General features: G+C 41.9%; 48 protein-coding genes and 3 tRNA genes (2 of these 51 cut by a window edge). 27 read left to right on the top strand and 24 right to left on the bottom strand.

Annotation, left to right across the window (positions count from 1 at the left end):
• A protein-coding gene (locus V7K46_RS01265; RefSeq protein WP_335110266.1) for a nickel/cobalt transporter crosses the window boundary here: on the top strand, positions 1–807 show its 3' portion. Its footprint begins 684 nt before the window's first position; 807 of the gene's 1,491 nt are visible here — the last part of the coding sequence; its start codon lies off the left edge, out of view; its stop codon occupies positions 805–807.
• A 388-nt stretch (positions 808–1,195) separates the two neighbouring features.
• On the opposite strand, the gene V7K46_RS01260 is transcribed toward V7K46_RS01265, so the two are convergent.
• From V7K46_RS01260 to V7K46_RS01245, 4 genes are all read right to left on the bottom strand, one after another.
• The gene (locus V7K46_RS01260; RefSeq protein ID WP_335110264.1) at positions 1,196–4,252 is read right to left on the bottom strand and encodes a hypothetical protein; all 3,057 of its coding nucleotides are present in this window, start codon (positions 4,250–4,252) and stop codon (positions 1,196–1,198) included.
• Positions 4,253–4,282: 30 nt separating this feature from the next.
• The gene (locus V7K46_RS01255; RefSeq protein WP_335110262.1) at positions 4,283–7,030 is read right to left on the bottom strand and encodes a tubulin-like doman-containing protein; all 2,748 of its coding nucleotides are present in this window, start codon (positions 7,028–7,030) and stop codon (positions 4,283–4,285) included.
• 20 nt (positions 7,031–7,050) lie between these two features.
• On the bottom strand, positions 7,051–8,910 hold the full coding sequence (locus V7K46_RS01250; RefSeq protein WP_335110260.1) for a vWA domain-containing protein: 1,860 nt from the start codon (positions 8,908–8,910) through the stop codon (positions 7,051–7,053).
• A gap of 1,102 nt (positions 8,911–10,012) precedes the next feature.
• Positions 10,013–12,931, bottom strand: coding sequence for a GAF domain-containing protein (locus tag V7K46_RS01245; RefSeq protein WP_335110259.1), 2,919 nt, complete (start codon positions 12,929–12,931; stop codon positions 10,013–10,015).
• A gap of 133 nt (positions 12,932–13,064) precedes the next feature.
• Between V7K46_RS01245 and V7K46_RS01240 the strand changes: the two genes are divergently transcribed.
• The 3 genes from V7K46_RS01240 to V7K46_RS01230 are packed head-to-tail and all read left to right on the top strand — an operon-like array spanning position 13,065 to position 14,554.
• Complete coding sequence (locus tag V7K46_RS01240) at positions 13,065–13,223, top strand: hypothetical protein (RefSeq protein WP_335110257.1); 159 nt, start codon at positions 13,065–13,067, stop codon at positions 13,221–13,223.
• Entirely contained in the window at positions 13,224–13,397 is a 174-nt protein-coding gene (locus tag V7K46_RS01235) for a hypothetical protein (RefSeq protein WP_335110255.1), read from the top strand.
• Between the two features lie 14 nt (positions 13,398–13,411).
• Complete coding sequence (locus tag V7K46_RS01230) at positions 13,412–14,554, top strand: quinone-dependent dihydroorotate dehydrogenase (protein ID WP_335110253.1); 1,143 nt, start codon at positions 13,412–13,414, stop codon at positions 14,552–14,554.
• Between the two features lie 31 nt (positions 14,555–14,585).
• On the opposite strand, the gene V7K46_RS01225 is transcribed toward V7K46_RS01230, so the two are convergent.
• Entirely contained in the window at positions 14,586–15,314 is a 729-nt protein-coding gene (locus tag V7K46_RS01225; protein ID WP_335110251.1) for a hypothetical protein, read from the bottom strand.
• Positions 15,315–15,713: 399 nt separating this feature from the next.
• On the opposite strand from V7K46_RS01225, the gene V7K46_RS01220 reads away from it, so the two are divergent.
• The 4 genes from V7K46_RS01220 (at position 15,714) to V7K46_RS01205 (ending at position 18,151) form a co-directional block, all read left to right on the top strand.
• Positions 15,714–15,847 (top strand) — tRNA-OTHER (locus V7K46_RS01220).
• Between the two features lie 81 nt (positions 15,848–15,928).
• A tRNA-OTHER gene (locus V7K46_RS01215) sits at positions 15,929–16,055 on the top strand.
• A 135-nt stretch (positions 16,056–16,190) separates the two neighbouring features.
• Positions 16,191–16,317: transfer RNA gene (locus V7K46_RS01210), tRNA-OTHER, on the top strand.
• Positions 16,318–16,549: 232 nt separating this feature from the next.
• Positions 16,550–18,151 (top strand): TROVE domain-containing protein, encoded by a 1,602-nt coding sequence (locus V7K46_RS01205; protein ID WP_335110249.1) that lies wholly within the window; start codon positions 16,550–16,552, stop codon positions 18,149–18,151.
• Positions 18,152–18,346: 195 nt separating this feature from the next.
• Here V7K46_RS01205 and V7K46_RS01200 read toward each other — a convergent pair whose 3' ends face one another.
• Positions 18,347–20,608, bottom strand: coding sequence for an NACHT C-terminal helical domain 2-containing protein (locus V7K46_RS01200; RefSeq protein ID WP_335110247.1), 2,262 nt, complete (start codon positions 20,606–20,608; stop codon positions 18,347–18,349).
• A 130-nt stretch (positions 20,609–20,738) separates the two neighbouring features.
• Here V7K46_RS01200 and V7K46_RS01195 point away from each other — a divergent pair, with 130 nt between their 5' ends.
• Together V7K46_RS01195 and gorA are read left to right on the top strand one after the other, a co-directional pair.
• A complete protein-coding gene (locus V7K46_RS01195; protein WP_335110245.1) occupies positions 20,739–21,380 on the top strand; it encodes an exonuclease in 642 nt (213 codons plus the stop codon).
• A 298-nt stretch (positions 21,381–21,678) separates the two neighbouring features.
• Positions 21,679–23,025 (top strand): glutathione-disulfide reductase, encoded by a 1,347-nt coding sequence (gene gorA / locus V7K46_RS01190; protein ID WP_335110243.1) that lies wholly within the window; start codon positions 21,679–21,681, stop codon positions 23,023–23,025.
• A 197-nt stretch (positions 23,026–23,222) separates the two neighbouring features.
• Here gorA and V7K46_RS01185 read toward each other — a convergent pair whose 3' ends face one another.
• The gene (locus V7K46_RS01185) at positions 23,223–25,592 is read right to left on the bottom strand and encodes a serine/threonine-protein kinase (RefSeq protein WP_335110241.1); all 2,370 of its coding nucleotides are present in this window, start codon (positions 25,590–25,592) and stop codon (positions 23,223–23,225) included.
• A gap of 738 nt (positions 25,593–26,330) precedes the next feature.
• On the opposite strand from V7K46_RS01185, the gene V7K46_RS01180 reads away from it, so the two are divergent.
• From V7K46_RS01180 to V7K46_RS01170, 3 genes are all read left to right on the top strand, one after another.
• Positions 26,331–26,852, top strand: coding sequence for a LabA-like NYN domain-containing protein (locus tag V7K46_RS01180; RefSeq protein ID WP_273766051.1), 522 nt, complete (start codon positions 26,331–26,333; stop codon positions 26,850–26,852).
• 95 nt (positions 26,853–26,947) lie between these two features.
• Complete coding sequence (locus V7K46_RS01175; RefSeq protein WP_335110239.1) at positions 26,948–28,552, top strand: 2-isopropylmalate synthase; 1,605 nt, start codon at positions 26,948–26,950, stop codon at positions 28,550–28,552.
• Between the two features lie 320 nt (positions 28,553–28,872).
• Positions 28,873–29,553: a SnoaL-like polyketide cyclase gene (locus tag V7K46_RS01170; RefSeq protein ID WP_335110234.1), complete on the top strand. Its 681-nt coding sequence runs from the start codon at positions 28,873–28,875 to the stop codon at positions 29,551–29,553.
• A 106-nt stretch (positions 29,554–29,659) separates the two neighbouring features.
• Here V7K46_RS01170 and V7K46_RS01165 read toward each other — a convergent pair whose 3' ends face one another.
• A complete protein-coding gene (locus tag V7K46_RS01165) occupies positions 29,660–29,806 on the bottom strand; it encodes a hypothetical protein (RefSeq protein ID WP_335110232.1) in 147 nt (48 codons plus the stop codon).
• Positions 29,807–29,836: 30 nt separating this feature from the next.
• Positions 29,837–30,097 carry a hypothetical protein gene (locus tag V7K46_RS01160; RefSeq protein WP_335110230.1) on the bottom strand — a complete coding sequence of 87 codons (261 nt, stop codon included), beginning with the start codon at positions 30,095–30,097 and terminating at the stop codon, positions 29,837–29,839.
• Positions 30,098–30,260: 163 nt separating this feature from the next.
• Between V7K46_RS01160 and V7K46_RS01155 the strand changes: the two genes are divergently transcribed.
• Positions 30,261–31,703: a RecQ family ATP-dependent DNA helicase gene (locus V7K46_RS01155; protein WP_335110228.1), complete on the top strand. Its 1,443-nt coding sequence runs from the start codon at positions 30,261–30,263 to the stop codon at positions 31,701–31,703.
• 149 nt (positions 31,704–31,852) lie between these two features.
• On the opposite strand, the gene V7K46_RS01150 is transcribed toward V7K46_RS01155, so the two are convergent.
• Entirely contained in the window at positions 31,853–32,113 is a 261-nt protein-coding gene (locus V7K46_RS01150; protein ID WP_335110226.1) for a hypothetical protein, read from the bottom strand.
• A 7-nt stretch (positions 32,114–32,120) separates the two neighbouring features.
• Here V7K46_RS01150 and V7K46_RS01145 point away from each other — a divergent pair, with 7 nt between their 5' ends.
• The gene (locus V7K46_RS01145; RefSeq protein ID WP_335110224.1) at positions 32,121–32,405 is read left to right on the top strand and encodes an alpha/beta hydrolase family protein; all 285 of its coding nucleotides are present in this window, start codon (positions 32,121–32,123) and stop codon (positions 32,403–32,405) included.
• 268 nt (positions 32,406–32,673) lie between these two features.
• On the opposite strand, the gene V7K46_RS01140 is transcribed toward V7K46_RS01145, so the two are convergent.
• The 6 genes from V7K46_RS01140 to pheS form a co-directional block, all read right to left on the bottom strand.
• Positions 32,674–33,924, bottom strand: coding sequence for a GIY-YIG nuclease family protein (locus V7K46_RS01140; RefSeq protein ID WP_335110222.1), 1,251 nt, complete (start codon positions 33,922–33,924; stop codon positions 32,674–32,676).
• 390 nt (positions 33,925–34,314) lie between these two features.
• Positions 34,315–34,656, bottom strand: a complete 342-nt coding sequence (locus V7K46_RS01135; RefSeq protein WP_335110220.1) for a DUF4926 domain-containing protein — start codon at positions 34,654–34,656, stop codon at positions 34,315–34,317.
• Positions 34,653–34,985: a DUF6883 domain-containing protein gene (locus tag V7K46_RS01130; protein WP_335110218.1), complete on the bottom strand. Its 333-nt coding sequence runs from the start codon at positions 34,983–34,985 to the stop codon at positions 34,653–34,655. The genes V7K46_RS01135 and V7K46_RS01130 overlap by 4 nt, the downstream gene beginning before the upstream one ends.
• 113 nt (positions 34,986–35,098) lie before the next feature.
• Positions 35,099–35,281 (bottom strand): hypothetical protein, encoded by a 183-nt coding sequence (locus V7K46_RS31905; protein ID WP_442939787.1) that lies wholly within the window; start codon positions 35,279–35,281, stop codon positions 35,099–35,101.
• Entirely contained in the window at positions 35,278–35,493 is a 216-nt protein-coding gene (locus tag V7K46_RS01120) for a hypothetical protein (RefSeq protein ID WP_335110216.1), read from the bottom strand. The genes V7K46_RS31905 and V7K46_RS01120 overlap by 4 nt, the downstream gene beginning before the upstream one ends.
• A gap of 33 nt (positions 35,494–35,526) precedes the next feature.
• On the bottom strand, positions 35,527–36,519 hold the full coding sequence (gene pheS, locus V7K46_RS01115; RefSeq protein WP_335110214.1) for a phenylalanine--tRNA ligase subunit alpha: 993 nt from the start codon (positions 36,517–36,519) through the stop codon (positions 35,527–35,529).
• Positions 36,520–36,597: 78 nt separating this feature from the next.
• On the opposite strand from pheS, the gene V7K46_RS01110 reads away from it, so the two are divergent.
• The 7 genes from V7K46_RS01110 (at position 36,598) to V7K46_RS01080 (ending at position 43,626) form a co-directional block, all read left to right on the top strand.
• Entirely contained in the window at positions 36,598–36,777 is a 180-nt protein-coding gene (locus V7K46_RS01110) for a hypothetical protein (protein ID WP_335110212.1), read from the top strand.
• Positions 36,778–36,970: 193 nt separating this feature from the next.
• Positions 36,971–37,768: a 5'/3'-nucleotidase SurE gene (gene surE, locus V7K46_RS01105; protein WP_335110210.1), complete on the top strand. Its 798-nt coding sequence runs from the start codon at positions 36,971–36,973 to the stop codon at positions 37,766–37,768.
• Between the two features lie 286 nt (positions 37,769–38,054).
• Positions 38,055–38,951 carry an MBL fold metallo-hydrolase gene (locus tag V7K46_RS01100; RefSeq protein ID WP_335110208.1) on the top strand — a complete coding sequence of 299 codons (897 nt, stop codon included), beginning with the start codon at positions 38,055–38,057 and terminating at the stop codon, positions 38,949–38,951.
• A 401-nt stretch (positions 38,952–39,352) separates the two neighbouring features.
• Positions 39,353–40,453 (top strand): bifunctional riboflavin kinase/FAD synthetase, encoded by a 1,101-nt coding sequence (locus V7K46_RS01095; protein WP_335110206.1) that lies wholly within the window; start codon positions 39,353–39,355, stop codon positions 40,451–40,453.
• Between the two features lie 180 nt (positions 40,454–40,633).
• Positions 40,634–41,542, top strand: coding sequence for an AAA family ATPase (locus V7K46_RS01090; protein ID WP_335110204.1), 909 nt, complete (start codon positions 40,634–40,636; stop codon positions 41,540–41,542).
• A gap of 738 nt (positions 41,543–42,280) precedes the next feature.
• Entirely contained in the window at positions 42,281–42,937 is a 657-nt protein-coding gene (locus V7K46_RS01085) for a DUF2301 domain-containing membrane protein (RefSeq protein ID WP_335110202.1), read from the top strand.
• Complete coding sequence (locus tag V7K46_RS01080; RefSeq protein ID WP_335110200.1) at positions 42,937–43,626, top strand: ElyC/SanA/YdcF family protein; 690 nt, start codon at positions 42,937–42,939, stop codon at positions 43,624–43,626. Before V7K46_RS01085 ends, V7K46_RS01080 begins: the two co-directional genes overlap by 1 nt.
• 122 nt (positions 43,627–43,748) lie before the next feature.
• Here V7K46_RS01080 and V7K46_RS01075 read toward each other — a convergent pair whose 3' ends face one another.
• Entirely contained in the window at positions 43,749–44,909 is a 1,161-nt protein-coding gene (locus V7K46_RS01075; RefSeq protein WP_335110302.1) for an alpha/beta hydrolase, read from the bottom strand.
• Positions 44,910–45,150: 241 nt separating this feature from the next.
• Between V7K46_RS01075 and dprA the strand changes: the two genes are divergently transcribed.
• A complete protein-coding gene (gene dprA / locus V7K46_RS01070) occupies positions 45,151–46,266 on the top strand; it encodes a DNA-processing protein DprA (protein ID WP_335110198.1) in 1,116 nt (371 codons plus the stop codon).
• 483 nt (positions 46,267–46,749) lie between these two features.
• Here the strand turns inward: dprA and V7K46_RS01065 are convergent, their stop codons facing one another.
• The 3 genes from V7K46_RS01065 to V7K46_RS01055 form a co-directional block, all read right to left on the bottom strand.
• Complete coding sequence (locus tag V7K46_RS01065; RefSeq protein WP_335110196.1) at positions 46,750–48,312, bottom strand: serine hydrolase; 1,563 nt, start codon at positions 48,310–48,312, stop codon at positions 46,750–46,752.
• 173 nt (positions 48,313–48,485) lie between these two features.
• Entirely contained in the window at positions 48,486–49,226 is a 741-nt protein-coding gene (locus V7K46_RS01060; protein WP_335110194.1) for an RNA methyltransferase, read from the bottom strand.
• Between the two features lie 319 nt (positions 49,227–49,545).
• Positions 49,546–50,478, bottom strand: a complete 933-nt coding sequence (locus V7K46_RS01055) for an alpha/beta fold hydrolase (protein WP_335110192.1) — start codon at positions 50,476–50,478, stop codon at positions 49,546–49,548.
• Positions 50,479–50,561: 83 nt separating this feature from the next.
• Between V7K46_RS01055 and V7K46_RS01050 the strand changes: the two genes are divergently transcribed.
• Positions 50,562–51,488, top strand: a complete 927-nt coding sequence (locus tag V7K46_RS01050) for a shikimate dehydrogenase (protein WP_335110190.1) — start codon at positions 50,562–50,564, stop codon at positions 51,486–51,488.
• Positions 51,489–51,921: 433 nt separating this feature from the next.
• On the top strand, positions 51,922–53,124 hold the full coding sequence (locus V7K46_RS01045) for an alpha/beta hydrolase (RefSeq protein WP_335110188.1): 1,203 nt from the start codon (positions 51,922–51,924) through the stop codon (positions 53,122–53,124).
• Between the two features lie 565 nt (positions 53,125–53,689).
• On the opposite strand, the gene V7K46_RS01040 is transcribed toward V7K46_RS01045, so the two are convergent.
• On the bottom strand, positions 53,690–54,298 hold the full coding sequence (locus V7K46_RS01040; protein ID WP_335110186.1) for a hypothetical protein: 609 nt from the start codon (positions 54,296–54,298) through the stop codon (positions 53,690–53,692).
• 136 nt (positions 54,299–54,434) lie between these two features.
• Here V7K46_RS01040 and V7K46_RS01035 point away from each other — a divergent pair, with 136 nt between their 5' ends.
• The gene (locus V7K46_RS01035) at positions 54,435–54,866 is read left to right on the top strand and encodes a biotin carboxylase (RefSeq protein WP_335110184.1); all 432 of its coding nucleotides are present in this window, start codon (positions 54,435–54,437) and stop codon (positions 54,864–54,866) included.
• Positions 54,867–54,948: 82 nt separating this feature from the next.
• On the opposite strand, the gene V7K46_RS01030 is transcribed toward V7K46_RS01035, so the two are convergent.
• The 3 genes from V7K46_RS01030 to upp form a co-directional block, all read right to left on the bottom strand.
• Positions 54,949–55,212, bottom strand: a complete 264-nt coding sequence (locus V7K46_RS01030) for a YggT family protein (protein WP_335110182.1) — start codon at positions 55,210–55,212, stop codon at positions 54,949–54,951.
• 127 nt (positions 55,213–55,339) lie between these two features.
• Positions 55,340–55,693 carry a hypothetical protein gene (locus tag V7K46_RS01025; RefSeq protein ID WP_298906272.1) on the bottom strand — a complete coding sequence of 118 codons (354 nt, stop codon included), beginning with the start codon at positions 55,691–55,693 and terminating at the stop codon, positions 55,340–55,342.
• Between the two features lie 76 nt (positions 55,694–55,769).
• Entirely contained in the window at positions 55,770–56,420 is a 651-nt protein-coding gene (gene upp, locus V7K46_RS01020; RefSeq protein WP_335110178.1) for a uracil phosphoribosyltransferase, read from the bottom strand.
• A gap of 277 nt (positions 56,421–56,697) precedes the next feature.
• On the opposite strand from upp, the gene crtH reads away from it, so the two are divergent.
• On the top strand, positions 56,698–57,671 hold the 5' portion of the coding sequence (gene crtH, locus V7K46_RS01015; RefSeq protein ID WP_335110176.1) for a carotenoid isomerase. 520 nt of this gene lie beyond the right edge of the window; only the first 974 of its 1,494 coding nucleotides appear in the window; the start codon lies at positions 56,698–56,700; its stop codon lies beyond the right edge, outside the window.

Below are 57,671 nucleotides of genomic sequence, written 5' to 3'. Positions count from 1 at the left end.
TTGACAGGAAGAAGCAACGATGTCTTTACTAGCCTAATTACCCAGGAAAATCATAATTTCTTAACTATTTTAATAGCTCTAGCGATCGCCTTTTTATGGGGTGGTTTACACGCTCTATCCCCTGGTCATGGGAAAACGATAGTTGGTGCTTATTTGGTGGGTTCCCGTAGTAATGCCCAACATGCCCTATTCCTGGGGCTGATTGTAACGATTACCCATACAGCTGGCATATTTGCTCTAGGGCTGGTCACTCTTGGCACATCCCAGTTTATTTTGACAGAGCAATTGTACCCTTGGTTAAGCGTCCTCTCTGGGGTACTGGTAACTGTAATTGGTCTGAATTTGTTTATCAGTCGATTGCAAGGGACTCAGGTTTCTCATTCACATGACCATGTACATAGTCATGAACACAGCCACGACTTGCATCATCACCATCACCATGTACACCATGAGCATTCGCATCTACCGCCTGACGGTGATCTAAGTTCTATGAACTGGTCTAGCCTATTAGCTTTGGGAATATCGGGCGGTTTGTTACCTTGTCCTTCAGCCTTAGTAGTGTTACTGAGTGCGATCGCGCTGGGACGAATTGGCTTTGGATTAGCGCTGGTATCTGCCTTTAGCTTAGGTCTAGCAGCAGTATTAACTGGAATCGGGTTAATGCTGGTCTACGCCAAGGATCGGTTTGAGCATTTACCATTCCAGATACCCAGGATAAAAATGTTACCAGTCGCAAGCGCCTTATGTATCACCCTAATGGGCTTAGGCATTACTTCACAGGCTTTACTCGCTCATCCCTGGAACTAGATGAAAGTGCAGAATACATTTGCACTCAGTTTTGTCAAATAACCCTGAACAACTAGATGTCAGAAAATCTTATTTCGAGGAAAATATGAAACGATTTATCTTCATCTTTTTAATAACTGCTTTGTGCATAATCGGCTACTTTGAAATTAGCTTGTCACAGGCTGAAAAACTTTTTTGGCTCAATTTGAGTCTTTGAAATCCTGCTCACGAAATCATTTTGCACTTCGCACTGTAAATTTTCGCTGATTAGTACATTTGTCGGGACGTATTACAATACGCCCCGACGTTCGCGGAGCGTCCCGCAGGGATGGGATATTTTTTTAATTTAAGTTCTGCAAAATGGATGGTTTGCATTTCTCGCCAGACCATAAAGAGGACGATTTAATGCCTAATTCAGAGGGTTATACTCTGAGAGCAGATGATCTAAAAGCTTACTTTCGTAATTATTTAAATCTGAAGTTGATGTTCCTAATTCCTGTAACTTATGGTAAATAAAATTACGTTCAAATGTTTCGATCCGTTCTTCTAAGTCTCCATAGAGTTCCTGAAAGGTGAACTCAGTTGCTAAAGCTAAGGTAATTTGTTCTCGGTTTTTACCAAGTGACCGACCGTTGAATTGATAATCACCTTGAGAATGCTGGGTTAGTAGCCCAAGAGCGATCGCTAAAAGCAAAGTTTGATAAGCTAGTTTTAATTCTCTACCAGAACCAATTTCCTCTGGGATTAAATCAGGAATATTCTCATCTGGCTCGATTTGTTCGCTCTGAGTCCGTTCATAGCAGTCTCGATAAAACTCAATTTGACTGAGAAAATAAGCCGGAAAGCCCAACGAACGGGTCAAAACACACAACCGCTGCTCATCTTCAGTTACCAAGGTGGTTAAAGTGCGACTAAATCGACTGTAAAACGCAAATATTTGTTCTTTATCTTTTGCTCCCACCCAGAGGGTAATCTCTCGTTGAGAAGTTGGGTTTAAGTTAGTGTCAATATCCTGAATTCGTAGTAACAAATTAGCGTTATTATAAAGTTGATTTAAACGCAAATTTGCAGTGTTTTCAGCAATTAAATTTGATTGATTTAATACTTCCCCAATAGATAAATTGCTCAATTGCTCGAACTGCTGGCGAACAAAAGAGATAAGTTGGTTCTTAAATGCTTCAGCAGAAGTTTTCCACGCCTGAGAGCGGCTAATTTGTTCTTGAGTGAATGTCTCAGTTGTTAGTGTGGTAAGGAAACTTTGGTAATAAGCATCAATATCCGCATCAGTAAGAACAGTGAGTCTAATTTCTGATAACTTCGTCGTAGCTTGAGCGCGTTGAGCAACCAAATCATTGTATATATCAGACAAGTCAGTAAGAGTTTGCCGTAAAGTCTCAGCCCTTTGTTTAGCTGTTTTAATCAGATAATTCAATGCCTCGACACGGAGATTTTGGGCGTATAAATCATACTCTAACTTTAATTGTTCATTATAGTTGCGACGTAATTCTACGATGGTTGCTTTAACAGTGCTTTCTAGTCGTTTAATTTGTTTCTGAGCCTTTTGAATGCGATCGCGAATATTAGTGCTGTACTTGAGCCAAACTATCCCTAAGTAAGTCAAAATTGTTACCGCAGTCCAAAGCAGATAAGTAACTAAGTTAGCCCAAAAATTTTGCAATAACAGCCATAGTGCTGATTGACTGAAAATTCCCGTCAGAATCAGCAAGCCTAATAAAGCAGTAGCAAGAAAAATAGGATAAATGACTAGATACTGAGAGCGAAATTTGTTTTCTTCTGCTAGCAGTTCACTTAGTTGATCTGTGGCTGTTTCAAGTTGATTTTCAGTGAGAGTTATGTGATTTTGAGATGAAACGATCGCAGCTGCGGCTTGTTCACGAGCATGAGCGATCGCCATGAAACGAATTTGTCGAGCTTGGTCAATTTCTGCATTTAACGCTTGGCGATACTCAGCAATTGCCGTTTCTAACTGTTTCTGAGTTGTTTGTAGCTCTTGCAGTTGTTCTTCAGACTTTCTTTCAGCTAAAATATCTTCTAATTGTTGCTGCCGCAATTTTAAGGACACAACTTGGTTGAGCAGCTTTTGGGTGGCTTCTTGATTAATTGTTACCTGTAATCTTGAGTCGAGAAATGCTTCAGCCGCACGCAGTTCTGTAACCAGATTTTGGGATTGATCGCCAATGGCATCCGTTTGCAGTTCCAAATACAAAAAGGTCAATATGTTTAATAGCCTAGCTCCTTCATGCAAGCCTCTAGGTGTAGCATCAGCATAGCGATTAATCGTGCGGTCTAAGAAAGCGGTTAGTGTTGCCTGTAATTGTTTACAACAATTTTCCAGCGTGCGCTTATAGGAAAGTAGCTCTTTATTTTCAAATTGCCGATAAGCACGCTGCAATTCCATCCCATATTCCTGAGCCTGGCCAGCACGCATCTCAATGCGCGGATTAAAATCTTGCCAAACTGGTTTACCGTTGTCTCGTTCTAATCCGAGAAAAGCATTGCTGAAATCTTCGCTGAGTACAAATACTTTGGCATCTAACAGGCATTTGCGAATTGCCTCTGGAGTGAATTCTGGCTTCGGTAAAAACTGCTCCATCAAAATATCGGCAGCTAAGGCAGCACTCAAACAGTTAATAGTTGTTTCTCCTGGAAAAAATAGTTCTCCATAGCCAAATGCACTATATGCGGGTATTTTCCCCCTGACTTTTTGTGCGCCAATTAATAAGCCATTGTTTTCCGGTTCCACAGTGAGAAAACCTGCCAAAGCATCAGCATAGCTGGGCAAATTATCCCTCAGTCCCCCAATTTGCTCGTCCATCAGCCAGCAGTTATCAAAAGGCGGTACTTTTTGAGCGCCTGCAATCACAACTCCAGTGGTCATTTTGTAATCTAACTCTTTCAGGAGCGTGTAAGCAGCGCCGTAATCAGCAGTTGTGGCTTGGGTAAATAACCCTGGCAATAGCAATAACGCTTCTAAGCTGTAAGGAATATCTATAAAGTACTTAGAAAATAGCCAACGAATCAAGCGTACTATGTCAAAAACTACTGCCTTAGCAAATTGATTACTGAGTGATAGCATGAGATATATTCGATGGGTGCTGCTGATTTTCACTCCTTGGCGTTTAGCAGCAATCGCTTCTTTTGATTGACTAGCGGTTTTCAATAATTCAATCAGTGCAGTTTGGATCTCGCCAGTCGCTTCGGTGAACTGGGTACGGATTTTGGAGACATAAGCTTGTTTACTATGAGTTTGAGCCAGATCAAAACTCATATCAGCAAACTGATCTAACTCGCTACTAAAGCTAAAAGTTTGACCGTCCCAAGTTAAGGTATAAGTTTGAATTAAACAGCTTTGGGTAGCTGGAAATTCTTGCAGTTGCCGTTTCATGGCTGCACAAAAAGCGGCACTGTGAGGATCGAGTGCAAGTAAAATAGTTGGTTTTGGCATGGCGACACTCTTAGAGTGCAAACTATGGGGCTAAATAATCACATCTAAATCTTCCAGGTAAGCTTCAATTTCCTGAATTTCCATTTCTACCTGTTCTTGAATCTGGGAATCAACCTTGCCTCCTTTTAAAACCTGATTGAGGTGATTGATGTAGTTTTGTAAAGTAAATTTGGCTTTGTCTTGGTCTTCGTGGGTAATAAGCTCAACTTTGTGAGCAATTTCCTTGACTAAAGGCAAGTTAGTTTTAAAAGTTTTGAATGCTGATTTGCGATCGCCTCCCAAAGGCAAAACACCGCCCTCTAATCTTTTCGCTTGTTCTGTAGAAACAAAATATTTCTTACTGTGATTGACAATCAATTTATATCGTTCGGGTGCCAGCGCTAAAGCAAACCAACGCAACGCCCCACCGTCGTCTTCTGGAGGAATTAAATTGGCTAAGTTTGTCCAATTGCGATGCAGGTGCTTGAAGACTTTATTCGGATCTAGGTAAGCTAGCTCCATATCCCTCATTCCGTTGAAGGCAAATAAGGGGACACCGACTTCCACTCGAAACAGCATCACCTTATGGGGTTCGCCTGTCGGTACGAAAGAAGGATTATTATTTCCTTTAGGCAAGCGACTAGAAAGAGGCGGATTGCTAAAAACTGTGTTGTTACTTTCTACTCCGTAGTAATAAAATTCTGTGATTAGGTGCTGCTGTTGAATGGGAATTTCCGATTCTTCATACTGCCACAGAGGAACTGCAAGTTTGCCAAGTTGTTGCAAATCTTGCCCCGCATCTTCTGGATTGCTATCTGCCAAAACCTGCTCAACAGTCATACTGGTGAGGGGATAGTAAGTTTCATCTATAAATTTCAGAATTTCGTTTTTGACATCTTCAGCTTTTTTATCAGACCAATTCGTTAAAGTTTGAGACTGTTCTCGATACCAACGGATAAAATCTTCACCAGTAATCTTGGGGCGTTTCGATTGCAGATTGATGCGCTGAATGGTGTGAATAAAGGGATTATCATTAGTGCCTTGACGGCTGACCTCGTGATAACTCTGTTCAAAATCTCGATAAACTTTATCTAAGTTGCTGTGTAGACGCTGGCACTTTTCCTGAATTTCTTCCAGCCTAGCCCGCAGCACACCATAGAGTTCAGCCGCTTTATCACACCGCTTCCAATGTAAATAAGTCTTCCACTTTTGGTCAGCCCGTTCTTTGTATCTTTGGCAAGCTGCTTGAATAGTATTTTTATTTGAAAACCAAGTTTCTGCGGCTTCTTTAATCTTTTCTTCTTGTGGTTCTAATTTCAAAGTATTGAAACTGGTTTTCGCTTCTTGTGACTTGTGCTGCACGCTCTGCTGTAATTCATCTAGTTTATGGGAAAGTTTGGTTAAAAATTGCAAAGCATAAGCTAGTCCATTGGGACGGTTGAGACTCCGCTCCCACCAAGTTGCGATCGCAGCAGTTGCAGCCTGCTCTAAGCGATAAAAACTCAATCCCAATTCTTGAGCCGTCCGTTGTTCAAATTGATCTAATTGCCGTTTGTAGAGTTCTTTGATCGTCGCCAAAGCTGTGCGATCGTGACGGATTTCGCCAATTCGGAATTCGGGTTTCATCTGTCCGCCGCGATCGCTTTCAGTCAACGCATTTACGACGGTAGTAGCATCTGCTAACTTGCAATCTTCTAAAAACCGGGCGATGTCGCTTTCTAAATCGATTGTTGGGGTAGATGCGATTAACTCATTTTTCAGCAAGCTTTGAGCATCCTCTAATTTCATCCGCTCGTATTGCTGTACTGGCAGAGTCAAAGTAGCAAAGCCAAAACTACAGTAATTTATATTGCGTCCTCGAACTTTTTCACCAGTTGCCAGATAAGCGCGAATGTTATCAGCAACGTTAGCAGCGTCTAGACCAATTTGAGAACCAATCTGGATATACAAACCATCTGCAACTAAATTTTGCAAATCGTCTGGACGACCGACTACAGTACCATTTTTGTTAACCCCGTCAATTAAAAATACAGCATCAAAGGGAGGGCGATCGGCTTTGATTTTTGCGACACCATAATCAATCTCAATGCTATTAGACGGTGACAATCCCCAAAAGTGTTCGATTTCCTTGAGAGCGCCATAGGCATTAGACTTCACCAAGTGAGTTTGGGGAATATTGGCAAACACTCTGGGTAAAACAAATACCCCCGTAATATTAGAAAAATTATTCAGATGTTCTCGTGTTAAAAATGCCACATCTAAGAATGTGCCACTGCCCGTCCCACCAGCCAAACTGCCAACAATAAAAACTTCCACGCCATCCCGACTGGAAACTTGAAAGTTATCTGAAAATGCTTGTTTACTGGTGCGAATTTCGCGGACAGCATTGATTGCTTGAGCAATTAAACCTTTAATATCGCCGACTCTAGCAAATAAGGCCAGCCGTCCCCGGGCCCGAATCTGTCCGGCACCACTGATTAAGCTGGCTGCTGAAATGTCCCTAGGCCACCATTCAGCGATGTGGTCATTACGTGTTAGCGGTAGTGGATTTGCGACAGAGATTGCATAAAGTTCATTAGGTTCTAAAAAAACCTTAGTGCCATCAGGTGATTTTTCTCGTTCTTGGATGTTTTCGGTAGTATCAATTGAAATAAAACGAATAACTTCTGGTACTGAGCCGTAAACATCTATGAATCGCTTTTTAAGTTTGAGTACGACTTCATAACCCGTTCCTCCTAACCCGATAACAACGGTAGGACGAAAAACAACCGTGGGACGCACAACCGTGGGACTTAACATTCACTTTCCTGTGATATTATTCAAAAGTTTGTCTGCCCACTGCTTGACTCAGAGGGTCTTTGGTGTTCAATCCAGTTAAATTGCAGCTTAACGTTGTCAATTTCGATGATGTCCTCGTTGTAAAGTTCATCTGTATTTATCTTTTTAGTATTGACAAAAATTACACCTTTCAAACACCGCAAATCTATATTTTTTTTGCCTGCCCGCCAAACTGTGACTAACTCGGCATCAGAATTTGTCGCCGCAATAGCTGGTATCAAATCACTCAGGCATACTCTCCCCTTCTGTAGGTGAGTGAGACTAATCTCTTCGTCTTGGGATGATTGTGGCAGTGGTTCTAGCACTACCAATGCTCCTTCTAAGCGTTTGCGGGTGCGAAAATCTTCGGCTAATTCCAAGGGGGTTTTGCGTTGAATCAAACAAACTACTATCAAGGCAATTAACAACACCAGTAGCCCTAAGAGCAACCAAATGATTATTTTTCGTCCCAATGGCATCAAAATATGCAGATGAGCTTCCGTAGTGACAGGACTGGCAATTGAGTTATCTGGGGTGAGAACTAAGGTGAAGTTGCGATTGCCTGCAAAACTGCTATTAGTAACCTGCAATTGCACAGGAATTTTAGTTTCTCCTGGTTGTAAGGATATGGCTGCTGAAAGTTCTGCGATCGAAACGTCTTTGGAATTGCCTTGCAATTGTAAGCTGGCTGTTCCAGATATATTGGTGCGAACTACCAAACTTTGGATTTCAGTAGTTTTGCCTGCTTCTATTGAGCCAAAATCTACCCTTGTAGGTTGTATTTGTAGTTTTGACTTAATGGTTACAGGTAGGTCAATTGTAATCGGTGCGTAGACGCCTTGCGGCTTGTCGCCAGACATCGCTTGGTCTGCGATCGCCAACACCAAGCGCAAGTTACTAGCGCCCCCCTTTGCCTCTGCTGGTATCTGTAAACGCACGGGAATGACTGTTGCTTGATTAGCAACTAAATTAATGGTGCGATCAGGTGGAATTAAGCGAATACCACTTTGCTGAGGGTCTTCCAGTTGCAAACTTACCTTAGCATTGACATTACTGATGCTATTAATATTGATTGGTTCAGTAGTCGTTCCAGGTAATACTGGCTGCAAATTGGCCGTAGGTAAATTGACATCAAGCTTAGGTGTAATCAGCACTGGTCGGATATTTTGAGCCAGCTTGTTGAGTTGAACTCCTCCCGGATCTCGCAATACCTGCCCCTTCCCACAAAGCGCTGGATTGTTAGCAAAGTCATTCAGCTGCTTTTCGTGTTCTTTTAATCCTAAAGAGACAAAAAATATATAGGGTTTGCATTGTTGCTCTCGTAAAAATTGGGTATTACTAGGAATGAGAACAGGATTAGGAATACCACGCACATCTTCTAATCCATCTGTCAGAAACACTATGCTGACAGTCCGACCAAGAGCATCAGCACGTTTGTTTAACAAGGCAGAATGTTGCAGCGCTTTTTGCACAGCCTTACCTGTATGAGTCCGCACACCCTCAGCCTGAAGTGAGCTAATTATTTGCTTGAGTTTACCTCTGTCTGGATTACTGGTAATCTTGATATCATCTGCATTTAAAGTTACATCTTTGTCAAAAGTATAGATAGTAACGGTATCGCCTAATCTGGCGGTGTTAACAAATTCAGTAATAGAATTCTTTACTGGTTCAAAAATATTTTTTGTTCCACCTACACCACGCATGGAAGCAGAAGTATCTACTACTAAAATCCAGTCAATTCCTCCTTTAGGAGTAGTCTGAGCAAATGCACTACATAAGTTAGGAATTGATATTAGAGCCAAAACAATGATGCTTCGGACTGAACTAAATTTCAACCAATGCTTGAAGTATCTAAAACTCATTAATAGATTTCTCCAAGCAGATAAATTTTATATTGGTCTTCCTGAAAGCGATAGATGAAGGGTTGAGATTTAATTTTTTTAATCCCTGCCAATATATTGTTGTCCCATCCATCTAATTCTCTTTGCAGCAAACTTATAATTAACAAAATGACAGCTATGATTTGATGCAGTGATTCCATCTTATTTTCTAAAAAATGAAGGTTTAAGCTGCTATTGATCTACCAAAATCGATATAAAAATTTAATTGTGCAAATTTATAACTACGATATTTAATTTATAAAGTATTTTAATTAGTCATACTAAATACGAAATATTTTTGTGATATTTAGCCAATATATTTTGACCTGTTTATCAAGTTTCCTACTAAAACTTGAATCTACTGCACAACAATCCTTAAAAGATTGCTGTCCTTATTCCAACAGTTCACTGTTGGTACAACGCTAAGGATAAATTGCTAATTTTTCTTGTGTAAATCCCATTAATAGCCGGATTTTATAGGCAATTTTGCCGATTTTGGGCTGGTTAATTATTTTTTCGGAATTGAAATGTGAATTTATATTACATTCAAAAGTAATAATCCTGATCAGTGTTTTATCAAGTTACATGTTAACTATTTTAAAAAAGAATGTCACGTTTTTTGTGGATATTCAAGTTATTAAAAACTCAAAGCTGACCTCTTCGTGAAGTCAGTAAATATATACAAATTAATTGAGATAATTGCCAAGATAATTTTATATTTACGTTTAATTAGCCTTGACAGTGACAAAGCTAAATTGTTAATGGTTGTAGTTAACAAGTTAATCCGCTTGGGTTAAGGCTTAACTCTTTGTCAAAGTCAATTTTTTTAACGTAGACGCAAAGCGGTGAAGCAGCGCAGTCTTCTCCCAAAGGGAGAAGCCTGCGGCATGGCAACTCTTAGAGAGGCTCTTGCGTTCGCTTAGAGCAAGGTACGAGCGTCACTCGGAGGGCTTGCCAGACACTACCTGTAGCTTGCTTCCCCGTAGGGGTACGCGCAGCGTCTCGTAGAGAAGGATGCAAAGGAAGAGAAGGAAAAAATGCTTAACTCAAGCTCATTTTCAGACACTTGTTTTGAAAAATGGTACTAAGAATCATGACCAACTAACGGCAAAAGTAAGCGGCTAACTACTCGATTATCTGGTAATTGATAGAAGTTCAACTGTCCTCCCAACTTCTGCATGAAATTTTGGCAGATTAGCAGATGTAAACCTGGTGGTTGGTCAAGGTTAGAGGCAGCAAGCACATCTTTGGGTGTATTATGTAGCTCTGTTAATAGCTCTGGTTCGATCGCACCGTTATATGTAATCGACAGTTCTAGAGATGTCGGATGTTCAGCCTCTGTACTTGCAGAAGAATAATTTGGGTCTACAGTTTTAGATACATCTAAACGGCGACACCAAATGTCAATTCTGCCGCCGATTTGAGAACGGTTACAGGCAGTAACCAATAATTCATGGATAACTAATTCAATTTTGACAATATCACCAGCGATCGTCATTGAAGATTGAGTGTTTGAGGTAGGAACGTCTTTGGCTAATGAAGAGTTCTTTGGCGATTGCTCCTCAATCGGTTGTCCCAAACCATGTACACCAATCCACAGTTTTTGTTGTTTGACTAAATTTTCGATGCGTTCGAGCGATCGCTTCATTAAACTGGCTATGGGTATAGTTTCCCAACTTATGTTTAGTTGCCAGTACTCAAGTTTTAGCATTCCACTCATGGAGGTGGCTGTGTGGTCTAACTGCCGCAGCAATAGCTGGTAGCGCATCTGAGTAAGTTCATTAGCAGGAATGCCCAAATCATGTATTTGTCTAAGGGAGTGCGCTGTTATTCTTTGGATTTCCTCTAAGCGACGATGTTTGTACCAGTTGAGTTGTCGTAATTCCTCTGTTGTAGATTCTAGAAGTTGGGTAATTTGCTTTTCACGACGCCACCAAGCTAATTGAGAAATCAGAGTTATTGTCGCACTAAGGTTTTGTTCTGACCAGCGACACTCTTGATAGTCTGCCAACAAGACTACACCTGTGGTTTCATAATCAGCATTGGTACGTAATGCCATCGCCAAAATCTGACCTTTGTCTGGAGCATTCAACCATTTTCGAGTTTCTGGGGGTAAATCATCTACCTTCAAAATCAGGTAACTCTCCGTAGCAAGGGCCCACTGAATTAAGGCTTCAGCCTGGATAGGAATAGATGCATCAGAAAAAATCCCAAATTTACTATTGTCAATCACTCCAGGGATAATTTTTGCCCAACTTTCACCAGGCGACCAGGATAGTAGTACCGCTAGGGGACAGCCCAAAATTGATGCTATTTGTTCGAGTGCTGTCCGTTCTAAATGCTTTTTTTTGACCTCGATTTTGCTGTTCTGGGATTGTGTCAGGATGTGTAGGCATTGCTCAAATGCCTGGGAAGTTTTTTGCTGCTGGGTGGTGCGGTTGTGTAATTGCCACTGACGAAGAATGACACCAATCTGTTGACTGACGGCCCACAGTAATTCCTTTTCCAGAGTTGTCCAATAACGATGGGTTTCGTGAGTAATGACCAAAAGTGCTACTGGTATATGCTCGTGAGTGCATTTACAAACAAGTAGCGATCGCACACCATTTTTTAGTAAAGGGGGACGCCAGTTAAAAAAGCGTAAATCTTCATCTAAGTTCTCAATTTCCACCGCTTGAGTTGAACGTTGTAAAAGCTGCCCATCTAATTCTTTGAGAGGATGAAGCGTAAATGTCAATGGTCGGCGATTATAAGGCTGACTTTGGTAAATAAATTGATAATTATTTTCCTCAGGGTCATACTGCAACAATAAAAAGCGGGTGGCTGCTAATCGAGCTAAAACTCTCTTAGCACAACTGTGTAAAGTTTCCTGAAGGTCATGTTGACTATAAATACCTTGGGCAACTTGGCTAGTCAGTTGAGCATCTTCTTGAATCTGTTTAACGGTGCTTTCCATGCTTTCAGCGGGTGCAACCAAGGAGATTAAACCAGCAACACCTTGGACGAAATTTTTGTCTGTCTCCGTCCAGATTCGAGGTTCATTGCTTTCCACCGCCAGAAAACCGAGCAAGTTCTTTTGCCAAATTATCGGAGCTGCCAAGAGCGATCGCACCTTCAAGCGTTGCAGCAATTTTGCCGTAAAATGGCTTTTCAAAGAACTACGGGCATCACCAATCGAGACAATTTGGTTAACTGCCAAAGCATAATAAAAGTCGCTCAACTCCTGTACAGTAATTCCTGCTGCTTGCTGATTGCTGGAATTGCGATCGATTTTCACCAGCTGATTGCTCATCCGACACCAAAAGTAGCGCCCTTCCCGCTCAAACCAGTAAACATTTGTCCGACTGGGGGAGACAAATTTATGAGTTGCTTGCACCGCCGCTTCAAGTTTTTGATTAAGGTTAGTCAGGGTGCGTAAATTTTCTAGCAATTCTAATAATGGCTCGTCGGTTCTCTTGGTTTGCTTGTGCTGCAAATCAATCTCATTTTGATAAAGCACTGCCCCCAATTCACCTAAAACCATCATCAAACGTGCTTTTGCTTCCCCTGTGAGTAGGTAGCCCCAGCGTTCTGAACCCAGTAACAGTAAACCCAAGCAGCGGTCTTTATGGCGAATAGGTAAAATAATTGTTCCCTGGATGTGGAATTTTTCTGCCATTTTTCGCCAATCTGCGGCGCGGATTTCAGTTTGCAAATCGGCTATGCCCAAGGGATGCTGTTCAATCACCACTTGCTCTAATAAATCCCCAGGACTGAGAACAACCCTTTGTCGTAAAAAGCTTGTGTCACGATCAGGTGTAATGCCCCCTTTCCCGAATAAAATGTGATTTAGGCGATCATAAAGAGCAATCCAAATCAGTCTGTAGTCAAACTGTTCCTTAAGATAAGAAATAGTAGTTTCAATCAGAACGTCAACATCTTCTTCTTCCCTAAGGCTCTGGAGGACGCGTCCCAAGGAGAGGATTTGCTGTTCGGCGGCTATAGGTTTTTGCGGCTGCCCCATCTGATTTATTGGTTTACATAACTTGTAATATATAAGATGCCCACAAAAGCACCCTGAGTAATATTGCCACGGGTGTTTGCTGAAAGTTCTAAGTAATAGGTTCGTTGAAGTTAGATCAGGGAGTGCTAGGGAAATGGGCGAAACTTCATCCGATGATCAAGAGGAGCAGAGACAAGTCTTAGAGGAAAAGCGAGAGTCTGCTGAAGATAGCAGGCTCTCACAAGAAAAGGAGCGCGAGTCTGCTGAAAATGTCAGACTTTCACAAGAGGAGCAGCGACAGCTTGCTGAATAAATGAGAGATTCTGCCGAACAAAGCCGGCAGCTTGCTGAAGAAGTCAGGGAGACTGCTGAAGAAATGCGGCAAGCTGAAGAAGAACTCCAACAAGCTAAAGAGGAAGCACGGCAAGCTAAAGAGGAACTCCGACAAGTTAGAGAGCAAGCACGGCAGTTTACCGAATTCGGGTAGTATTAAGAATTGAAATGGATATTTATCAACTTGCGATTCGTCCGCTTTTGTTCAATCTGGTAAAAACCGATTCAGAGTGGTTACACCAAAAGACGATTCGCAGTTTTAGCTGGCTATCCCAAACAGGCGTTCACCAAAGAGCTAGTTGGGTAAACCAACGCTTAAAGCAGTCCTTATGTCTATACGATTCACGCCTAGAACAAAATTTGTTTGGGCTAAACTTCCCAAATCCCGTAGGGTTAGCAGCTGGCTTCGACAAGGATGGAGTAGCTGCTGGCATTTGGTCTAACCTGGGTTTTGGCTTTGCGGAACTAGGAACTGTAACTTTTCACGCACAGCCAGGAAATCCACGTCCCCGTTTGTTTCGCTTGCCGTTGGACAAAGCTGCTCTCAATCGCATGGGCTTTAATAATCGCGGTGCAGCAGCAATGGCGGCACGTTTGGCACAGGAAAAGCAGGATAACGTCCAATTAATACCCATAGGGGTTAATTTGGGTAAATCTAAGGTAACTCCCCTGGAAGCCGCCGCACAGGATTATCTCGATAGTTTTCGCTTACTCAAGGATTTGGGAGACTATTTTGTTGTTAATGTCTCTTCCCCGAATACACCAGGGTTGCGATCGCTCCAAGATGCTTCTATGCTCAGTGCGATCTTGGATTTATTGCAACAAGAAAACACTGCACAAAAACCAATTTTTGTCAAGATAGCGCCAGATTTGGATTGGGTTGCGATCGCTGACATTATTTCTTTGGCTAAAACCTACCAACTGGCGGGAATTATCGCCACTAACACCACCATCCGCCGTGATGGACTGAAAACCCAGATAATTGACCAAACTGGCAAATCACCCCAGTCAGAAGCTGGCGGAATTAGCGGTGAACCATTACGCGATCGCTCCACTGAGGTAATTCGTTTTATTTGGCAGCAAACCCAAGGACAAATCCCAATTATTGGCGTTGGTGGCATTTTTTCCCCGGAAGATGCTTGGGAAAAAATTACTGCTGGTGCTAGCTTGATCCAGGTTTATACAGGCTGGATTTATGAAGGGCCACTGATGGTACGCCGGATTCTAACAGGTTTGCTTGTCCTACTAGAACAAAGCGGATTAAATTCCATCAACGAAGCTGTGGGTTTAGAATTCAAAAATCAAAAGTAATTAATATTTTTGATTTTTGAATTTTGAATTGTTATCCTTCTTCCTCCACTGGAAAAAACTCCTTAGTTTTTTCTGAGTATGACCAGGCAATACCATCAGGGTCTTTACTGCGACTCCACTCAGGAAACTCTGGATCATTTCGCCGTTTATAAACTGTGCTGGAATAGACATTTAGCCGTTTGGCAAGTTCAGATTGAATCAGAGAGCCAAAAATTAATTGTTTTTCCAGCGATCGTTTAGCTGATTCAGGGTTTGGCTGAGGGAGTGATTCGGTTTCTAATTCCTCCTCCTGTGGGGTTGGTGGTAGTGGTGCTAAAAGCGAACGCGCAGTTTTAGTAACTGGTTGAGTAGGAAGTTCTTTGACAGGCTCACTACTATCAAGAATATTCCCAAGAATGCTGGCAGTTATAAAGTAATAAGACTGCCCTGCCTCTTCGGAGTTCACTATACTGGCACCAAATTCCGAGGCTTTACCATCCAAGTAGCGTTTTGCCGTTGTTCCAGGAAAATTGCCCCTGATTGCCAAGTCCATTGGCGTAAGTCTGCCCTGATTTTCGCGAACCAATTGATGAAAAATTGGGTTAACTCGTACAGTCCACTGTTGCCATTGATATTCCTGCCAAAGCTTGAAGCCAATTACCAGGAAAATTACCGCCAGTAAAATTCTCCAAGTAGTAACCAGGAAAATAATCAAAAACGAGATGGGCAAAAGTAGAACGAGAAAAGCCTTGCCGTTATCTTCTATGGGTTTTTCACTCATGCCGATTTTTGCTAAGTGAATTTTGGGAAATAATATTATTATCTTGGCAAAAATTGGGACACTTTTTTGTATATTTTGGCCAAGTTGTGGCAAATATGCCGGCAAAACCTTTATTTATTGGGTGTTATAACCTTCTGAACCTGCAACTTATCTAATATTGGTCTGCGATCGGGCAAAAGTTTTTTCCAGAGAAAATAAGAGGGTTTTGACCAGAGCGATCGCAATCCAATGTGGATAATATTCCCCCAAAATTTTAAGTAGCAGATCGCTTGTGCCGCTCAGACTTCTCTTTCCAAAGCAATAATTCTTGCATTAGCTTTCTAGCCCCTTGACAACCAATAATACATATACTACATTAATAATACAAGTCAACTTTCATTAGGGAGTTAGCTTTCACCAGTAGCGGATAGCTCAAATGACAGAGCGCCCACCTTGCCCGGAAAGGCCGACATATCGAGGGTTATCGTATATAACTAAAACACCCTTGATTAAACTTCTGGAGGTGCAGGTAAAAATCCTGTTCCGCTACACCAAATTCAATGCTGTTAGCAGTAGCGAGGCGGTTTAGCCCGTCCTGAAATTTAAATTTTGAATTTTGAATTTTGAATTTTCATGTGGTGGGTAGCTCAGTGGTTAGAGCGCCTAAACCTTATTCACCCCTTGCCTGAAAAGGCCGACGAATTGAGGGTTATCGCCTGCCAAGCGGGAGGTCGCGGGTTCGATTCCCGCTCCACTACACCAATTAATTTTAGATTTTGGACTTCGGCTCCTTTCGGCAACTCTTGGAGACGCTCTTGCGTTCGCTCAAGGCAAGTCGCTCAGTCGAACGATTTGAGATTTTGGATTGAATTTAAAATCTCAAATCAAAAATTTCATGTGGCGGGTAGCTCAGTGGTAGAGCGCTAAACATCCTTGTTCACCCCTTGCCTGAAAAGGCCGACGAATTAGGGTTATCGAATCGGGTTCGAGAGGTCGCAGGTTCAAATCCCGCTCCGCTACACCAAATAATTTTGGATTAAATTTAAAATCCAAAATCCAAAATCCAAAATTTTCATGTGGCAGGTAGCTCAGTTGGTACGCCGAAAAACATCCTTGTTCACACCTTGCCTGAGAAGTCCGACGAATTAGGGTTATCGCCTCTTAAGCCGGATGTCGCGGGTACCCTACGGGAAGCAAGCTACGATTCCTGCTCTGCCACCTTTCATTTTTGCCCGTAAGGGCCGGGAGATGAAACGATGAATTATAATTTTTTCACTAAAAAGAAAACAACTACACCTCAAAATCAACCTATCCCCGGACGAGAAGCAGAAATGGTTCAGGGGCGTTCCGGTGGCTGGATGTTTGATGCTGGCATTTGGAAGATGCTACGCCGTTGTTTGTTAGTTGGCACAGCAAAAAGCACTTACTACGCTGGAAAACAGGAATTAACTGAGGATTTTGTGACAGTTGTAAGACTTGCTGTTGCCGAAAATCCTGGCCGTGTAGCAGAAGAAATTTTGTATGCTAGCGATGGACGCGCCATCAATAACAGTGCGCCTATCTTAGCTTTGGTGCTGCTGTCGATGGGCGAAGCACCAGAAGCAAAACAGGCGTTTGGTGAAATATTTCCGCAAGTTGTCCGCACTGGTAGCCACTTCTACGAATGGTTGAACTACACCAAATCTCTGCGGGGATTTGGCAAGGTGGTGCGGGAAGCAGGTAAAACTTGGCTCTCACGGGAAGATGTCAAGGGTTTAGCTTATCAACTGTTGAAATATCAACAGCGTCAAGGCTTCTCCCACCGAGATGCATTGCGGTTGTTTCATGTCAAACCGCCTACAGAAAATCACCGTCAACTATTTGAGTGGGTAGTTAGAGGCTGGGAAGAATTGCCAGCAGACATTCCCTCGGAGGCGTTGGCGCAGATTTGGTGGTATGAGTGGCTGAAGCGGAATCCTACCCAAACCCATGAAGCTATTTCCCAAGGACGCTTAACCCACGAAATGGCTGCACCTGTGGGCAAAATGGACGAGCTTGCTTGGCAGCTGCTATTTCAGGAAATGCCAATAGGTGCAATGCTGCGTAACTTAGGTTCTTTAACTGAACTGGGTGTGTTGCAAGCTGATGAAAGCGCAAATTTGCTGCAAGTGGAAACAGTTCTTAATCGCAGAGAACATCTGCGTAAAGGTCGCATCCATCCGATTGATGTTTTGAAAGCACTCAAAACTTATCAATCTGGTGGAACATTAGGACGCAGTAAGAAAACTTGGAACCCAGTTCCTCGGATTGTGGACATTTTAGAAAAGGCGGTTGAACTGTCTTTTGATGTTGTGCAACCCACAGGTAAAGTGTTCATGCACGCCGTGGACGTTTCTGGTTCTATGGGTAGCTTGGTTGCAGATATGGGACTGACTTGCTGTGAAATTGCCACGACAATGGCACTGGTAACAGCAAAAGCAGAGAAAAATTACATGATTCGCGGCTTTGCTACGGAATTCCGGGAATTAGGTATCACCGTCAAAGATAGTTTTAGTTCTGCGGTTCGCAAAGCTAGCAACCAAAACTTCGGTGGAACTGATGCATCTGTGGCTTACGACTGGATGATTAAGAATAAGTTCAAGGCAGATGTAGTCTGCTTCTGGACTGACTCGGAAAGCTGGGCGGGAAATAAGCATCCAAGTCAAGCGCTGAAGGAGTACCGCAAAAAGGTAAATCCCAACGTCAAGGCGGTGTATGTCACCTTGATACCTTACCAGATTACTTTGGTAGATCCTGAAGATTCGCTGTCTTGGGATTTGGCAGGGTTTGATCCGGGTACGCCTCGGATCATCCAGATGCTGGCTACGGATGAGTTGTAGATATTGCTGAAGGGTAAAGGATGAAACATTTTATCCTTCAGACTTCATGGCGGGTTACCCTTATTCGCAACTTGCCTTTCGGGGCCGAAGAATTTAGGGTTATCGGTTACGTCTCCACCATGTGGGGATTAGCGGGTTCAATCCCCGCACCCGCCTTTGTTTTTGATTTTTACCTCACGCAAAGAAGAAGGCGATTTAATTTTTGAATGGTCGTTTTTCTATTTCAGCGATGGGTAAGAGTAGGGTGTCTTCAATGTGCGATCGCACCTCAGAAGATACATCACAAAGACTATTTAAGCAATACACCATCAGCTTATTAGCTTTGTAATACTGCCTTAGTAGTTTCTTTTGCTCATCATCAAAATACCATTTTGGCCTAAGTTTAGACTTATTTAAAAGATAACTGTAACAGGTCTTTGAGGGGATTTCGTCTTGAACTATATCTTTAGTTTTACAATTATCTAGTATACTAGTTTCCATAATTGTTTTTTTGTAATCATCTATATTTAAATTAAATATATAATTCCCTATATTATAACCTTCTAGGTAACTTTTACCCCAACTATCTCTAATTTTTTGAAGTTCATTATTTTGTATTAGCCTATCAATTTCTTCATTTTCAACTTCTTCTGCAATTCTAATCTCAGTAATAAGTTTTGAAATAGGTTCAACAAAAATCCTATAGTGATAATTTAATTGCTCAATATTATGCCTATACACTTCTCCTCTAATATTATCTAAAATATTGATATTGTATATCATCTGTTTAAAAAAATATTTATAACTTCCTTTTTTTTCTTTACCTAATACTAAATTAAAGCATTTAACATAAAGACAAATGTATGTTCCTTCTAAAAAACCAAGTTCTATCCCTGCTGTGAGACAATCTTGACGAGATTTGTTGCAATATATATCAAAAGTATATTCAAGAGTACAAGCTAAATTAGAGTATTCTTGATCATTGTCAAAAGAATAATTGCTCAAACCAAGATTAAGGTAAATAAAAAAACCTAAATAGAAAGCCCTAAATCCTGCTTTTTTATAATCTTGAGATATAAAGAATAATTTTTTATTTATCCAGACAAGTAAATTTTGTAAATGCTGATGTGATTCAATTATTGAATCTACTTGCTTTTTAATTAAAAATAAGCTTTCATCATTCGACTCCCTAAGTAAATTAAATCTATCTACAGCTTCTACACGAATCATTGTATGCAGATAATATCCATCTTCATTGAATTTTACCAAGGAACTACTGCATAAATCATCAATTACCCGTTGTCGGCGATTTTTTGGGACGTCCCAAAGCAAAGAAAATAGCCATATTTCTGGTACAGTAATATCTTGATTGGGGTAAAATCCAAAACGGCAGAGAAGTTTATAAGCCTGTATATTATCATTTTTGATTTTATCAAACTGACGTTGAACAAGTTGTTCTATAGTCCTATGTCTTAATATATTTTCACGATTGTCCTGCCAGTAAACTTTTAAATTCCCTTGAGCTTCTTTGAAAATCTCAGGACTAAGGATAAACATAGCCTCAGCATTTCCGCCATAGGCTTGATGCATTTCACTAAGAGCATCATCATCTATACTAATTTTGCAAGTTTTAAAATACTGTTGCCATGATTCTTGCTTCAATCCATCCAACTCATAATTCGTAAAAGGTTGAAGACGTTTTACTGTATGCTCATAAATTTGCTCACGGCTTGTGACAAGCGTTACCGACTGCACACTTTTATCAGCTAGTACGGTTAATAGTTCTACATAAGAGCTATGATGTGGTTCTATAAACTTGCCATTTCTCAAAGCAGGTTCTAGATTATCAATTAATACGCCGATTCTTTGTTCTTGGAGCTTGCTTTTAAATTGCTCCAGCATAGTCATAAAGTTTTGCTCTGGATTCATTTTAAAGTCATTTCTGAGCTTGAGCCTTACCCAATCTTCTACTGAGTTTAGGTTTTGGGGTGTCGTTCCTACCCGCAGTTCAAGATACTCTAAACCTTGAAGCTCAAACCATTTTCTAGCCAAGGTTGTTTTACCTATGCCACCCTCTGCCTGAATTAGAATAACTTTGACACCTCCGTTAACCAGATTACTGAGGTGTGCGATCGCATCCTCACGCCCCACAAAATCAGTATTTTCAGATATCGTTTTATCTTCACTGAAAATTTCAGTTTGTGGTAACTCTGAAGTATTTTGATTTAATAACTCAGGTTTGTACTTGGCAAATAAAGAAATCAATTCTGGAAGCTTTGAACGGCGTTCGTCTGGAAATTCATTATTTAAGCCAAATAACTTACAAATTTCTTCCCGATGTTTTCTAACAGTTGATTGCTTAATATACAAAGAATTAGCGATCGCTTCATCTTTTTCGTTAGCCAGTAGTTTCAGCAGTACCTCTCGCCGCCTTTCAGTTAAGCGATTAAATACTGCATTGAAATGTTGTTGATTCATAACTCTTAACGCATCACAACCACAGTACACATCTGTGTACTCTATATAGTCACAAAGACTCACAGCATGTGTATTAATTGTGTACTAGGCTAACGCAAAAGTTGATGTAGTAATTCACCACTCACAACTTATGAAATCTACATACATCAACGGACGATGCTACTATCAAGGCAATGGTGGCGTTCTTCTTCCTGCTGTCACCACAGTTTTAAAAGCGACACAGCCACCAAAATCTCTAGCCGTCCTTTCCTATTGGCGCAATAAAGTTGGCGATGCAGAAGCAAATCGAATTGCTGCTAACAGCCGCCGTCGAGGAAATGCCTTACATCAGTTGATTAAAGAATACCTGCAAGGTTACTCACCCAAACCTGACAGCAGCCTGATTCAGCCTTACTGGGATAGCGTTCAATCTGTGCTAAACCAACTTAGCGATGTTCAACTTGTTGAGGAAGCCGTGCCTAACTATAAGGAACTTTACGCCGGTAAAGTTGATTTAGTTGCCTGTTATCAAAATGTTCCGCATGTAATTGAATGGACTACAGCCGAGGAACCAAAACTGAGAATTGATAAGCTTTATGACAAGCCTTTACAACTAGCTGCTTATGGTGGTGCAATTAACCGATACTGTAGCGATCGCCTTTTTAACTCCAAAATTAACCATGCTCTTATCGTTGTAGCCTTGCCAGGTGAAGAAGCAGAGATTTTTGAATTTGACCGTGCAAGGCTAATTCATGTCTGGCATCAATGGCTTAATCGGCTGAATTTTTTTTAGTGCAGTTGCTGCCTAAAAGTGCGATCGCATACCCGCCCAAACTAGGCGTCGCAAATATTTACCTCTGGTAGAATAGACAAGATGCTTTTTTAGCAAGATGATGTAATATAACGTAGCAATATTCAGGCGATCGCTGTTCCTTTTGGATGTAATTGCTATTAAGGCGGCAATCTGCTACATATCAGCCTGGTTTCATCCAAATTTGTCCACCTAAAGACAGTAGATGAAGTTCTGTCTGAGTAACTATAAGGGATGAAATAGCTCTGCTTTCCAAAAAGTGAAAAAGGAACAGATTTTTATGACATTTGATTACGACTTGTTTGTCATTGGTGCTGGGCCTGGGGGATTGGCAGCAGCTAAAAAAGCAGCTAGTTACGGAGTCCGTGTAGCTGTTGCTGAACAAGAAGCCATCGGTGGAACGTGTGTAAATCGCGGTTGCGTTCCCAAAAAACTGATTGTTTACGCCGCTGACTTCGCCCTGCAAAATCAAATAGCGCAGAGTTATGGGTGGAGTGACTGTCAAACATACTTTGACTGGACATTATTTATTAAGTCAGTACACCAGCATATTGACAAGATTAACCAATCCTATTTTCAGCAATTGGACAAAGCTGGAATTGAACTAATTTCTCAACATGCCACTTTCATCGATACCCATACTATCAATATTGATGGACGCAAAGTTACAGCAGACAAAATTTTAATTGCTGTGGGAGGACAACCCCTCAAGCCCCAAATCCCAGGTATAGAATACGCCATCACATCCCGCGAGATGTTTCAGCTGCCTTATCTGCCGAAACGTTTAGCAGTCATTGGCGGCGGCTACATTGGTGTAGAATTTTCCAGCATGATGCACGCTTTTGGCTGCGAGGTGACGCTAATTGAAAAACACGAGATGATTTTATCGGGGTTTGATAATGACATTCGCTCTGCGGTACAACAAGGTTTGAGCAAACGGGGAATTAAGTTGTTCACCAACAGCACCAGTCAAGAAATCAAATTCTCAGAAGAAGGTTTGTTGTTAACTATTACTGGTGAGAACCGAGAAATAATTATAGCAGATACCATCTTAGTAGCCACAGGTTACGCTCCAAATACCAAGAATCTTGGTTTGGAAAATGCCCATGTTGAACTTGGTGAAGACGGTGCAATTAAAGTAGATGAATACAGCCGCAGCAGTCAAGAAAACATTTTTGCTGTGGGTGACTGCACCAGCCGTGTGCAATTGACTCCAGTGGCTAAGGCAGAAGGTATTGCCTTTGCCGATACAGTTTTTGGGAACAAGCCGCAAAAACTGAATTATGATTATGTGCCCACTGCTGTTTTTTGCCGTCCAGAAGCGGCTAGTGTGGGAATGACAGAAGCGAAAGCACGCGAAAAATTTGGTGAATCTGTACAATGTTACTGCACCCAGTTCCAACCACTGTTGTATCAGTTAATCGAACAGAATGAGCCAACTACTATGAAGATAGTCTTAAATGGTGATTCTGGGCAAGTTTTGGGTGCTCATATGGTGGGTGAACACGCAGCAGATATCATTCAAAGTCTTGGCGTGGCAATTCGCAAGGGCATTACCAAAGAAGATTTGGATGAAACAATAGCCATTCATCCGACGACAGGAGAAGAATTCTTGTCCTTAAATTAAAATCACGTGCAGGATTGAGTGAAGAAAACACTGAACAGAGAAGGGGGCGGGGTGTATGGGAGAAAATTCTTCTTCTCTGCTCCCCGCCCTTATGCCTAATTATTCTTAGGGAACTCCAAAAATTAAATTATCCAATACAACTATCAGATTCTGCTTCCCCTGCTCAAGAACAGCTTCGACAGCAATTGGATATTTTTTTATTTGTCAGTCTCTTGTCCTTCTGAACAAGATTTTGTGGGAGTGCCTAAATCGTCTAAAGTATTCATTAATGAGTCATCCTGTGGCATAAGGTATCTGCTTTGGGAATTTACAACATCATTAAAAGCTTCAAGAGCTTCAAGATCCTTAAGAGCCTCTGATGCAGACTGATATCGCTGTTTAAAGTCATCCAGCACCATTTTACTGAGAATCTGAGCTAGGGAGTGGCTCACCTGGGAGCGTAGTTTACCGCCGTAGGCATCGCTCCATTTTATCTCTCCATCAGCATCTCTATCTAGCTCACGGGGTGCTATACCAGTCAAGGCTTTAATTCCAACCATACCGACTGCATAGATATCACTACTGTAGTGTGGCCGCCCAAAACATTGCTCGCTTGGTGCGTAACCCTGAGTACCAATGCCAATGGTGAAGGGGGTTTGCTCTTGATGATCAAGCTGTTTTGTGCTGACTTCTTTGACAGCTCCAAAGTCAATCAGTACTAGTTTACCGTCTGAATGTCGCCGGATGATATTGCTGGGTTTAATATCCCGGTGAATCACGTTGTTTTTATGGACAAATATTAATGTTTGCAATAAGTCCCTGACAATTTTGATAACTGCAACTTCTTCAATTGCTCTACCTGTTGGGAGTTCTTGATTTAAAGGATGACCAATTATCTGTTCTTGCACTAAATAAAATTCTTCATCTTCTTCAAAATACGCTAAAAGTTGAGGAATTTGACTGTGCGTTCCCAATTTTTCTAGTGTTTGCGCCTCTGAGTTAAATAAACGTCTGGCAAGTTGCAAGGCTTCTGGTTTGGTGCTGGCTGGTTTTAGTTGCTTGACAACACATCGCGGATTACCAGGACGTTGGGTATCTACGGCAATGTAGGTTTCGCTGAATCCACCGGAACCGAGAACTTTGACAATTTTGTAGCGTTGAGCCAGGACTTTCCCTGATAAGGCTAAATCTCGTTGCTGGATTAGGTCTTGTAAGTCATCTTGTTGGCTAATAATTTCTTGGACAACGGGGGAAGTTTTATACTTCTGAAATATATCTAATAATTGCCGTTTTTTAATACTTTCCCTGACCAATGAGGTTGTCAGATAGGAAAGTCCAGTCATCGCGATCGCGATCATTGGTAAAGTAGTAGGGAAAATTAACTCACTATAGACAAATAACCCATAACTAATTCCTACCCAAGTGCCAGAAAGGGCGAGGCTATATAGAAATCTATTAATACTACGTTTGCGTCTGCTAATCATCAAGGCTGTACTGCCAACTAGAATTAGCACAAACAAACCCCGCAATGGTGGACTGTTAATTCCTGGGGCGATCGCTTTACCTTGCATCAAAGTTGCGATCGCATTGGCGTGAATTTCTACGCCCGACATGGGTTGAGTGCTGTTGCTAGCAGCAACTGGATAATAATCATTGTTTAACTTATCTGTCGCACCAATCAGCACTATTTTGTCTTTGAAGACCTTTCCCTGTTGTAAATAGGTGTTCCAGTTTTCTGGGTCGAGTACATGCCAAAAGGGTATTTGCTCAAATGTACCCGCAGGCCCCCAAAAATAAATGCGATCGCCCTTTGGTTGAGGATAATTTACTTGTGCTGCCCTAAGCGCTGCTTCATCAAAAGAAGGTAGCTTCTCGATCAAATTATCTTCAGCTAGCAACTTAGAAAACTCACTCGCCAATCGAGCAACTTTACCATCTACCTCTACGGGGAAATTAACTGAGCCAATGGACACTGACCCTTTACGAAACATCTGTTGTGGGTCTATGAGTTGTATAAAAGACCCTTGGTGCGTCTGGGAATTTTCGTAGACGGCTGCTAAGGTAACTTTGCTGCCATATTTTTGTAATACTGCCTGGAGTTGGCGATCGTCAGTAACTCCATAACTGCTTTGCGTGTCAAAAAGGACATCCACCGCTACAGAGCGGACACCGGCTTTGATTAACTTTGTGATTACCTGAGCATATGCAGCACGTTTATAAGGATAAGATTTCAGTGTTTCTAGGTAGGCATACTGTTTCGGATTTGTTTTATAGTACTGTTCGGGAACTGATATTGACTGATCGTCTATTGCTAAAATTACGATGTCTTGTGGAGGCACAATCGACCCACGCAATTGAAAAAAGCCAGAAAGCGCCTTATTTTCCATCACTTGAACCAAGTCCCCACCAGAAGCACTCAGCACTCCTGCACTGATTGCCCAAGCACCAGCGAGGAGATGACCTAAGCGAACCATCCACCTAGATTGGCGAGCCGATGCTGTTGAGGTTACTTTTGTCGGTTTACTTAAGTGTTTATTGGCAGCAGAGACATAGTTTTTAGTTAAGGTAGATGTAGGTTCTTCTGCCATATCGTGTTACTGATTGATTTAAGTCCAACACTTTTATTTATTCAGACCACGTTTTAGTACAAGCACATTCAAATAAGACTTAAATGATAATCTTATACATTTGTAAAGTATCTTCTATTCATCAACAAAATTTTATTGGCACTAGTCCCCAAGAGATTCCTACTCAGGTAGTGCTTAAGTTATTCTTTTCCTGTTGAGTGAGTTACAAGTAGTAATTGTCTCACTGATCAGACCCGGATATACTTCGCCTCTGCACTTGGTTGCGGCAAGATTTTACCCTCGCCTAACCAACAACTACGCTCTTAACTGGGTGTTTTACCAGAAGCTGTCCCAAGTCCGTCTTCTGTCTTTAGCGCAATATTGGTACTTCCCACAAAGCGTGTCCTGATACTGACAGCAAAACTTATAGATAGGCATTAATTTATATCCTACCCTAAGCTTATGCTATACCTCTTTAGGAGTAAACTTTAATGTTATACAGCGATAAATGCTGTTACTGGTTGAATTTTATTGGTAGATTTTGATCACTGGGTGGCTCTTGGAGTGCCGGAGGTGAATAAGGTTTAGCACCCAGGATCTCAGCTCCAATGTTGCATCCGTTTTGATGCCTTGAAAGCGGTAGGATAAAACCTATAGATGAAGAGCTACTTTATAGATATTAGCAAACTTGCTATTTGAAAATTGCTATAATCTATTGTTCCATCTAAATTCATTTATATATATTAGGTGTAAATTTGTATGGGTTCTCCAATGAATCGTCTGTCTATTTTTGTAGACGGAAACAATATGTTCTATGCTCAACAAAAAAATGGCTGGTTTTTTGACCCGCGGCGAGTCTTAGAATACTTAAAACATGAGCAATCAGAAACAACCTTAATTAATGCATTCTGGTACACTGGTTTAAAAGACCCACAAGATCAGCGAGGTTTTAGAGATGCTCTAATTAGTCTGGGATATACAGTCCGAACTAAAATTCTTAAAGAATACTATGATGATACTTCTGGTCGCTACTCCCAAAAAGCGAATTTAGATATTGAAATTGTTGTAGATATGTTTAATACAGTAGACCAGTATGACCGAGTAGTATTATTCAGTGGCGATGGAGATTTTGAAAGAGCAATCGAATTATTACGCTCAAAAAATACACATATTACGGTAGTATCAACAGAAGGAATGATAGCTAGAGAGCTACGCAATGCTACTGACAGATATATAGATTTAAATGATATCAGAGATCAAATAGAAAAAACCGAAGGTTAGTAGCCTTAGCAATTATTTACAAAGGTAAGAGTAAAAGAAAAACTAAGGTTGAAGATATTTTGAGCTACAAGTAACAACTAAACAACAAACGGCAAATGACAAACAAAACTGATCGAATCATTATTTTTGATACTACACTGCGAGATGGAGAGCAATGTCCCGGAGCGACTCTGAATATAGACGAAAAGCTAGTTATTGCCAAGCAATTAGCGCGTCTAGGCGTGGATATAATTGAGGCAGGCTTTGCCTTTGCTAGTCCTGGAGATTTTGAAGCAGTTAAGAAAATTTCCCAAATTGTGGGGACAGAAAATGGCCCAGTAATTTGCAGTTTGGCAAGAGCGATTAAAGGAGATATTGAAGCAGCCGCAGAAGCGTTAAAACCAGCAGTTAACGCCAGAATTCACACATTTATTTCGACTTCTGATATTCATTTAGAGTATCAGTTGCGGAAGTCACGGGCAGAAGTGCTAGCGATCGCCGAAGAAATGGTAGCATACGCCAAATCCTTCATGACAGATATAGAATTTTCACCAATGGATGCGGCTCGTACCGATCCAGAATTTCTTTACCAAGTGTTAGAGCGAGCGATCGCAGCTGGTGCAACAACAGTTAACATTCCCGATACAGTGGGTTACACAACCCCTAGCGAATTTGGAGCCATAATTAAGGGGATTATCGAAAATGTCCCCAACATCGACCAAGCGATTATTTCCGTTCACGGTCATAATGATTTAGGCTTGGCAGTTGCTAACTTCTTAGAAGCCGTCAAAAATGGCGCACGGCAACTAGAATGTACAATCAATGGGATTGGTGAACGCGCCGGAAATGCATCACTAGAAGAATTGGTAATGGCGCTGCATGTGCGGCGGCAATATTTTAATCCCTATCTCGGTAGACCAGAAGAATCTCAAGAATCCCTGACAAATATCGACACCCGGCAAATTTACAAAACCTCACGCTTAGTTTCTAATTTGACGGGAATGTTAGTACAACCAAATAAAGCGATCGTTGGGGCAAATGCCTTTGCTCATGAGTCTGGGATTCACCAAGATGGTGTGTTAAAAAACAAACTCACTTATGAAATTATGGATGCCCAATTGATTGGCTTGACAGACAATCAAATAGTTTTGGGCAAACATTCAGGTAGAAATGCTTTCCGCACTCGGTTGAAAGAATTGGGCTTTGAACTGTCGGATACTGAGTTAAATAAAGCATTCGTCAGATTTAAAGAGGTAGCAGATAAAAAGAAAGAAATTTCTGATTGGGATTTAGAAGCGATCGTTAACGATGAAATCCAACAAGCGCCCGATTTGTTCCGGGTAGAGTTGGTGCAAGTTTCCTGTGGTAGCAATGCCAAACCCACCGCTACAGTCACCCTCCGCACCCCAGAAGGTGAAGAATTAACCGATGCTGCGATCGGGACTGGCCCAGTGGATGCAGTTTACAAAGCCATCAACCGGGTGGTAAATGTGCCCAACGAGTTGATTGAGTTTTCTGTGCAGTCAGTAACAGCTGGTATTGATGCCATTGGAGAAGTGACGATTCGTTTACGTTATGAATCTAGAGTGTTTTCTGGTCATGCAGCGAACACAGATATCATCGTGGCATCTGCTCAAGCTTATGTAAATGCCCTGAACAGGCTGTATGCTGCATTGCAAACTCAAGAAAAGCCAGAGAAAGTATCTGCACAGAAAGTATAAAAATATCTCTGTTGTGATTCGCAATTAGATGCAATACTGCATTAGATATCTTGCATAAGTTGAGATTTGTTAAATAGAACGACAGATAAACACAGAGAAATATAAGTGTTTATCTGTCGTTTATTTTGCTTTTATTCGCCTTTTTGCATGAATGTACAGACGTTGCAATGCAACATCTCTATACACCGAAAAATACCACGAATAACTTTAACTGAACGATATTGCATTATAAATATTTTTTACTTTTTCAGATTTTTAGATTTACTTTATATCCATAAAACTTTATCATCAAAAATGATGTTTATAGTCAGTCAGCTGGTATGAGTAGCGAAAAAACTACAGAATTGCCGCTCTGGGTACAAGATAGAGATATAGTCATTGCTCATGATGAAGAAGTACAGTGGCGAGAAGGAATACGCCCAGATTATTCTTACACCAATGAATTTCTTCATCAGGAAAGCAAATTTCAGCATCCAGAAGGTTCTTTAGAAGCGATCGCCCAAAATTTAGTCCGCACTTTTGAGATGGAAGCTTCTAATAAATCTAATCCCCAACAGTGGCTTTCGATTGTTACTGATAAGTTTAGAATGAGTAGCAATGGCGAAGAAAAATACACTGCTGAAGATGTTGCAGTTCAAGGTACTTATAACTTATTTTTGGGTGAAAGTGAGCAGTACAGATCAAATTCAGAAACTTTTGAATCTTCAGTTCAAGTTTTTCATAATACTTTTCGTAATGGCTTTCTTTGGGAATTAACAGAAGTGCTTTCGGGCCCGCCTAATGTTACTTTTAAGTGGCGACATTGGGGAACATTTAATGGTTCCTATAAAGACTATGCACCTACGGGAGAAACAGTAGAAGTGGTGGGAGTTAGTATTGCTCGCGTGACTGAAGATTTAAAAATTGAATTTTTAGAGCATTATTTTGATAAGAGTGCCTTTCTTCAGAAATTAACCGCAGGCGGTTGTCCCTTCCATTCCCAAAATCAGAACAGTCACTAATGTTTTTCTGGTAGTCAAATAGTTCGCTCGATCAGCGCTTTTAGTAAACAAACAGGAGCGCTTATCGAGTAAAACTGGTTTAGATAAGCTTTGCCTTAGACATTGCTTATGCTTGATCAGCATTATAATTTAAACGCATCATGATTTTTTCTGGCTCTGTCAAATTCTTAAAACCATAACGGCGATAAAGTCCATGAGCATCTTTAGTGCCTAACATCCACCTTTGAACGTCTTGCAATTCTGGATAATCCAAAATATATTCTACAAACCATTTTCCTAGACCTTATCCTCGATAAGGCTCTAGAATAAAAACATCTTTTAACAACGCAGAAGTTGCATAATCAGTGATGACTCTCGCAAAGCCAACTTGCTGATTACCTTCATAAAGTCCAAAACATAAAGAATTATTTATTGCCTTTTCTACGGTGGCTAATAAGATGTTTTCAGCCCAATAGGAAGTTTGTAAAAAATCATGAATCATTTGAACATCTAATTTATATTTATCGGTATTGATGTAAAATTTATGTTTTAATTCTTCGTTCATTTGCCTGAATCTTTTATTTAATATATTAATGTGTAATAATTAATTCTAATTCATTCTTGCAGTCAGTGCGTTGCAACCTAAGATGATGAAATTACTGAACCTTTAGCTAGATAACAAAGGCTATATTCAGTGTTCAAGGATATGGGTGCATGTATTATTGATTATGAATCAGCCGACAACAAAATCTTGGCAAGAAGTTCGCGCAGCTTTTCATAAAATCTGGGGTTATGAAGATTTTCGTCCACCACAGGGAGAAATTGTCAGCAGTTTATTAGCACAAAAAGATACACTGATTATTATGCCCACAGGTGGAGGTAAGTCGATTTGTTTTCAACTTCCCGCACTGCTACAAACAGGATTAACTTTGGTAGTTTCACCCTTGGTGGCATTGATGGAAAATCAAGTACAGGAACTACGAGAAAGCCACCAGAAAGCTGCACTTTTACATAGTGAATTGTCTTCATCTCAACGCCGTGCAACTCTGCAAGCTTTAGAACGTCAACAGCTAAGATTACTTTATTTATCGCCAGAAACTTTGCTAAGTGCGCCAGTCTGGGAAAGATTATGTCAGCCGCAATTGCAAATTAATGGCTTAATTTTGGATGAAGCTCATTGTTTAGTGCAGTGGGGTGATACTTTTCGCCCAGCTTATCGCAGATTAGGGGCGGTGCGTCCTGCACTACTAAAATCAAAACCACCGGGAACAAAAATTAGTATTGCTGCTTTTACCGCTACTGCTGACCCCTCAGCCCAAAAGATTATTCAAACAGTTTTACAATTACAGCAACCAGAGATTTTCCGTTTGAATCCCTACCGTCCTAATTTGCATCCCAGCATTCGCATCGCTTGGACACCACGGGGGAGGAAACAACAATTATTAAAGTTTATTCAAAATAGACCGCAACAATCGGGATTAGTTTACGTTCGCACTCGGAGAGATAGTGAAGATTTAGCCCAATGGTTAGCAGAGATGGGTTATGCTACAGCTAGTTATCATGCGGGATTAGGTGCAACAGAACGCCGTGCGGTAGAAGCAAGCTGGTTAAGTGGCAAAATACCCTTTGTTGTGTGTACCTGTGCGTTTGGTATGGGGATAAATAAATCTGATGTGCGTTGGGTTGCCCACTTTCACGCACCACATCTGCTGTCTGAATATGTGCAAGAAATTGGCCGGGCTGGAAGGGATGGGAAACCGGCAGAAGCTTTGACGTTGGTGAGTGAACCTACAGGGTGGTTAGATTCAGGGGATAAGCAAAGACAGCAGTTTTTTCAAGAACAAATGCGATCGCAACAACAAATAGCGCAGCAACTTGTGAAAAAATTACCAAAACAGGGAGAAGTGAATGTAGTGACGCGACAATTTTCCGAAGGTGCGACGGCGCTGGCTTTACTCCACAGCAGTGGTCAGTTAAACTGGCTTGATCCTTTCCATTACAACATTGAGCAAAAAGCGGGAAATCAGCCAGCGACGCAATTACACGCCGCTAAACAGATGCATCAATATCTGACAACTAAGCAGTGTCGTTGGCAGTTTTTGTTAAATGCTTTTGGTTTTGATAAAGAAGCAGCTAACTGGCGTTGCGGACATTGCGACAATTGCCGCTAAACTGTCTTGTTCTCTGTCACCTGTCCCCTATCCAATAGGTTTAGTTCAGGATTGTTACTGTAAATTTACAACAGTTTTCATTTAATTGAACCACACATGTTGTAAGGGCACAGCAATGCTCATGGGTATCAACTTAAGCCAAAACTCCTTTAAAACCTCGTTTTCAGCCAGAGGCTGGAAATGCAAATCAATTGCGGTGCCGCGAGTAAGGGAGGCGGAGCCTCAGAATAGGCATTCCCAGTCAGAGACTGGGAACGAGGTAAAGACTTATGGGCGAATATCGAAGACTCGTGGGCGAGTATCAAAGACTCATCGGCGAGTATCAAAGACTCGTGGGCGAGTATCAAAGACTCATCAGCGAATATAAAAGACTCATTCACAAGTTTTGCTTCTCGCTGAGAGTTTCTCAAATCGCGATTGCCTTTATTCTTCGTTAACCGAATTCAAAAACCTTTACTCATCGGTCAAGGTGCAAATGATCCACGGGTGAAACAATCAGAAAGTGATCAAATTGTCAACGCAATGCAACAGGCTGGTTTACCAGTGCAATATGCACTTTACAGCGATGAAGGACATGGTTTTGCCAGACCAGAAAATCGCTTGCACTTTTTTGCGATCGCTGAAGAGTTTCTCGCCAAATACTTAGATGGTAGGTTTGAATTTTTGGGAGATATCCCTGGTCATTCAGAAATAGTTAAATAAAGTCTTAAAAGGGTGGTTAGTGTTATTCACCAACCACCTTAATATTTTCAATCTAGTAAACGTGTACACCAAGAGGTCAGTGTAGCAAAACACAAAAATATTACACCCTGTTTTTTGCCTTATTCATACTCAACTTTTGCTCGAAGTGCTATATCGAAGGCTTCAAAATGTGACAAATCTTCAGCCCCCCATAGTTCACCGTTATTAATACCCTCTGGTTGTAATACGTTACAAATAGGCGGATTTAAAAAGATAGGTTTTTTTAGGGTCATACACCAAACATCAGATCTTTCATAACCATAACTATTTTGTAGTCAACAAGACTTTCTCCTAGCAGGTGTAAATCTTTGTCGGCGGCAAAGCTTTTTTCATCATATTTCAAAACCTTTTCAACAGTTATCCATCCTACAATTGAGTAAGGAGAAAATGTTTTCTCCTTAAATTCATAAGAGGCTATATATTTTTTACCTTCTTCTGAATTATCAAAGTCCAATGTGTGAATTAGTAGCGTACTATCCCTATAGTTTAATTCGTGATTCATGGGATAAAATATTATTAATGTTGTGTACTCACCTATCAACAAACCTAGAGCCTCTTCAATGGATAGAGAAACAGCTAAATGTCTGTAAAAACCTCGGTGGTGATAAGCAGAATATTCATTAGGATTGACACGAGTAACTTGAGTATAAAAATCTTTTATATACTGTGAAAAATTTAACTTTGAATTTTTCGGCTTATAGTTTTCCGTTATATTTTTTAACGTAGTTAAATAAGTACAGGCTTCAGAGGATTCTTTGATACGCATAAAGCCAAATCCAAAATTTCCACAAAATCTTTTGAATTCATTAAACTGTTTTGAATTCAATAGTTGAGGCGGCTCTATTAAATAACCAGTACCAAAAGCATCATAAAAATGACTATTTACATAATCATTTATAACTATTTCTTCACAAATAAATTTAGACCAAAGGTAATATTGTTTTGGGTTGTTACCTATACCTAATATCAAAAAAATTGTATCGCCTACTGTATTCAACACGGCTCTTTTATTAGTTGATATACCAGGCAAAATTTCCTCATAATCATATGTTTCAATTAGGGATTCATCAAGAATCATTTCAACAGGTACGTAACCTAGAACATTGTAATTATGGTATTGAACCCAAAATTTAGGTTCAGAATCAATTTCCTTTTTCTTTCGGGCAGGTGTCCAAATATTACAGTTATATTCTGGGTCAATTGTATTTATCCAGAATAGTTCTCTTTCCAGCAGTTTATCTTCTGTGCATTCTTCAATAATTTTAAAATCAAATAAACCTGTTTTTCCGGGTGTAGTTACTACCTCTTTTAGCTCATATTTTAAAAAGGCATATCTCAGAGGATAACTTCCCATTTCTAAGACATTTGGCTTATCCAACCCTCTTGTATGTTCTTTCCATCTCCTGTATATGTTTCGTGATTGTCCAATATAAGACTTACCATTAACAGTATTTGAAATCTGATAAATACCACAAACCATGTTTGTTCTCCTTTCTGAAAAGACTCAATTGCCGCCTCAGCTTCAGGCAGTTAAATTTTCCACCATCAGAGTTTAGTATTCCCATAGTCTTTAGATATTTATCACCAACAGTAACCTCACGATCTAATCCCGTCAATTGGGCTATATCCACGCTGAGTTAGCTAGAGTTAGTATACTAAGAATCACTTGTGCAACAAAAATTTTTGTATGCACTCGAAAATTTACGAGCCACTACCAGGCAAAAAACTGCGTGATCGCACCTCTCAAATCACTTGCTCTGTCTGCTTTTTAACCGCATTGCTTTATCCAGCATTGAGTACTTCCTCTGTGGTTAGCTGTAATTCTCTTAAAATAGTAGAAGCGATCACAGAGGATTTTCTCGCCAAATACTTAGGTGGGAGATTTGAACCTACTCTGATGCTCAGACTCTTCTTTTTGCAAGAGAAAATCGAGATAGTCTTGTAATTGCAACAGCCTCGCTCCAGATAGCTGGCGTAACTTGGCTAAAATGATTTCTTCTTGCTGCCACTGGGCAATGGGGATAATTTGAGATACTGGTACTTCGATAGTTATATGGGGCAGATCAAACCCTTCCAGACTATACCCGTCTTCTTCCCCTTCAGGCATGGGATAATGTTCCACAATTGTTGCAACACTCCCGCGTTTCAGGTTGTATTCTGGTAAATCCTGCGCTAAGGCAACTTGAGAGAATAGGGGATGCTGTACCTTCATGAGTTGGCTCCTTGATCTGGCACTAAGGTGACAAATTTGGTTGTATCGTTTGCAACCATCCAAATGGTTAAGATATTGAGTTCAACGCCATTAATTCCTCGCAGACACGCACGAATGATATACTTATGACCATAGCGAGTTGTTTCAATCCCCTCAGCAGGTTGCGTTAAAACTTGAGCGCGTAGATCCCGTTCCAGTTGTTGCCATTTGTCTAGTGTGTACCCAGCCCTAGCCAAAAATTTAGATTTATCGTCTTTTGGCAACGGCACAAGCAGATACTTGGTTAGCTTTTCTTCTGCGATTATTGCATCCTGCGGTAAAAAGGCCATCGGCTCATGGCATGAATTTTGGGTAGTAATTATTGATTAGATTTTACTGTTCGAGATGATGAAAGTTTGAAAAGCGATCGCACCTCTCAAATCACTTCGTCTGTCGATCTTCATTAGCTTTGCCAAAAGAAACGACTTCGACAACTAATGCCGGAGGTGGCATATCTAAAGTGATTGTGGATCGCGGCAGTTAGTAGTGCTAACCGCTCTTCAATTCGCTCTTGTAGTTGTGGCTGTCGTCCCACCAATCGCTTAAATGCTCGTTTAAACGATGATGCCAGAACTACAGTTCTCACTTGCGTAACTCATCTATTATTTGAGTAACGGTTCCACGGAGCACTTTACCCGCCTGGTATTCTACCTGTGCTTGAACAATATTAGCCGCAATTGCATCACGCCGCCGTTCTGCCAGTCGATGACGGATCAGATCAATTAGTGCTTCTTGTTCATCTACTGATAAGTCTTCGACGCTTTCTAGAACTTGGTCAAACCTAGAGAGTTGAGTCATTATTATTGCCTTTGTTGCAACTATTACCTTTAACTAAAATTGCTCCAAAAACCGCAAATCGCTAGCATACAAGCGACGAATGTCATCGATTTGATGTAACACCATTGCAAAGCGTTCTACACCAAAACCGGCAGCAAACCCTGTATAAATTTCTGGGTCATAACCCACAGATTTAAGTACATTTGGATCGACCATACCGCAGCCCATCACCTCTAGCCAGCGCCCATTCCACTGCAAATCCACCTCAGCAGAAGGTTCGGTAAACGGGAAATAACTGGCGCGGAAGCGAATTGGTAACTCGCCAAATATTGCTTGCAAAAATACCTTAATTGTGCCCTTGAGGTCTGTAAAAGTTAGTCCCTCATCAATGGCTAAAAGTTCTATTTGATGGAAAACTGCTGAGTGAGTTGCGTCTACATTATCTCGCCGATAAACTCGCCCTGGAGCCACAACCCGAATCGGTGGTTCCTCTCTTTCCATGTAACGAATTTGCACCGATGAGGTATGAGTCCGTAAAAGATTACCATCTGGAAGGTAGAAGGTATCCTGCATATCACGGGCGGGGTGGTCAGGCGGGGTATTCAGAGCCTCGAAATTGTAGTAATCTGTTTCCATCTCTGGCCCTTGAGCCACGGTGTAGCCCATACCGACAAAGATATCCAGCGCCCGGTCGATAATACCATTGAGGGGATGAATGCGACCTTGGGGGCTGTAAATTCCCGGCATAGTTACATCCAGAGTCTCCGCCTCTAGCTGTACCTGAATTTGTACAGCTTCCAGGGTGGCACGTTGCTGGTCTAGACTAGTTTGCAGGGATTCTTTAACTGTATTGGCGATCGCTCCAATTTTTGGTCGTTCCTCTGCGCTCATTTGCCCCATACTTCGCAACAGTGCCCCCAGTTCCCCTTTCTTACCCAGATAGTTAACTCTAAGTTCCTCCAGACGTTCTAGGGTATCAGTGGCTGCGATCGCTTTTTCTCCTTCTTGCCGCAGTGCTAAAAGTTGAGCTTCTAAATTGCTAGTCATTAGTTATTAGTCATTGGTCATTAGTCATTAGTCTATAGTACAAAAGCTGTGAACTGCTCGATAAATCAACTTACAGCTATGCGATTAACATTAGCCAAAGGTGAGAGTCGAAACCAAACTTCTGTTTATCAGTTAGAGACGATTGGGCTAGTACCGCAAGGCGGAAGTCAAAAATCAAAAGTCAAAAGTCAAAATGAATACAGCGTAGGCGTTTCGTTGATTTGGAATGGGTTGTTTATTTCCGCCGCGCTGTACTAGTACAGCAGGCGCATAAATCCAGCTAACATCTCAATTAACCAGACAAGTTGCTCTGAGCAACTTGTTAAAGGTAAGCAAACTGACGCCACAGTGTACTAGTGAGTATAGATGTTTTTTTGCTGCCTGTGACCTCCGACATTGACAAATGGCTAATAACAAATAACTAATAATTAATGACCAATGACCAATGACTATGAAATTACTAATTAGCAACGATGACGGCATTTCTGCCTTGGGTATCCGTACCCTAGCCAACTACTTGGCAGAGGCAGGTCATGATGTGAGTGTAGTTTGCCCAGATCGAGAGCGATCAGCAACTGGACATGGATTAACTCTACACCAACCAATTCGCGCCGAAATTGTTGAAGAGATTTTTCATCCTGCTGTCAAAGCTTGGGCTTGCGATGGTACACCTTCAGATTGCGTCAAATTGGCGCTGTGGGCTTTGCTAGATAGTCCCCCTGATTTGGTTCTCTCTGGCATTAATCAAGGTGCGAATTTGGGAACTGAAATCTTGTATTCCGGCACTGTTTCGGCGGCAATGGAAGGTCTAATTGAAGGCATTCCCAGTGTAGCGCTAAGTCTTATTAGTCACACATCTAAAGACTTTCAACCTGCTGCTAAGTTTGCCAAAATTCTCGTAGACCAGTTAGCCCAAAAACCGCTGCCAGATTTGATGCTACTCAACGTCAATATTCCTGCTGTTAAGTGGGAAGAAATTGCCGGAGTTACTCTTACCCGTCAAGGAGTGCGGCGTTACATTGATGTGTTTGATAAACGAGTTGATCCTCGTGGAAAAACGTACTACTGGTTAACCGGAGAGGTAATTGAGGAAGTAGAACCTCCAACCGGATTAAATCTGCCTCAAAATGTACCTACAGACGTGTACGTTGTCCGTAAAAACTATATCAGTATTACCCCGTTACAATATAATCTTACTTACGTAACTGGACTAGATAAATTGTCTGAGTTGGAATTCAAGTTTTCGTGAATCATTTGATTAATCAGGATAAAACTGGGGTTATTCAAATGCATCACAGAAAAATGTAGGCTATAACGTAGGGGCGCTCTTGAAATAACTGATACACATCCATCCCAAGAAATTGATAATTTTACTTGAGAGTATTTTATCCACATTTACACAATTAGCCAGAAACAGGGTATGCTGTTTTACCAAGAAATCCTTCCTCTACCAAAATCGGTGAGACAGCATAAACTTAGACAAAATAAGTAGCAATTTTTAATTTATCGCCCGCTCAGTCCAGCAAGCAACACCCATGTCTAGGATAGAGAACCAGTTTACCGTACAATTTTGGGGCGTTCGCGGCAGCATCCCCAGTCCAGGGCCACACACCGTTCGTTACGGCGGTAATACCCCTTGCATATCAATGCAAGCGGGCGATAAACGCTTAATTTTCGATGCTGGCACGGGACTACATGTTTTGGGGCAATCTTTGTTGTGCCAAATGCCGTTAGAAGCTCATATATTTTTTACTCACTCTCACTGGGATCACATGCAGGGTTTTCCCTTCTTTACCCCAGGATTTGTGAAGGGGAATAACTTTCATATCTACGGCGCGATCGCTCCTGATGGCTCTAGCATAGAACAGCGCCTCAATGACCAGATGTTGCACCCGAACTTTCCTGTACCCTTGCAGATTATGCAAGCCAATTTAAATTTCTATGACATTCGACCGGGGCAACCAATACACATCGATGACGTTACTGTAGAAACAGCACCTTTAAACCACCCAGGTGAAGCCGTAGGATACCGCGTCAACTGGCGTGGTGGTGCTGCTGCTTATATTACTGATACCGAGCATTTTCCCGACCGACTCGATGACAATGTGCTGTGGCTAGCTCGTAATGCTGACATTTTGATTTACGATTCCACCTATACAGACGAAGAATACCATAGCCCAAAAACCCCAAAAATTGGCTGGGGACATTCTACCTGGCAAGAAGCAGTGAAAGTGGCACAAGCTGCTAACGTCAAAACTCTGGCGATTTACCACCACGACCCCGCGCACAATGACGACTTTTTAGATCATATAGGGAAACAAGCATCTGCGGAATTTCCTGGGGCTATCATGGCACGGGAAGGAATCGTACTCCAGGTTCCCACCTCAGTTTCTTTATCAGAATCTTTTCCTGTTAGTAAGTTTTCTACCTAAAGATTGCGATCAGAGGAATTGGAGATTTTAGATTAGATTGGTGATCAGAAGCTTTCAGCGCGAGAGCGTACTTGTTGGCTGCATGGTGAGACAGCGCCGACCACAGAATAGGAGCGACAACAGGAGGACACACTTTATAGCACCAACACAGCCCAGATACTTACAGACGCCCTCTCTTGCGGCTGATGGGAGGATAAAACCTTGTTGCAGTCTCAACACGAAACTAGGCTTTTGGCTGATAGTTAAAAGGAGTGAGATTAACACCCTGGCTGATAGCATAAGACCTCATGGGCAGTTGGTGGAAGTTCAGATCGTCTACAAAAGCTGTCCTCCTCAAGGCGGTTTACCATAAGGTAGCTTCCTGCTGATAGCTAAAATAAACCTAAAATCTCAGAATCCACGTGCTAAATTTGTCTAAAAATGGGTGTTCTATGTGGGTTGCTTCTTCGAGCGAAGGGCTGCTAATGCCTACTGCTGTTGCCCTTGGCAAGTTTGATGGTGTTCATCTTGGTCATCAAAGGGTAATTCAACCAGTCTTGCACGCTGGTGGTCACTTGTCAGTAGCCACTAGTCCGCAGTCAAAGGAAAATCAACAACTAACAACTGACAACGGACAATTGACAAATAAAGAATATACCTACTCAACAGTTGTCACCTTTGACCCCCATCCACAGGAGTTTTTTACGGGGCAACCCCGGACTTTGTTAACACCACTGGATGAAAAAGTCCAACAATTGCGATCGCTTGGGGTAGAACAACTGGTACTACTACCCTTTGACAAAGAATTATCTGCCTTGACACCCGAAGAATTCGTACAAAGAATTCTCGTGCAACAACTGCGATGCCAGCAAATTAGTATAGGGGAAGATTTTTGTTTTGGCGAAAAGCGTAGTGGTACTGCCAAGGATTTGCAATTAATCGCCGCCAAGCACAATATCCCCGTTACCATTGTTCCTTTACAAACTTATACAGGTGACTCGCCCACCCAAAGCAATTGCGTCAGTACTACTCCGACTCAAGATGCCCGCATTAGCACTTCATTGATCCGCCAAACCCTTGAGCACGGCGACATCGAAAACGCAAATCTTCTACTAGGACGCCCCTACACTCTCATTGGTGTTGTCGTTCAAGGTCAACAATTAGGCAGAACCATTGGCTTTCCCACTGCCAACCTCCAACTACCAAAAGAAAAGTTCTTGCCCCACCAAGGAGTTTACGCTGTCCGCGTTTTCACTCTCAGTGAAACATCAGATGCTACTCCTAGTGAGAGCTTGGGCATAATGAATCTCGGTAACCGCCCAACTGTAAACGGTACTTATTCATCTGCAGAAGTACATTTATTCGATTGGTCTGGTGATTTATATGGTAAAAAACTGGCTGTGCAGCTAGTTAAATTTTTGCGCCCTGAACAAAAATTTTCTTCTCTAGAAGCTCTGAAAACACAAATTCAACTTGACTGTATTGTTGCTAAAGAAGTTTTGAGTGCTGGAGCGCAAAGTTAGGAGTAGAGACGCGATTAATCGCGTCTGTACAGGAGTTAGGAGTACAGACGCGATTAATCGCGTCTGTACAGGAGTTAGGGGTTAGGAGTGGGAACAATGTATTTAGGGAAATTGGGCATTGGGAATAATCCAGTCCCCAGTCTCCATTACCCATTCCCTATTCCCCACTCCCCGCACTGCATGAGAGAAAAAATTGACGTTTTAACACAAAATCTGGCTCTTACCATCGTTGGTAAAACTGAGGCAATACGCTTGGTGCTAGTAGCTCTGCTAGGTGGTGGTCATGCCCTCCTAGAAGATGTCCCTGGCGTTGGTAAAACCCTGCTCGCTAAATCCCTAGCTCGTTCTCTGGATGGCAAGTTTCAACGGCTACAATGCACCCCTGATTTACTGCCAACTGATATCACTGGCACCAACATCTGGAACCCAAAAAGCGGTGAATTTACTTTTCTTCCTGGGCCAGTCTTTGCGAATATCCTCCTAACTGATGAAATCAACCGTGCTACACCCCGCACTCAGTCAGCTTTACTGGAAGTCATGGAAGAGCATCAGGTAACAGTCGATGGTGTCTCTCGTGCAGTTCCCCAGCCCTTCTTTGTTATTGCCACTCAAAACCCTATCGAGTATCAAGGTACTTTTCCCCTGCCGGAAGCACAAATGGATCGATTTATGTTGTCGCTGAGTTTGGGCTATCCTTCCGAGGCAGAAGAACTCCAGATGCTGCAAAATTTCCAAAATGGTGTAAAGGTTGCTGATTTGCAGCCTTGTATTACCTTGGCAGAAGTACAGGAATTGCGTTACTTCTGCTCTCAAGTAAAAGTGGCAACCTCCTTGCAACAGTACATCCTCGAATTGGTACGGGCAACACGCCAAGATGAGGAAATAGCCCTTGGTGTCAGTCCGCGTGGCACATTAGCATTACAACGGGCTGCCCAAGCGCTAGCTTTTCTATTAGGGCGTGATTATGTCATTCCCGACGATGTGAAATTTCTCGTCCCCCACGTTCTTTGCCATCGCCTCATCCCTAGAGGAGGACGCAACGCCAGAACTGTTGTTGAGCGGTTATTGCGATCGGTTTCTATTCCTTAAGACTTGAGTTCAACGTGAGAAAAAGTCTCTTAAATAGGTAGAAACGGGAGCAATGCTCCAAAGTTAGATCGGGTTTTAATTCTCAGTTATGTAGCTATATTATCAATAAAAATAGCTATTTGGCTGCGATGCCTGCGGTGGTTACTGAGCGGGTGGTGAGCGCACTTGTACTGAGCGCAAAGTAACCAGTCCGTACCCTTACGGGGATCTTGCTAGCAAGAGCGTCTCCAAGAGTTGTGCGGGCTATGACGCTCGTTCGCCCCAGCGTGCCGTAGGCAAGACTCGCTAACGCAACTCTTAGAGACGCTGCGCGTAGCTTGCTTCCCCGTAGGGGTACGCTATCGGGGTTGTACTATTAAATAGGTGATTTATACCCCTAATTATTTAGCACCTGACTTTGGAGCACTGTTCTCGGCAGAAACTGAGTTTTATTCGGTGCGGGTTAGATGATAACGATCGCCAAGGTTTCATCTCTTAAGAAATGTGTCTCTTGTAGTGAATCTAAAGCGTAGAGACTGCATCTAGGGTTTCCCCAACTAGAGCAACTGGCGTTGGGCACTGCACATAACCTAAAAATAAGGGTTTGAGCGCACGGTAGGCAGTGCCCACCCGACAAAAATTGCTTAAAAATTTAGGGATTGTGACACTAAGTTAGTTTTATTACCCATAATAAAAAGAGTAACTCTTGAGCAATTTCTTGGTGTACTCTACTAGAGAATCATAACTATATTCTTGAATATGACTACGCAAACACTATCTGTACCAAAAGTTTATCAAGGTCAGTTTGGGGAATTTACAATTACTCAGAGCGATCGCACTGGTGTAATTATTTATCGGGCTGGGTTATTAGTAGCAGCACTGAGCTTTGCCATAGGCAGTGCTTTAGTTTTGCTCAACAATAACCCGACTGTTTTTACCGCACTTACACCTCTATATGCTTGTTTTAGTCTCGCTCTTGGTGTAAGTTTATTTACCATTCATATTTACATGGCATCATTGCACCGAATGTTGCAAATTTTTTGGGCGATCGGTAGTATAGCATCAGTGATTCTGGCAATCTCTAGTAGTGAACCTTTGGCTCTCACTATTTACAATCAGCCTGTTACCTTATTTGGAGTTGGTTTTATCTTCGTTGCTTTGACAGGTATTTATTTTAAAGAGGCTTTTTGCTTCAATCGCCTGGAAACCAAAGTATTAACCCTAACAGTACCGCTACTGTTGTTAGGACATTTGGTGGGAATTCTACCAACTCAGGGGGAAAATGTTTTATTAGGAATTTGGGCGACGTTGTTTTTGGTGTTTGCGCTGCGAAAGACAGTGCAAGCAATTCCTGCTGATATTGGAGATAAGTCTGTATTTACTTACTTGAAAGAACAACGTTTAGCTAAGGTTTAATGCAGACAAAAAATCGTCGGCGTCAAAAATTTCCAAAAATCAAACTAATAAAACGCCAAGAAATGTGGATACTTACGGCTCAGGGGTGGGCGATTGCAATCGCTTTGATTGCTTATTTAATATTTTTCACTATTACTCATGTACACTCATTTCTCGCCGTGACTTCCCCTATGAAATCAGCAGAAGTATTAGTCGTTGAAGGATGGCTGCCTGATTACGCAATAGAAGAAGCTTTGACTGAATTTAAAACCGGTTCTTATCATCTAGTAATTACCACAGGAGGCACAATAGAAAAAGGAAATTATCTTAGTGAATACAAGAACTTTGCAGAAGTGTCAGCCGCCACCTTCAAGAAACTCGGTTTAGAATCAGACAAGGTGGTAGCTGTTCCGACACCTGTGGTAATTAAGGATCGCAGTTATGCATCTGCTGTCGAATTTAAGCGCTGGCTATCCAATTCAAATTTACAGCTACAATCAATTAATATTTTTTCCTTAGATGTTCACACCCGTAGGAGTTGGTTGTTGTTCAAAAAACTACTTACCCCTAATATTAAAGTTGGTGCGATTGCTGCCAAAACACAAGATTATGATCCAAATGAATGGTGGGGTTATAGCCAAGGCGTGCGGACAATTCTTGATGAAGGGATCGCTTATATTTATGCGCGGTTTTTGAATTGGAAAGCCTAAAACTGATAATTAGTAATTCGTAATTTTTAATTTTTATTTACGAATTACGAATTACTAATTATGTTGAATAAAACGTAACTTTGGTGGAGTGATTTTAGATGGGCAATTTGACGGACATCATATTACTTACCAAGAATTTGTAATAATGCTTGTCGATAAATTTTTAGACCCTCTGCATTCAGATGGTCACCATCGCTCGTCAAATTCTCTTTAAGAACATTATTTTCATACAATGGTGCTAGTCCTGCTGCTGCAACTGGCACTTTTTCTGTTTCAGAAACTTGATTAATTAGAACATTAATTTGTTCAACTCTAGAAAGTGGGGCTGCTACAGTTGGATCTAAGCTTGCTGCAACTGTTGAATAAAAAGCTGGAATCAGAAAAATCTCTTTAGTTTCCATTGTGCGGATAAGTGCGATCGCCTCTTGCAGATTTTTGCTAAATAATTGATCACTAATTCCATACCAAGCATCATTTCCACCTATGGCAATAATTGCTTTTTCGCATTTAAGTTTGGTAGGAATTAAACTTTTCAGTTGTTCCAGTAATGAAATTGTACTCAGACCATTTAACCCAAAATTAAAAGTACCATTCCCAAGGGTATTACCAAGTTCAGCCGAAATAGAATCACCGAATAAGCAACCTGAGAACTGTTTACCTTGAGCAGCAAGTATCTGATATTGCAGTGCAATTTGCCCTAAGGGTGAAGAACTTACATTGTCCTTTGGTGGTGCATCAGCAGAACCAGAAGATGCATTTGCCATGCTGACTAGCTTGGAAATTTTTGACACGTCAAAGACTAGTTGATTACTGGGATAGGCTTCTAGAAAGCTGGTTATTCCTAAACCTTCTGGTGATTTTGCTCCTAAGATAATAGCAGCTCGTAGGGCTTGTATACTGCCTTGATCACGACGGGCGATCGGGGAGCGTATCGGAAAGACAGTCGCTTGGGAAGCAAAAGATAAAATTTGCTTGCCTATTCCTGTATTTATCAGCTTATCTAAAGCCGCAATATCAAGAGACATTTTCACCTGAAGAGCATCTTGGAACTTCTGTTTATCCTTAGCGCTGAGGTAACCTAAGAAAGATTGCAAATCGCCAGAAACCTTTTGCGTCTCGGCATACTTGCGTATATCTGCCACTGGGAGCGATTGCTCAAACAATCCGTACCTGGCAACAATCTTTTCAGCGGCCAAACTCGGCAACAAACCAAAGCCACTATGCAGCAGTAAAAATATTAAGCACCCGGATAGGCATATTAAAAGACGATAGAAATATTTCATTACAGAAGATAGTGGAATAGTCAACAGTTAATAGTCAATGGTCAAGAGTCAAGAGTCAAGAGCCAAGAGTCAATATTTAATAGTTAAAGGCTGAACTTCCACCCTTAAAGGCTGAACTTTCACCCTCAAAGGCTCAACTTCCATGTTTTAAGAAACTTCCCCATCTCCCCCACTCCCTTTTTATATCAACAGCTAAACCTAATTTGGGAATACTCAATCAAGTAGGCGTGAGGATAGAACCGTGGTAGAAGAAGGTGCATATTGGCTAGCTTGGACGCAAATTTCTGGAATTGGCCCGGTATTACTGCGGCGGCTGCAACAGCATTTTGGCACGTTGGGAACAGCTTGGAACGCTACCAAGGTACAGTTAGGAGAGGTAGAGGGTTTTGGTTTTCAAACACTAGAAAAAGTAGTACAACAGCGATCGCGTTTGCACCCAGAACAACTATTCACCAAGCACCAGCAGGAAAATTCCCATTTCTGGACACCAGCAGATGCAGATTATCCCCGCTTACTGCTGGAAACTCCAAGTCCACCGCCGATTTTATACTATCGCGGTGAAGTCGAACTCCAAGAAAATCTTGGACAAAAACCGATGGTTGGAATTGTCGGAACACGCCAACCCTCAGAATACGGCATTCGTTGGACTCGCCAAATTAGTACAGCTTTGGCTAAAAATGGCTTTACAGTTGTTTCTGGTATGGCAGAGGGAATTGACACAGAAAGCCACATCGCCGCCATGAAAGCAGGTGGACGCACGATCGCAGTTTTGGGAACTGGTGTAGATGTCATCTATCCACATAAAAATCGCGATTTGTATAAGCAAATTTTGACGGCTGGGTTAGTCGTTAGTGAGTACCCCACGAAAACCCCACCCGATCGCACGCACTTTCCCCGCCGCAACCGAATTATTGCAGGTTTAAGCCGCGCTATCCTGGTAATGGAAGCCCCGTTAAAATCTGGTGCTTTAATAACAGCTACCTACGCAAATGAATTTGGTAGAGATGTCTATGCACTGCCTGGGAGACTGGATGATCATCCATCCCAAGGGTGTTTAAAGTTACTGAGTCAGGGAGCAACTTTCATTCTTAAGGAACTAGATGAACTGTTAACAATGCTAGGAGCAATACCACAAATTGATGGAGTCAAGGCTTCCACAGCACCAGAACAGTTAATGCCAACTTTGTCGCCAGAATTGCAAACGGTAATGGATGCACTTGCTAGTGATGCTTTACCCTTCGATTTTATTATCCAACAAACCGGCATGGCTGCTGGCTCTGTTTCCGGTGCTTTGTTAGAGTTGGAACTTATGGGTTTAGTTTCGCAGCTACCAGGAATGCGGTATCAAAAAAGTTAAGAGTTAAAAGAGAACAGTATAGTTGAGTTTTTTAACTTTGTTTTTAGCAATTTTATCCTGAGATTTATAGGAATATAAAAATCAATACGCTTGGCTTAAGGCTTAAGTCTTTATCAAAGTCAATTTTTAACGAACCGCAATCGCGCAGCGTCTCGTTAGAGAAGGACGCATTCGCGTAGCGTCTCGTAGAGAAGGACGCAAAGGAAGAGAAGGAAGAGAAGAAAGAAATGCTTAACTGAACTGTATTGATATAAAAATACAGTTTTTATATCAATACAAACTACTTAAAAGTATGAATTAATGGGCTTTTAATACAAAGTAGAAAATATAGGTAAATCTGTTATTTTGCACATAGATTGTTTCGAGTGGCTAAGTCGAATACCAGAAAATAGCATTCATGCACTAGTTACAGATCCACCTTACGGCGTGGGGGATTTTACGAAAGAAAGAGGAATAAAACCATTTTTAATTATGAATTATGAATTATCTTTGGGGATAATATTGCGGATTCATAACTGGAGATTGATAACCATTTGCCGGCATACCTCCCATGCTGTTGGGTACAGGACTCACAATAGGGGGCTGATAAACGCTCATGGGTACAATGCCTGTCGTACCGTTGGGTAAAGCCGGACTCACAACAGAGGGCTGATAACCATTTGCGGGTATAGTGCTTGTGGTACTGTTGGGTGTAACAGCATTTTGGCTAAACTCTTGGTAGGCAGCACTAGAAATTGAGCTAATCAGTTTTTCGGCGCGAGGGTCGTTATTAGGGCGTTGTACCATGACCGCAGCTATGTAGCGCTTGCCAGTTGGCAAAGCAACTAAACCTGTATCTGCTAACATTGTGCCTATATCGCCTGTTTTGTGGTATATTCTCGCGCCTGTTCCCAAACCCGATGGTAGCAGAGTGTCTTTCTGAGTGCGACGCAAGATATCGAGCATGAGATCGCGTGATGGCATACTCACTAAATTTCCCTGACTTACAATCGCCATCAAATTCCCCAATTCCTTCGGACTAGTGGTGTTTGTCCCTTCCAAATCTGGGAGTTGATTATGAATTATTGTGTTTGTCAATCCCCAGTTCCGGAAACGCTGGTTTAAAGCTTCCATCCCTCCCAGTCGGGCAATCAGCATATTTGTCGCTGTGTTGTCGCTAATTGTAATCATTTTAGTGGCGACTTCCAGAGCGGCGGACTGGGTTCCGGCTGGTTTGTATTGCAGATTTCCAGAACCGCCAGCTATCATATCCTGTTGCATGGTCAGCATTTCATCCAGGCGAATTTTCCCCGCGTCCACATCCTGGAAAAAGGCAAGCAAAATCGGCAGTTTAATTGTGCTAGCTGCTGGAAAACTGGCGGAGCCATTGACATCTACATAATTACCAGTATCCAAATCTACCAAGAAAACTCCGGGTGTAAGATTTGGGTTGGTCGCCGCCAAATTTTGCACGGCATTTTTCAGAGGGATAATTTCTTGGGATAAGTATAGGCTCGAACCTGGGGCTGGGGGAGTTTGGGTAGGTTGTGGCTGCGATCGCGCCACATTACTATTAGATTGCGTCGCCGAATTTGTGCCGATGCGATTAGCCGGGTCTAATACTGACAACACTGTGCCAACAATTGCACCCATACCCACACCTACAATTAACAACCGCACAACATACAACATGGTTTTGGCCATTGGCTTTAATCGCGTTTTCCGTGATGATCGCCGACCTCTTTTTGGCTTTTCCATTTGCACTGTTTTGACCATCACAGCACCTGGTCGAAAGGGAGGATTCCCCTTCACACTAGGTATTGGTTTTACTGCTGCTGGCATGACTAACCCCGATTTTACCCTGCGTGTAGCAGTAGGGATTGGGGGAGGACTGCTCTGATCTTTTGGGCGTGTTTGCGCCACTTCTTTGCCAGTAGCACCTTGCTGCTTCTGGCTCTTAACTTTCACTTTCTTCTGTACCACTTTTTGAACCTTTTGTGGACGCTGGCGGCCATTTAAGGGTTGACGCCGCGAGAAAGCTGTTAATTCGTCACTTGAATCTGACACCGTTACTCCTTGTGACCCACTAGGCTTTTTTATTGCAGACTCCTGACCCAAAACTTAATCTTTAAGCAATATTAATACTCAAATTCAACTTTGCCACTAAGTAGCATTTTTGTGTTTATATAAGCCATCTTAATTATTTTGGGAGGATGATTGCGTACATATTAAACGAATAATTACAAGTTTTCACCATCCCTCTGGTTTTTAAGCGCCCATTCTACCTGCTGCAAAATCCCTCGCAGCATGGCTACTTCCCCTGTTTTTAGGTGAGCGCGATTATATAGTTGGCGAAATTTTTCCATGCGACTAGCTGCCGTATGTGGATACACATAACCAATTTTCAATAATAATGATTCTAATTGCTGGTAATATGCTTCCACTATATCTAAGGATGCAAGTTCTGTTTGGGGTAAGGTCTGAGTATCCGGTTGTTCTACGCATTGTGACAATTCATAACAGCAGATTGCTACGGCGGTAGCTAAATTCAGGGCTACATAATTTGGACTTGTAGGAATGCCAACAAACCTTTGTGCATAATTTAATTCTTCATTGCTTAATCCCCGGTCTTCCCTGCCAAAAATCAGGGCTGCGGGTTTTTCTGGTTCCTCCAGTAACCAGGGTAGTGCAGTGCGGGGTTTTTCTAAGGGTATTTCCCAACTCCGAACGCGACCAGTAGTAGCGATCGCCCGTACACATCCGTGCAATGCTTCTGGTAATGTCGCTACTAATACCGCAGATTCTAAAATTTCCTTAGCATGAACAGCCATCTTCAAAGCTTCCACTGATAGCGGATCGCATTGGGGATTTACTAATACTAAATGATGTATTCCGAAATTTTTCATAACTCTGGCGATCGCCCCGACATTTATCGGCCCAGCTGGCTCTACCAACACAATTCTTAATCCAGCCAAGCCCATTTTTTGCCTCCTGCGATCGCACCAGATAATACTTACAGGCTAATTCTCAGCATTGGATGTTCTGCTGAAGAGTTTCCTTTAAATCATTTTAGCTGTGTATCTGATACATGAAATCGACTAAGGTTATAAAGTTGTCATCTACAAAAGATTAAAGTGCGAACTCAATCCTCATGGATTACCCTGTATAAGCCAGTCATCCCCTGATTGCTCGGTTTCGACTGAACAAATCGCACTTCACTTGCGGCGTTGCTATCTCCGTGCAACTCGCATCCTATACTTAATATTTGTGGATGCGAGTTGAAAGAGATTTTTTAGCAATTTAGATAGACAAAACCCAATCGCCTAAAAGTTGGTTTACTCTATCAGGTACTTCATCATGGGGGCAATGACCGGCTGTTAGGAAATGTTCTGTGAGTTTAGGATAATATTGACGAAACTTTTGGGAACGTTCTCTAGCATTCATCCAAGGGTCAGCTTCTCCCCACAACATCAACAGAGGACAAGTTAATTGCTTTAGTAGCACATCAACTTTTTCCCCTTGAGGAGTGCTAAAGACTGACACAAATACTTCCATTGCACCCGAATCGTAAGCAGGGCGAGAAATTTCTTCTACCAACTGGTCTGTAATCGCACTCTTGTCAAGATAAACTTTTTCTAGAGTTTGGCGAATTACCCAACGTTGTCGCACGTATTGAAATAACAGAGATTGGGCTAAAGGTTGTTGAAAAATCCACTTAGTACTGTCACCGAGAAGTTTCTGCAAAGTAGCGGGTTGTTTAGGTGGCTGAATTTCTGATTGTAAAGCTTCAGGCTCAGATTTAGGTTGGCTTTCGCTAAAAGGGCCGGCACTATTGAGTAACACTAAACCAGCCGCACTGTCAGGACGTTGTGCTGCAACACACAAGCTAGCATAGCCACCAAGAGAATTACCCGCTAATACTGCTTTTTGACCAATTACTTCTTTGATAAAATCATGGAGTTGATCGCGCCACAAGTCGCCGCTATACTGCAATTTTGGTTTTGCCGATCGCCCGAATCCCAAAAGGTCGATCGCAAATACTTCAAAATTTTGACACAATCCGGTGATATTCTTGCGCCAGTGGTCTGTGGAAGCACCAAATCCATGTACCAAAAGCAAGGGCGGACGTTGCGATTGTTTTTCTCCCGCACGCACATAGTAAACGTTGTGCCCGCGCCACTGCCAATATTTACCAGGAATTGGGGTTGTAGAGGAGGCTGTAGTTGCCTGCATAATCATAAGAAATGTTAAGTAGCTTCTAATAATTGTAGGCTAGTGGAACAAGAGAGTCGGGGGAGATGAGGTAGAAATAACTAATGACTAAAGAAAGATTAATTACAGGTAAAACTCAACTGCTGGGTGTAATTGGACATCCGGTGGAACATTCGCTATCGCCAATCATGCATAATGCAGCGTTAGCCCAGCTCGTCGTTGGCGAAGCCTCTCGTAGAGAAGACATCGCTCATTTAGGGTTAGATTACGTTTATCTCCCCTTTCCCATAGCACCAGAGAATTTAGAGATAGCGATCGCAGGTTTCGCCGCTATTGGTGTTGTCGGTTTTAATGTGACAATACCTCACAAACAGGCAATCATGCCCCTGCTTTCAGAAATTACACCCCTGGCTCAAACTATCGGCGCAGTGAATACTGTTAGCCGCCAAAATAACAAATGGGTGGGGACAAACACAGATATAGAAGGATTTATCGCTCCTTTGCAGACAACGTATAAGCAGGATTGGAGTCAGAAAGTGGCGGTAATTTTAGGCAATGGTGGCGCAGCCAGGGCAGTTGTAGCAGGTTGTCACCAACTAGGTTTTGCCAAAATTCATGTTGTTGGGCGTAATATGCAGAGATTAGAAGAATTTGCCAAGAGTTGGAGCAATTCACCCATAAGTGAGAATTTACAAGTTGATCAATGGGAGGAACTTTCAAAGCTAATTCCCCAAGCTAATCTGCTGGTAAACACAACCCCCATAGGTATGTATCCCAAGGTTGATGAGTCGCCTTTGAGTGGAGAGGAAATAGCGAATTTACCAACGGGTGCGATCGCTTACGATTTAATATATATCCCTAAACCGACGCAATTTCTAGAGCAAGCTGAAAAACAAGGCGCAATTGCGATCGATGGATTAGAAATGCTAGTTCAACAAGGGGTAGCAGCCTTAAAAATTTGGTTGCAGCAGGAAATACCTGTAGAAGTGATGCGCCAAGCATTACTAAATCACCTGGGTTTAGGGAAATAAGGTATTCCAAAACTAATGCACCAATTCTCTAGTATTTCTGGCTTTCAAGGCAAAGCATTCCCGTACACAGGGTTCATTTTCTTGTACTCATTCCTACAGGGCATTGAAAAGTTGAATGCGATCGCTTAATCTCAGCTTTAGTGCATCCTTAGGGACTTCCAAATAAAAAAATGTCCCAAAACTGACGCAAAAACCCTCTCATTTTTCCTTTCTCTGTGTCGCGCCAGTTGCTTCAAGTCGGGGAACCCGCCCAACGCACTGGCTTCTCTGTGTCTCTGTGGTTCGTTTATTTTGATAATTTATTTCTTGGAAGTCCCTTAAAGTAAGAATACTTATTAAAGTAATATGACTCGACATGATTTAACTATTGCCAACCGGAGCATTGGCAGATAAATTGTACTTCTTTGGAGTCCTTATTACCGCACTTTAATTTATGTTTGCTAAACCAAAAATACTTTTATCATGGCTTGCATTATTACTAAGTTTTGCAAGTTTATTTCTTAGTTCTTGGATTCTTCTTCCGGCTCCAAATATGTTTTTACTCACCTTAGCAGTGGGAGCGCCAGAAATCAGTCCTTGGTTATTGTTATTAAATTTGCTCTCTTTATCACTTGCTTTTTTCTACATTCGTCGCCATAAACTACAGCGTTTAGCTTGCATTTTCAGTTTGATAGGATTGCTAATTTGTGGATGGGTGCTAGTGAATATCCCACTGACTCAAATGCAGATGGATAAAGCAATGAAACAAGGATTAGGAGCAAATTATCTAGAGCAAATTCCAGTCCAAGTAAGGGCTAAGATGCAAACCCATCCCTTTAACTTAGTTAATTCCTTCAGGGGTATTGCATTAGGTAAAACGCGTCATAAAACAGATATTCTCTTTGCTTCTCCTGCGGGAGTGCCTTTAAAAATGGAAGTTTACCAACCTCCAGAGGTAGGGAAATATCCAGCAGTCGTAGTAATTTATGGTGGAGCTTGGCAATATGGCAATCCTCATGCCAATTCTGAGTTTAATCAATATATTGCTAATCGTGGATATACAGTATTTGCGATTGACTATCGACACGCACCTAAATATAGGTTTCCAACTCAGTTAGATGACGTGCGTACAGCCCTAAATTTTATTCGCAAACATGCAGCGGAATATGAAGCCGATCCAGAACGGATGGTACTTTTAGGACGTTCTGCGGGAGCGCACCTAGCAATGCTAGCGGCTTATCAACCAGATGCACCACCTATTCGTGGTGTGGTTAACTATTACGGGCCTGTTAACTTACCTGAAGGATACAAAACACCGCCAGTTCCCGATCCTATCAACACCCGCGCTGTTTTAAAAGCATTTCTCGGTGGTTCTTTAGAAGAATTGCCTAATCAGTATCAAATTGCTTCACCAATAAATTATCTAACACACCCTTTACCGCCAACTTTATTAATTTACGGCAGTCGTGACCATTTGGTAGAAGCGCGATTTGGCAGACAGATGTATGAACGTTTACATAACTCTGGTAATACTGCGGTTTTTTTAGAAATTCCTTGGGCAGAACACGCTTTTGATGCCGTTTTCAACGGTGTGAGCAATCAATTAGCGTTGTATTATACCGAAAGGTTTTTGGCTTGGGCGTTGTTTAAGCAATAATTTCATCAATATATATAGCGGTTCCCATTCAGATACGGTACAACATTATATCGCCAGGTGTAGGGGCACGGCACTGCCGTGCCCCTACGGGTGTACCTTACGTAAATGAGAACCGCTATAGCAGCAGTCAGAGCATAAAAACTCATTCACGAGTATTAAAGACTCATCAACGGAGTTCAAAGGTGGATGAACGAGTATTAAAGGTGGATGAACGGAGTTCAAAGGTGGATGAACGAGTATCAAAGACTCATCAACGGAGTTCAAAGGTGGATGAATGGAGTTCTGAGTCTGATTAATGAGTATCAAAGACTCATTCACGAGTATTAAGGGACTTCCCAATAAAAAAATGTCCCAAAACTGACGCAAAAACCCTCTCATTTCTCCTCTCTCTGTGTCGCGCCAGTTGCTTCAAGTCGGGGAACCCGCCCAACGCACTGGCTTCTCTGTGTCTCTGTGGTAGCCTGCGGCAAGCCGCTGCGCGTCTACGTTTATTTGGATAATTTATTTTTCTTAGAAGTCCTTAAAACTCAGCACGGGCTAAACGCCCCGCTATCCATGTACAGCACTACTTCTGAGGCCAGCGCCAATTATAGCGATTCCATTCGTACATTCCTTGAATTTCATACTCAGCGCCGTTGAAGAAGCGGACGACGCAGTTAGTAGAGGAATCATCGCCGTTGCTAATCTCCTCGACTTTGATCACCATACAGGGAAACCATTCGGGCTTACAAGGGCCATCCTCTTGCACCCATTCCCATAGTGCATTGGAAACTTCAATGCGATCGCCTACTCTTAACTTTAGTGCATCCTCAAAATAAGAATACTTATCAAAATGGTATGACTCAACACGATTCAGCCACTGTAAACCATAGCGTTGCCGGATAAATTGTACTCTTCCAGAATCATTTTCCAGTAACCAGTCGTTGAGTAATTGCACTTTCCAAGTGCGGTTAAGTTGTTCTTCATCCTTAACAAACTGTAAAAATACTTCTAACTCCTCTGGATTTAGTTCGTCTAAGGGATTAGCAATACCTGACGCCCCAGAGGTATTTCCCTGAATTTGCTCGACCACTTGCAGTAATATCTGTTTCTGCGTGTCAGTGAGAGGACAGCTTGCTGCATTACAATCATTAAAGGCTGCGAACATAGCTGCTTCAATCTCATCTGGAGTCATAAGTTAATAGCAATTAAGAGTTTATTTTCCTAATTATTACAAAGGTTAAATTAAAGTCTTCAATCCTGTTGTACTTAAAATCAGGTAAGCTGAGGCTATAAGTTACATATTGTTGGATTAAGTCACGGGGTCTTGTATGCGGTTGCGGTCACTCACGGTTGTTTTTATTTCCTGTCTCATCACCTTTCTATCGTGGGTGATCACTCCCCCTGCTGTAGCGTTGACACAGATTAAATTATTTGATGTTTCTTATAAAGATTGTCCACCAGAACTAGCACAAGGGGCTGTGAGCAGTAGTGGTAGCGCGGCTGCTAATTGCTTTATTGTCATTGGCAAAGCAGAAAATGCTACTAATAAAACAGCTTACGACGCAGATATTTTTGGACGCATCTATGATGCCAACAATGACTCGGTGATGCAAAATCGCACTCGCTTAGGTTCTATTCCTGAAGTTCCACCAGGTATTAGCGATTTTGAATTGAGAATTTCTGTGCCTGCCAATCAGCCTACTCCATTGAAGCTGAAGCAGTTTAAAGCAGCGGGATTTAGCGGTCAAGTCCGGCGTTAAGAGATAAATTAAATCAGTCTAGGCTAGTTAGCCCAGACTGAAAATCTTTTAATTGAACCTTGAGCAAACTGCAAATTCTGCTTTATGTGTAAGCTGGCAGACCACCTATCAAACCACCTACAAATTGAAGCAGTATAATCGCTAACATTGGAGAAAAATCCATACCACCCAATGGGGGAATAATTCGCCGGAACAAATCCAGATAAGGGTCAGTTATCTGGCTCAAAGCAGAAAATGGCTGGTTATACCAGTTAATTGTCGGGAACCAGGTTAATAAAACCCGAATAATTAGCAAAGCAGTATAAATCTGGATGAAAGTAGCCAGAGTGGTAATCAGAAGGTACATGGATTTGTTGGTTTCCTACTAAGTGTCAAACGCGGTCTTATCTTTTAATTTTAATTTAGTCCATGTCATGGTGTTTGCCGATTCCACATTTACCACAGAAGACATTTTCACCACGCCTGAACGAATTTCAGGACTCCTTAGTGAGGGAGCGGTCATTGGTTGCTTCCGGTGAACCACCATTCACACTACCTAGTTGCTTTCGCACTTCATCAATTGTGGCATTTAGCTGGGCAATTTTATCTTCTAGCGATCGCCGGGCCGTTTCTATGCCGATATTCTCATTTTCGGAAGCTTTCATCTGACGCCGCCTAGCTGCTATTTTCCTAGCTTCGGCTTGGCTATCTGTCAGTTCTATGTCCTCCTGTGCTATCAATTGGGGATCGCGTCGAGAAGCAATCAGTGCCCCGATGACACCGCCAAATACACCACCGACAAACGCCCCTGCTACAAAACCACTGCCAAAACCATCTCGCTGACTCATATCTTTACCGCCTTCAACAAAGCTTGCAACTTTATACAGTAGTTATGCTATTTTCCTGCCCTAGCTGCATACTAGCTTAAGTCCCAAAGATGCGATCGCCTGCATCTCCCAATCCTGGTACAATATACCCCTTACTATTAACTGTTTCGTCAATAGTCGCCGTGTAAACTATTAAACCTGGATAAGCTGCACTCAGTTTTTGCAAAGCTGGTGGAGCCGCCACTACACAAACAATCCGTATTAGGGCTGGATCAGCACCTCGTTGTGTCAATTCTGCCATTGCAGCCATTATCGACCCTCCTGTTGCCAACATTGGATCGGTAATTAACACTAGTGTTTCGGGGTGAAATTTTTCTGGTAACTTGTTCAGATAACAATGAGGTTGCAGTGTCTCTTCATCTCGTGCCAAGCCAAGATGGTAAATCGATGCCAAAGGTAGTAAAGTCTGCGCTCCCTCAAGTAATCCTAGTCCAGCCCGCAGAATCGGCACTACCGCCATAGGCACTTGTGGATCAATCACAGTTGCTGGACAAGTATCCAAGGGACTCTGCACCGCTGTTTCTTGAGTCGGCAACCAGTCTCGCACAGCTTCATAAGTTAGCCATCTACCCAACTCAGTCATGGCACTGCGAAATAATACTGAAGGCGTGCCTGCATCACGGGCAACTGCCAGCCAGTGTTTGATCAGGGGATGGGGTGGAACATAAACACGCAATTGTAGCGTCATAGTCAGAATTTGGCACCTTTTTATTATATGAAAACTGAAACACCATAATACTCTTTCCTGTATCCGGCTGACACCTAAAATTAACACTCTTAATTTTATTGATAAAACTTTTCATTACTAGTTGACATCTATTCTCAATCAAGGCTATATTGTTCTACAGTGTTCTCCTCTCTTTTAAGGATCGGCAGACGGGATTAGTCAGCAGCAGCAGACTCGTCCCTCTTTTTTGTCATTGGGTATTGGAAAATAAACAAAGGACTAGTGACAAAAGACAAAAATGCAAGATATTGATGCGATCGTGATTGGGTCTGGTATTGGCGGATTAGTAACAGCGACCCAGTTAGCGGCGAAGGGAGCGAAAGTGCTGGTGCTGGAACGTTATTTGATTCCAGGTGGGAGCGCCGGTTATTTTGAACGCCAAGGCTATCGATTTGATGTTGGGGCATCAATGATTTTTGGACTGGGACAAAATGGTACTACTAACTTACTCACCCGTGCATTATCAGCTGTAAATGTCAGCCAAGAAGCGATCGCAGATCCGGTGCAAATTCACTATCACCTACCCCAAGGTTTAAACCTGAAGGTTGACCGGGTTTATGAAAAATTTTTGCAAAATCTTACTGCTCATTTTCGCCATGAAGAACAGGGAATTCGTCGCTTTTATGACGAATGCCAAAAAGTATTCAAGTGCCTCAACAGCATGGATTTGTTGTCGCTAGAAGAACCTCGGTATCTACTGCGGGTATTTTTCCAGCATCCTTTGGCGTGTCTCGGTTTAGTTAAGTATCTGCCCCAAAATGCCGGGGACGTGGCGCGGCGCTACATTAAAGACCCGCAATTATTGAAATTTATCGATATGGAATGTTATTGCTGGTCAGTGGTTCCATCGGATATGACACCAATGATTAATGCTGGGATGGTCTTTTCTGACAGGCATTATGGCGGAGTAAACTATCCTAAAGGCGGAGTGGGACAAATTGCCCAAAAACTGGTGGAAGGTCTAGAGAAAGCTGGAGGTAAGATTCAATACCAAGCTAGAGTCACGAAAATTCTCACAGAACAGGGAAAAGCGGTAGGTGTGCAACTGGCTAATGGTAAAGTATATCGGGGTAAACGCATAGTTTCTAACGCTACACGCTGGAATACATTTGAACAATTACTACCAGCAGAAGAAATGCCATTTAATGAGAAAAAGTGGCAACAAAATTATCAAAAATCTCCAAGCTTCTTGAGTTTGCACATCGGGGTAAA

The organism is Nostoc sp., assembly GCF_036917395.1.
GTDB lineage: Bacteria > Cyanobacteriota > Cyanobacteriia > Cyanobacteriales > Nostocaceae > Nostoc.
Note: the sequence above shows the minus strand (reverse complement) of the source record. Positions and strands in the feature narration are given on the sequence as shown.

What these genes read in the sequence shown, in the direction of transcription:
- V7K46_RS01260 (WP_335110264.1), bottom strand. Translation starts at nt 4,252, where the DNA reads ATGCCAAAACCAACTATTTTACTTGCACTCGATCCTCACAGTGCCGCT.
- V7K46_RS01055 (WP_335110192.1), bottom strand. Translation starts at nt 50,478, where the DNA reads ATGCAGGCAACTACAGCCTCCTCTACAACCCCAATTCCTGGTAAATAT.
- V7K46_RS01160 (WP_335110230.1), bottom strand. Translation starts at nt 30,097, where the DNA reads ATGAACGAAGAATTAAAACATAAATTTTACATCAATACCGATAAATAT.
- V7K46_RS01175 (WP_335110239.1), top strand. Translation starts at nt 26,948, where the DNA reads ATGACAAACAAAACTGATCGAATCATTATTTTTGATACTACACTGCGA.
- upp (WP_335110178.1), bottom strand. Translation starts at nt 56,420, where the DNA reads ATGACGCTACAATTGCGTGTTTATGTTCCACCCCATCCCCTGATCAAA.
- V7K46_RS01235 (WP_335110255.1), top strand. Translation starts at nt 13,224, where the DNA reads ATGAGAGATTCTGCCGAACAAAGCCGGCAGCTTGCTGAAGAAGTCAGG.
- V7K46_RS01250 (WP_335110260.1), bottom strand. Translation starts at nt 8,910, where the DNA reads ATGAGTTTTAGATACTTCAAGCATTGGTTGAAATTTAGTTCAGTCCGA.
- V7K46_RS01245 (WP_335110259.1), bottom strand. Translation starts at nt 12,931, where the DNA reads ATGGGGCAGCCGCAAAAACCTATAGCCGCCGAACAGCAAATCCTCTCC.
- V7K46_RS01060 (WP_335110194.1), bottom strand. Translation starts at nt 49,226, where the DNA reads ATGGGCTTGGCTGGATTAAGAATTGTGTTGGTAGAGCCAGCTGGGCCG.
- V7K46_RS01075 (WP_335110302.1), bottom strand. Translation starts at nt 44,909, where the DNA reads ATGAAATATTTCTATCGTCTTTTAATATGCCTATCCGGGTGCTTAATA.
- V7K46_RS01025 (WP_298906272.1), bottom strand. Translation starts at nt 55,693, where the DNA reads ATGAGTCAGCGAGATGGTTTTGGCAGTGGTTTTGTAGCAGGGGCGTTT.
- V7K46_RS01030 (WP_335110182.1), bottom strand. Translation starts at nt 55,212, where the DNA reads ATGTACCTTCTGATTACCACTCTGGCTACTTTCATCCAGATTTATACT.
- gorA (WP_335110243.1), top strand. Translation starts at nt 21,679, where the DNA reads ATGACATTTGATTACGACTTGTTTGTCATTGGTGCTGGGCCTGGGGGA.
- V7K46_RS01195 (WP_335110245.1), top strand. Translation starts at nt 20,739, where the DNA reads ATGAAATCTACATACATCAACGGACGATGCTACTATCAAGGCAATGGT.
- V7K46_RS01170 (WP_335110234.1), top strand. Translation starts at nt 28,873, where the DNA reads ATGAGTAGCGAAAAAACTACAGAATTGCCGCTCTGGGTACAAGATAGA.
- V7K46_RS01205 (WP_335110249.1), top strand. Translation starts at nt 16,550, where the DNA reads ATGAATTATAATTTTTTCACTAAAAAGAAAACAACTACACCTCAAAAT.
- V7K46_RS01035 (WP_335110184.1), top strand. Translation starts at nt 54,435, where the DNA reads ATGCGGTTGCGGTCACTCACGGTTGTTTTTATTTCCTGTCTCATCACC.
- V7K46_RS01255 (WP_335110262.1), bottom strand. Translation starts at nt 7,030, where the DNA reads ATGTTAAGTCCCACGGTTGTGCGTCCCACGGTTGTTTTTCGTCCTACC.
- V7K46_RS01085 (WP_335110202.1), top strand. Translation starts at nt 42,281, where the DNA reads ATGACTACGCAAACACTATCTGTACCAAAAGTTTATCAAGGTCAGTTT.
- V7K46_RS01180 (WP_273766051.1), top strand. Translation starts at nt 26,331, where the DNA reads ATGGGTTCTCCAATGAATCGTCTGTCTATTTTTGTAGACGGAAACAAT.
- V7K46_RS01040 (WP_335110186.1), bottom strand. Translation starts at nt 54,298, where the DNA reads ATGACTCCAGATGAGATTGAAGCAGCTATGTTCGCAGCCTTTAATGAT.
- V7K46_RS01140 (WP_335110222.1), bottom strand. Translation starts at nt 33,924, where the DNA reads ATGGTTTGTGGTATTTATCAGATTTCAAATACTGTTAATGGTAAGTCT.
- V7K46_RS01230 (WP_335110253.1), top strand. Translation starts at nt 13,412, where the DNA reads ATGGATATTTATCAACTTGCGATTCGTCCGCTTTTGTTCAATCTGGTA.
- V7K46_RS01200 (WP_335110247.1), bottom strand. Translation starts at nt 20,608, where the DNA reads ATGAATCAACAACATTTCAATGCAGTATTTAATCGCTTAACTGAAAGG.
- V7K46_RS01135 (WP_335110220.1), bottom strand. Translation starts at nt 34,656, where the DNA reads ATGAAGGTACAGCATCCCCTATTCTCTCAAGTTGCCTTAGCGCAGGAT.
- V7K46_RS01120 (WP_335110216.1), bottom strand. Translation starts at nt 35,493, where the DNA reads ATGACTCAACTCTCTAGGTTTGACCAAGTTCTAGAAAGCGTCGAAGAC.
- surE (WP_335110210.1), top strand. Translation starts at nt 36,971, where the DNA reads ATGAAATTACTAATTAGCAACGATGACGGCATTTCTGCCTTGGGTATC.
- V7K46_RS01090 (WP_335110204.1), top strand. Translation starts at nt 40,634, where the DNA reads ATGAGAGAAAAAATTGACGTTTTAACACAAAATCTGGCTCTTACCATC.
- V7K46_RS01045 (WP_335110188.1), top strand. Translation starts at nt 51,922, where the DNA reads ATGTTTGCTAAACCAAAAATACTTTTATCATGGCTTGCATTATTACTA.
- V7K46_RS01155 (WP_335110228.1), top strand. Translation starts at nt 30,261, where the DNA reads ATGAATCAGCCGACAACAAAATCTTGGCAAGAAGTTCGCGCAGCTTTT.
- V7K46_RS01050 (WP_335110190.1), top strand. Translation starts at nt 50,562, where the DNA reads ATGACTAAAGAAAGATTAATTACAGGTAAAACTCAACTGCTGGGTGTA.
- V7K46_RS01080 (WP_335110200.1), top strand. Translation starts at nt 42,937, where the DNA reads ATGCAGACAAAAAATCGTCGGCGTCAAAAATTTCCAAAAATCAAACTA.
- pheS (WP_335110214.1), bottom strand. Translation starts at nt 36,519, where the DNA reads ATGACTAGCAATTTAGAAGCTCAACTTTTAGCACTGCGGCAAGAAGGA.
- V7K46_RS01100 (WP_335110208.1), top strand. Translation starts at nt 38,055, where the DNA reads ATGTCTAGGATAGAGAACCAGTTTACCGTACAATTTTGGGGCGTTCGC.
- V7K46_RS01130 (WP_335110218.1), bottom strand. Translation starts at nt 34,985, where the DNA reads ATGGCCTTTTTACCGCAGGATGCAATAATCGCAGAAGAAAAGCTAACC.
- V7K46_RS01110 (WP_335110212.1), top strand. Translation starts at nt 36,598, where the DNA reads ATGCGATTAACATTAGCCAAAGGTGAGAGTCGAAACCAAACTTCTGTT.
- V7K46_RS01185 (WP_335110241.1), bottom strand. Translation starts at nt 25,592, where the DNA reads ATGGCAGAAGAACCTACATCTACCTTAACTAAAAACTATGTCTCTGCT.
- V7K46_RS01225 (WP_335110251.1), bottom strand. Translation starts at nt 15,314, where the DNA reads ATGAGTGAAAAACCCATAGAAGATAACGGCAAGGCTTTTCTCGTTCTA.
- V7K46_RS01240 (WP_335110257.1), top strand. Translation starts at nt 13,065, where the DNA reads ATGGGCGAAACTTCATCCGATGATCAAGAGGAGCAGAGACAAGTCTTA.